This window comes from Comamonas sp. UBA7840 (genome assembly GCF_002501455.1).
In the GTDB taxonomy this organism is placed as follows: domain Bacteria; phylum Pseudomonadota; class Gammaproteobacteria; order Burkholderiales; family Burkholderiaceae_C; genus Comamonas; species Comamonas jiangduensis.
Window position 1 is genome coordinate 55782 of the sequence record NZ_DLTI01000008.1, and the last position, 57671, is coordinate 113452.

Sequence of the window (57671 nt, forward strand, 5' to 3'; positions counted from 1 at the left end):
AAGGCCGATGTCGGCCCCTTCGTCTGGGTGTCGGCAGGTCTGCTGCTCAATGCCGGGCTGATCGAGCACCTAGGCTTCATCATCAGCTGCACGCTGTGCTTCACCCTGGCCGTGCAAGGCCTGCGCCGGGCCCAGGGCCAGCGCGGCACCCTGAGCGGCAAGGCCCTGCTCAAGGACGTGCTGGTGGGCGCCACGATTGCGGCCCCGGTGTTCTGGGCTTTCACAAAGTTCCTGGCTATCAACCTGCCAGGTCTGACGCAAACAGGGTGGCTGTGATGGACATGTTCGACGCACTGATGCAGGGCTTTGCCACGGCGGCCACACCGATCAATCTGCTGTGGGCGCTGCTGGGCTGCGCCTTGGGCACGGCCGTTGGCGTGCTGCCGGGCATCGGCCCCGCTGTGGCCGTGGCCATGCTGCTGCCGATCACGGCCAAGGTGGAAATCACCGCCTCCATGATCTTCTTCTCGGGCATCTACTACGGTGCCATGTACGGGGGCTCGACCACCTCCATCCTGCTGAACACGCCGGGGGAAACCGCCAGCATGGTCACGGCCATGGAGGGCAACAAGATGGCCAAGAACGGCCGCGCCGGCGCGGCGCTGGCCACGGCAGCCATCGGTTCCTTCGTGGCGGGTACGGTGGCCACCGTGGTAGTGACGCTGTTCGCACCCGCAGTGGCGGACTTCGCGGTGAAGCTGGGCCCGCCCGAGTACTTCATGCTGATGGTGCTGGCCTTCACCACCGTCAGCGCGGTGCTGGGTCAAAGCAGCCTGCGCGGCATGACGGCCCTGTTCATCGGCCTAGCCCTGGGTTGCGTGGGCATGGACCAGATCACCGGTTCGGCCCGCTACACCGGCGGCAAGATGGAGCTGATGGACGGCGTGGACATCGTGCTGGTGGCCGTGGGCCTGTTCGCCGTGGCCGAGGTGCTGTACGCCGCCCTGTACGAAGGCAAGGTCGACCAGTCGCAGAACAAGGTGACGCGCGTGCACATGACGCGCCGTGACTGGAAGCGTTCCGTGCCAGCCTGGCTGCGCGGCACCATCATCGGCACGCCGTTTGGCTGCATTCCCGCCGGCGGCACGGAAATCCCGACCTTCCTGAGCTATGCGACCGAGAAGAAGCTGGCCAAGGGCGAGGACAAGGCCGAGTTCGGCGGCAAGGGCGCCATCGAAGGCGTGGCCGGCCCCGAGGCGGCCAACAACGCCACGGTGACGGCGGCACTGATTCCGCTGCTGACCCTGGGCATTCCCACCAGCAACACCACGGCCGTGCTGCTGGGCGCGTTCCAGAACTACGGCATCAACCCCGGGCCCCAGCTGTTCAGCAGCGCCGGTGCCCTGGTGTGGGCGCTGATCGCCTCGCTGTACATCGGCAACCTGATGCTGCTGGTGCTGAACCTGCCCATGGTGGGCCTGTGGGTGAAGCTGCTGAAGATTCCCCGCCCCCAGTTGTACGCCGGGATCCTGATTTTCGCCACCGTCGGTGCCTATGGCATGCGCCAGAGCACGTTCGACCTGTTCCTGCTGTATGGCATCGGTCTGCTGGGTGTGCTGATGCGCCGCTTCGACTTCCCCACGGCACCCGTGGTGGTCGGCATGATCCTGGGCCCGCTGGCCGAAGCGCAGATGCGCAACGCCGTGTCGATCGGCGAGGGCAGCTTCTGGATCTTCCTGCAGCGCCCCATGTCGCTCACGCTGGTGGTGATCGTGCTGCTGGTGCTGATCGTGCCGCGGGTGTTGCAGCGCTGGGCGCAAAAGCGTGCCGTGTACCGCGATGCCGCTTTGGATGCTTAGCGGCTGGTGCGCAGCTGCAGCGCGTGCGCCTGTAAAAAAGCCCTGCCAGTGGTGGCAGGGCTTTTTTGTAGGGGGCTGCTACTGATTTGCTACTGATTAACCAGCGCTAGGCAGCGTCATATAGCCCATCATCGGCCAGTAGGTCAGCGCAAAGATGACCAGCAGCACAGTGGCGGCCAGGGTCAGCATCAAGCCGGTACGCACATAGTCTTTGATGTCAAAGGTGTCGGTGCCGTAGGCCAGCATCCCCTGGGGCGAGTTCACGGGCAGGATAAAGCCAAAGCTCACCACAAATTGCAGCAGCATGGTCATGCCAATCGGGTTGATGCCGGGTGTCTCCACCGCCTGCAGCACGCTGATGATGATGGGAATCATGGTCGAGGCCAAGCCTGTGGCACTGGCAAAGCCCAGGTGGATCACGATCAGGAACAAAGACAGCAGCATCAAAATGGCAAATGCCGTGGCGTTGGCCAGCCCCAGGTTTTGCACAATCAGTTTGGCCAGCCATGGTGCAGCCTGGGTTTTAAGCAGGGCGGAGCCCATGGCGATACCGATGGCAAACAGCACCACGGTGCCCCAGGGGAAGCCCTTTTGTGATTCTTTCCAGCTCATCACACCAATGCGGGGCATGAGCATCAGCGCAATCGCCACGATGGTCGACGAGGTGGTGTCCACGCTGTGCAGCACGCCTTCGGTGGCCCAAAATCCCAGCAAAATCAGGGTGATGGTCAGCAGCTTCCACTGGTTGAGGGTCATCTGCCCCAAGGCCAGCAACTGCTGGCGCACAGCGTCACGGCCACCCTCGATGTGATCCATCTCTGGCTTGAGCATCCGGGTCATGATGAAGTACAGGGCCACGGTCATGGCTGCCGAGAACGGCGCACCGGCGATGAACCACTCTCCCCAGGTGATGGTCTGGCCAAACTGGCGTTCAATAAAGCCAATAGCCACCATGTTTTGTGCCGCAGCCGTTTTGATGCCGACGTTCCAAACGCTGGCAGTCTGTGCGGCGGTAATAACCACCAAAGCAGCAAACTTGCTGCGGCGGTCTGCGCCAAAAGCGGTCAGAAAGCCCAGCATGATGGGCATCAAGCAAGCGACGCGGGCGGTGGCGCTGGGGACGATGAAGGACAGCAAAAAGCCCACCAAAATGGCGCCCATCACCACGTACTTGGCCCGGGCTGGCACAAAGGACAGCACTTGCAGGGCAATGCGCTGGTCCAGGCGGGTCGCCGTCATTGCCGCAGCAATAAAGCAAGCTGCTGCAACAAGCACGGCTGCACTATTGCTAAAGCCGCTCAGGGCATAGGGCAGCGCCGCCTTGGTGCCCATGGCAACAGCATCTGCGGCTTCTTTGCCCGGGACAGGGCTGATGGCCAGCAAACCCACCATCAAAGCGCCAATGACCAACGCGGAGACCGCGTAGTCCAGTGCTTCCGTCATCCAGACAATCACCGCGAAAGCCAGGATGCCCAACATCATCTGCCCTGCCTGCGGCAGGCCTGCGATGGGGGGCATGAAAACAATCGCCAATAAGGTGATGAAGGCAGCGGCTAAACCAATTTTTGGCATCAGTTTGGGAGGGGGTGATGCCGCTTGGGGGGGGGTAGCAGAGGCGCTTGACATGGTGTGTTCCTCTTGGTCGATGTGTGTTTAGGACGGTGTCAAATATAGGGGTTTAGGGTTAACGCTTATTGCCTTACATCAAGCCTTAACCAAAGTCAAAAGCAGGTGACATTTCGTGACGCTCTGCACTCCATAGCCTTTACTTGGGCGCTTCGCTCTTGGGCTTGAAGTCACATTGTGCCGCCACCAAGCATTCCCAGCACTTGGGTTTGCGCGCTTGGCACACATAGCGGCCCAACAAGATCAGCCAGTGGTGGGAGTCCACCGCAAACTCTGCGGGAACGCGTTGGAGGAGTTGTTTTTCGACTTCCAGCGGCGTTTTTCCCGGCGCTAAGCCAGTGCGGTTGCTGACTCTGAAGATGTGGGTGTCCACCGCCATCGTCGGCTGACCAAATGCCACATTCAGCACCACGTTGGCAGTTTTCCGGCCCACCCCGGGCAGGGCTTCGAGTGCTTCACGGGTGTCTGGCACTTTGCTGCCATGGCGCTCCACCAAAATGCGGCATGTCTCCATCAGGTGTTTGGCTTTGCTGCGGTACAGACCGATGGTTTTGATATAGCTCTCTAAGCCTTCAAGGCCTAAATCCAAAATAGCCTGGGGCGTGTTGGCAACGTGAAATAGCTTGCGCGTTGCTTTGTTCACGCCCACGTCGGTGGCCTGTGCGGACAGCAGCACGGCTGCCAGCAATTCAAACACGGTGGTGTACTCCAGCTCGGTTTGTGGGCTGGGGTTGGCTTCACGCAGGATGGTGAAGAAGGGCTTGATCGCAGATTTTTTCATGGGCATCAAAAAGGATGGCTGCATTGTCTACCAATGCATCCTGGGGATGCGTCTGGAGTGCATGTCGCGGTGCTTTTGCACGATGGGTGAAGTGCAGGCCTTTTCACACGCCCCTTGCCACACTGCCCGCGTCATTCGTTACCTGACTCCCGGTTTCAGGTGCGTACGCCGGTTTTGAGACAACAGGTTGCTGCGGGATTGCTGATGGCGCTTGCGGGGTATAGCGCCCTTCTTGCCTTAGAGGGAGCAGAACCGCGGTATCCCCAGGCGGTGAACGCCAAAGCACCAGCAGAAACCGCTAACATTTGGGCAGTCCGAAAGCAGTGAGAAGAGGGTGAGAAGAGGGTGAGAAGAGGAAGTACACATCGCTGGCGCTAGGGGGCAACCTGGCAAGTGAATGCCGCGAAGCATTGCACAGTGAGCCGATTAATATGGTTGAGAAATTTTTGATATTTGAATGGGCTAGATTTGAATATTTGGAAATAAAAATATTAATCGGTGCTTATTGATTTTTTTGCGGCGCAATAAAATCTCTCACTGATTGCGATGAAAGATAAAGATACGGAAAGCAGCGATTTTTCAAACAAAGCTGTTGGATGGAAGAAAGAGATAAGGCATTGAATTTTTAAATGAAAGGAAATTCTTAATGCAATTTGCGAAACGTTTGGATAATGTAGAAACCTCCGCTATACGCGAATTATTCAAGTTGCTGGGTAAACCGGGGATTATCAGTTTTGCGGGTGGTTTTCCGGACAGTGCCATGTTTGACGTGGCAGGTATTCAAGAAGCCGCCAACAAAGCACTCACTGAAAATGCAGGTTTGGCGTTGCAATATGGCGCGACGGAAGGTTTTGGCCCTTTGCGTGAGCAACTGGCGGCCTTTATGGCTACCAAAGGGGCCAAAGACGTCTATGCAGACAACCTGATCGTCACCACGGGCAGCCAGCAGGCGCTGGATTTGCTGGGTAAATGCATGATCAGCCCCGGCGACAAGGTGATTGTGGAGGGGCCCACCTTCCTGGCCACCATCCAGTGCTTTCGCCTGTATGGCGCAGAAGTGATCAGCGCCCCGGTGGATGCCAATGGCGTGATCGTGGAAGCGCTGGAGCAGCTGATTGCCGAGCACCAGCCCAAGCTGGTGTATCTGATTCCTACTTTCGGTAACCCCAGCGGTGCCACGCTGAGCCTGGAGCGGCGCAAGCGCGTGCTGGAATTGGCGGTGCAGTACAAGACCTTGGTGGTGGAAGACGACCCGTATGGCGATCTGTACTTTGACGCACCGCCGCCCGCGAGTTTGCTGGCGCTGTCCAGCGAAGTCTTGGGCAGCCGCGAGTGGCTGGCGCACTGCGGCTCGCTGTCGAAAGTGCTCAGCCCTGGTTTGCGCATTGGCTGGCTGATCGCCAACGCGGAGCTGCTGGCCAAGGCGGTGATGTGCAAGCAATTTAGCGATGCACACACCAGCACGTTTGCACAGGCTACGGCAGCGCAGTACCTGCTGGCCGGACATATGCCCGCGACGCTGGCCAAGATGCGCAAGGTGTATGCCGCGCGCGCCCACACCATGATGCATGCGCTGCGTGCCGAGCTGGGAGATGCGGTGTCGTTCACCGAGCCGCAAGGTGGCTTGTTCCTGTGGGTCAAGCTGACAGGCCAAGGCGGCAAGCTGGCCGACGCCAATGTGCTGGCCAAGAAGGCGATTGAGCAAGGCGTTGCCTTTGTGCCGGGCGCGCCGTTCTTCAGCCAGAACCCCGATGCGTCCACCCTGCGCCTGTCGTTTGCCACTGCCGGCGAGGACAAAATCCGCGAAGGCGTGGCACGCTTGGCCAAGGCGATGGCCGCATGAGTTACGCCTTGAACGCCGAGCAGCTTGAGGCACGTATCATGGAGCTGGAGGTCAAGGCCAGCTACACCGATGACTTGCTGGAAGAGTTGAACATGACCATCTACCGCCAGCAGCAGCAAATTGATGCGCTGCTGAACGAAGTGCGCCAACTGCGCCAGCAGGTGCCGGAAGCGGGCCAAGCGGCGCCGCGCAATTTGCGTGACGAATTGCCCCCGCACTACTGAGCGGGTTGAGATAAAAAAGTAGCGCCTGGCGCTGGTATTTAAAGCGTTTCAGATGGTTTTATGTCTGAAGTGCTTGTATATCCAGCGCCAGGCGCTCTTTTTTTGTGCAAATGCTTTGCCATATAAGTGATCCGGCTGCCGCGTTGTGAAGGCGGCTGCGTTCACTGCGCGCGTTCACTCTTGCAGCATCTGCACCAGCTCGGTTTCAATTTGCAGTTGCTTGGCGTTGTTGGCCAGACTGGCGCCTTGCACCAAAAAGCTGTCTTCTACGCGTTCACCCAGCGTAGAGACTTTGGCCAGTTCCACGCTCAAGCCGTGCGCTGCCAAAATGCGCGCCACGGAATACAGCAAGCCGGCGCGGTCGCTGGCCGAGATGTTGAGCAGCCAGCTTTGCGCTTTTTCATCGGGCGTGAGGGTGACGCGCGGCACCATGGGAAAGCTGCGCACCCGCCGTGACAGGCGGCGCTTGATGGGCTCGGGCAGCGGTTCTTTGCTCTGAATGGCCTGGGGCAAACCGTTTTCAATCAAGGTGGTCAGTTCGCGGTAGTGCATATGCAACTGCTCGGAAGCAATCTGGAACGTATCCAGCGCATAGCCATTGCGCGCAGTGTGGATGCGCGCATCCACCACCATCAGCCCGGCCTTGTCAAAGTAGCCGCAGATGCGGGCAAACAAGTCGGCCTGATCGGGGGCGTACACCAGCACCTGCACGCCTTCGCCCGCCAGCGATTGGCGCGCCCGCACCACCGGCGTGGGGCTGCCCACGTGGCGTGAGAGGTGGCGCGTGTGCCAGGCAATGTCGGCAGGCTCGTGGCGCATGAAATAGCTCACGTTCAAGGTGTCCCACAGCGCTTTGTGCGATTCATGAGGCTGTGCCGACAGCGCCAACTGCACCAGCGCGTCGCGCTTGCGCGCTTCCACCATCGATTGCGCATCGGGCGCCCGCCCGCCCAGCACACGCATGGTGTTGTGAAACAGGTCTTCCAGGAGCTTGGCTTTCCAGCCATTCCACACTTTGGGGCTGGTGCCGCGGATGTCGGCCACGGTCAGCAGGTACAGCGCGGTCAGCTGGCGCTCATTGCCCACACGCTGGGCAAATGCGCAGATGACATCCGGGTCGGAAGTGTCTTGCTTTTGTGCCACTGTGCTCATTTGCAGGTGCTCTCGCACCAGAAATTCGACCAGCGCGGCATCGGCTGCTTCCATGTCGTGCTGGCGGGCAAAGCGCTTGACTTCGATGGCGCCAATTTCAGAGTGGTCGCCGCCGCGGCCCTTACCGATGTCGTGGAACAAGCAGGCCAGATACAGCAGCCAGGGCTTGTCCCAGCCGCTGGCCAATTGCGAGCACAGGGGGTATTCGTGCGCGTGCTCGGCCATGAAAAAGCGCCGCATATTGCGCAGCACCATCAGCGTGTGCTGGTCCACCGTGTAGACGTGGAACAGGTCGTGCTGCATCTGCCCGACAATGCGGCGGAATGACCACAGGTAGCGCCCCAGCACCGAGGTGGCGTTCATCAGCCGGAAGGCGTGCGTCTGGCCGCGCGGCTCCTGCAGGATTTGCATGAACGTGCGGCGGTTGACGGGATCCTGACGAAAGCTGCTGTCCATCAGGTCACGCGCGCTGTACAGGGCGCGCAGCGTGCGGGCCGACAGATCGCGCAGACCGGGAGATTTCTGGTAGGTCAAAAAGGTGGCCAAGATGGCCTGCGGGTCTTGTTGGTACAGGTCGTCGCTGGCCACTTCAATCAGCCCGTCCTTGTCCCAAAAGCGTTCATCGATGCGCTTGAGCGCCGCGTCGTTGGGGTAGAGGTGCTCCTGGATATTGAGCAGCAAAATCTGCTGCAACTGCATCACGGCCTTGGCGGCCCAGTAATAGCGGCGCATCAGCACCTCACTGGCACGCACGGGCATGGTCTCGCCCACGGGGGTGTGGCTCTGGATGCCCAGGGACTGGGCCACCGCCGTTTGCAAATCAAAAATTAAGCGGTCTTCGTGGCGCCCGGAGATGGCATGCAGCTTGGCGCGGATCAGGCTGAGCGTGGCCTCGTTGCGCTCAAGCTGTGAGGCTTCAAACTCGGTAGCGATGCCGGATGCCGCCAGCTCGCGCCACGTGCACCCCAAGCCTGCGGCTTGCGACACCCACAAAATGGTGTGCAGATCGCGCAGGCCGCCGGGAGATTCTTTGCAGTTGGGCTCCAGCGCATAGGGCGTGTCTTCATGCTTGATGTGACGCTGGCGCAACTCCAACGTTTTGGCGGTAAAGAATGCCTTGGGGTTCAGAGAGGCGCGGTATTGCTGTTGAAAGTCGGCAAACAAAGCGGCATCACCATCGATCAAGCGTGCCTCCAGCATGGCAGTTTGCACGGTGACGTCTTGGGTGGCCTCGGCCACACATTCGCTGATGGTGCGCACGCTGGAGCCAATTTCCAGCCCCGCATCCCAGCACGCGCCAATAAAGCGCTCAAGGTGGGTTTTGAGGTGCGCATGCGCCTCGGTGTCTGTGCCGGGCAACAGCAACAACACGTCGACGTCCGAAGCGGGAAACAGTTGCTCGCGCCCATAGCCGCCGACTGCCACCAAGGCCACTTCGGCAGGCAGGCCGGAGGCAGTGCGGATGGCACACAAGTGCTTGTCTGTCAGGCGCGAGAGCTTTTGCAGCACGCTGCGAATGCTGCGTGTGCTGGCCGCAGGGGTACGCAGCCCTTCGCTGATGGCATTTTTTTCTTGGCGGTAAACGGTACGCAAGGTGCCGAGTTCAGTGTTCATGGCGCGATAACCTGTAGGAGAAAACTGGTCAAAACCTAAGCAAGAAATATGCGCAGTTGCTGGGTGGGGTGGCTGGTGCAAGGTGCGCCGGTATGGGTACGGTGTGCACCGTTTGCCTTAAGGCGCGCGTAGCGCCTAGAGGTATGCCGTAAAAAAAGGCAGCGTGCGTCGTGCAGGCTGCCTGGTGATGTTTTACCAGTGGGTGGGCTGCGTCATCAGCAGCGGATGCTCTGGATAAAGTCGGGTGGCGTAGGCGAGCCGTCAGACCAAGTGAGGATATCGTAGCCCGTCTTGGTAACGGCCATCATCAGCTCCCACTGTGCCGAGAGGCTGCGGTCTTTGGTGATGATGGTCCAGCCGTCTTGGCCCAGTTCCTTCACTTCGCGCTTGCCCAGATTCAGCATGGGCTCAATCGTGAAGACCATGCCTTCTTCCAGCACCACGCCTTCGCCGGGGCGGCCATAGTGCAGCACCTGCGGCTCTTCGTGGAATTTCTGTCCGATACCGTGGCCGCAATACTCGCGCACCACCGACAGGTTGTGCTTTTCCGCAAAAGTTTGGATGGCGTGGCCAATGTCGCCCAAGGTGTTGCCTGGTTTGACTTGCTGGATGCCCAGCCACATGGCTTCAAACGTCAGCCTGTCCAGACGCTTGCCTGCAATCGTGCCTTCGCCAATCTGGAACATGCGGCTGTTGTCGCCGTACCAGCCATCTTCGGTGATGACGGTGACGTCCACGTTCACGATGTCGCCTTTTTTCAGCGGCTTGTCGTTGGGAATGCCGTGGCACACCACATGGTTAGGCGAGGTGCACAGGTGACCCGGGTAGGGCGGATAGCCGGGGGGCTGGTAGCCAATGGTGGCCGACTTGGTGCCTTGGCGGGCCATGCATTCGGCGCCCAAACGGTCGATTTCAGCAGTGGTGATACCGGGCTTGATGTGGGGGGCGATGTAGTCCAGCACTTCCGAAGCCAAACGACCAGCTACGCGCATGCGTTCGATCTCTTCGGGCGATTTGATGGTGATGCTCATACGCCCGATTATTCCACTGGCGGCGATGGACTGGTGGGCAAGCGGCTCTTGTTGACATTGCTAGCAGGGTGTTGGGGTTTGTGTGCAAGCCCTGTGCCTATTCCCCCTACTCATATCGCTTTCCGTATAGACAGTATTCAGCCCGGTAAAATAAGTACTCTCTCGATTGAGCGCCCAGGCCCCGTTGCTTGCCAGCAGGGCTGAGGCGCTTTTCACCAGCCTTCACATAAACAGGCCGCCACGTGACCTTGCATTTGACACAGTTTGAGGGTGGAAACGCCCTGAGCTCGTTCCGCGCCCAGCAACTCTTGACCGATCTGGTCGCCATCCATCCCAAGATCACGGGTATCAGTGCCCGGTTCGTGCATCTTGTCGCCACCGAGGCCGCACCGACTGCGGAGCAATCCCAGCGTCTGGCGGCCTTGCTGACGTATGGAGACCCTTACGTCGGTGCTGGCGAAGGCGTGGCTTTTGTCGTCACTCCCCGTCTGGGCACGATCTCCCCCTGGGCCTCCAAGGCAACCGATATTGCGCGCAACTGCGGTCTGCAGGTGTTCCGTGTGGAGCGCATGACCGAGTACCGCGTGGAAGTGAAGTCCGGCCTGCTGGGTGGCAAGCCCGAGCTGAGCGCCGAGCAAACCGCACAGATCGCCGCCTTGCTGCACGACCGCATGACCGAGTCGGTCTTTGCCACCCGTGCCGAAGCCGAGCAGCTGTTCTCCACCCTGCAGGCCCAGCCCATGGAGTTTGTGGATGTGCTGGGCGGCGGTCGCGCGGCGCTGGAAACCGCGAACAAGCAGTGGGGCCTGGCCCTGGCTGACGACGAGATCGACTACCTGGTCCACGCTTTCCACGACCTCAAGCGCAATCCCACCGATGTGGAGTTGATGATGTTTGCGCAGGCCAATTCCGAGCACTGCCGCCACAAGATCTTCAACGCCAAGTTCACCATTGACGGTGTGGAGCAAGACAAGTCGCTGTTCGGCATGATCCGCAACACCGAAGCCGTCTCGCCCCAGCACACCGTGGTGGCCTATGCCGACAACGCCTCCATCATGGAAGGCCATGCGGTTGAGCGCTTTGTTGCCAAGTTTGATGCCAAATTGGCCTCTGGCGTAGGTGCAGCAAGCGCCCCTAGCTATCAAAAGCAGGCTGCCGTCAACCATGTGTTGATGAAGGTGGAAACGCACAACCACCCCACGGCCATCTCGCCGTTCCCCGGTGCCTCGACTGGCAACGGCGGTGAAATCCGCGACGAAGGCGCCACCGGCCGAGGTTCGAAGCCCAAGGCGGGCCTGACGGGCTTTACCGTCTCTAAGCTGTGGGGCAGCGAAGTCGGCAAGCCCGAGCACATTGCCAGCCCGCTGCAAATCATGATCGAAGGCCCGCTGGGTGGCGCGGCGTTCAACAACGAGTTTGGCCGCCCCAACCTGACCGGTTACTTCCGTGAGTACGAGCAGCAGGTCGGTGACATCACCCGTGGCTACCACAAGCCCATCATGATTGCCGGTGGTCTGGGCGTGATCGACGCGGAGCTGACCAAGAAGATCGAATTCCCCGCCGGCACGCTGCTGATTCAGCTGGGCGGCCCCGGCATGCGCATTGGCATGGGCGGTGGTGCAGCCAGCTCCATGGCGTCGGGCACGAATGCTGCGGAACTGGACTTTGATTCGGTGCAGCGCGGCAACCCCGAGATCGAGCGCCGTGCGCAAGAAGTTATCAACCACTGCTGGCAGCAGGGCGCCGAGAACCCCATTTTGGCCATCCACGACGTGGGCGCCGGTGGTATCTCCAACGCCTTCCCTGAGCTGACCAACGACGCAGGCCGCGGCGCGCGCTTTGACCTGCGTGCCGTCAAGCTGGAAGAGTCCGGCCTGTCGCCCAAGGAAATCTGGTCCAACGAATCGCAAGAGCGTTACGTGATGGCCATTGCCCCTGAGTCGCTGGAGCAGTTCACGGCGTTCTGTGAGCGTGAGCGCTGCCCGTTTGCCGTGATTGGTGTGGCCACCGAAGAGCGCCAGCTGGTGCTGGAAGACACCGCTGTCGAGTCGGGTGACCAGAAGTTCCCCGTGAACATGCCCATGAACGTGCTGTTGGGCAAACCACCCAAGGTGCACAAGGATGTGACCACGGTGGAGCGCACACTGCCTGCAATGGACTTGACCGGTGTGGCGCTGGAGCAGGCCGTGATCGAAGTGTTGGCCCACCCCACGGTGGCGTCCAAGCGTTTTCTGATCACCATTGGCGACCGCGCCGTGGGTGGTTTGACGCACCGCGACCAGATGGTTGGCCCCTGGCAAGTGCCTGTGGCCGACGTGGCCGTGACCTTGGCCGATTACCAGGGCTTCAAGGGCGAAGCCATGGCCATGGGCGAGCGCACGCCGCTGGCGGCCATCAACGCCCCGGCCTCGGGCCGCATGGCCGTGGCCGAAGCCATCACCAACATGCTGGCTGCCCCGATTGAGTTGCCCAAGGTGAAGATGTCGGCCAACTGGATGGCCGCCTGCGGTGAAGCCGGTGAAGACGCGGCGCTTTACGCCACCGTCAAGGCCGTGGGCATGGAACTGTGCCCCGCGCTGAATATCTCGATTCCCGTGGGCAAGGACTCTCTGTCCATGCGCACGCAGTGGAATGAGGATGGCGTGACCAAGAAGGTGACCTCGCCCGTGAGCCTGATCATTACCGGCTTTGCCGCCATCGATGATGTGCGCACCACCTTCACGCCGCAGCTCAACGCTGAAGTGGCCGACAGCTCGTTGGTGCTGATCGACCTGGGCCGCGGCAAGATGCGTATGGGCGGCTCCATCATTGGCCAGGTGCTGAACCAGTCGGGCAACGAAGTGCCCGACCTGGACGACGCCAAGGATCTGATCGCCATGGTCGATGCGGTGAACGCACTGCGTGCCAAGGGCCTGGTGCTGGCCTACCACGACAAGGGCGACGGCGGCTTGCTGGCCACCGTGGCCGAGATGGCGTTTGCGGGCCACGTAGGCGTGGCGCTGAATGTGGACATGCTGATCACCGAAGGTGACGGCATCAGCGACAGCCGCATGGACAGCGGCGAAGGCAAGAACTGGGGCAAGCAAGTGGCGGGCCGCCGCGAAGAGCAAACCCTGCGTGCGCTGTTCAACGAAGAGCTGGGCGCGGTGCTGCAAATTCGCACGGAAGACCGCACGGCGGTGATGGATGTGCTGCGTGCGCATGGCCTCATCCAGTGCAGCCACATCATTGGCAAGACCCGCCCCGCATCGTCCCCCGTGGACGCGGGCAAGGGCGAGCTGCAAGTGTGGCGCGACGCGAACAAGGTGTTTGGCGCGACATTGAGCGACCTGCACCAGGTCTGGGACGCCGTGAGCTGGAAGATCTGCCAGCAGCGCGACAACCCCGTGTGCGCTGACAGCGAACACGCCGCCGCCGGTGAGCCGACCGACCCCGGCATGCACGTGCACCTGACGTTTGACCCCAAGGAAAACGTGGCAGCGCCGTTCCTGAACGTGGGTGCCAAACCCCGCGTGGCCGTGCTGCGCGAGCAGGGCGTGAACTCGCACGTCGAAATGGCCTATGCCTTTACCGAAGCGGGTTTTGACGCCGTGGACGTGCACATGAGCGACCTGCAGGCTGGCCGTGCACAGCTGCAGGACTTTGCCGGTGTGGTCGCCTGTGGCGGCTTTAGCTACGGCGACACCTTGGGTGCGGGCATTGGCTGGGCGCGTTCCATCACCTTCAACGACCGCCTGTCCGAGCAGTTCCAGCAGTTCTTTGGCCGCCAGGACACCTTCGGTCTGGGCGTGTGCAACGGCTGTCAGATGTTTGCCGAGCTGGCCGACATCATCCCCGGTGCGCAAGACTGGCCCCGCTTTACGCAAAACCAGAGCAACCGCTTTGAAGCGCGTTTGAGCATGGTGGAAGTGTTGGAGTCGCCCTCTATCTTCCTGCAGGGCATGGCCGGTTCGCGCCTGCCGATTGCGGTGGCGCACGGCGAGGGCTACGCCAACTTCAAGTTCCGTGGCAATGCGGATCAGGTGATCCAGGCCATGCGTTACGTGGACAACCACGGTCAGCCGACCGAGCAGTACCCGTTCAACCCCAATGGCTCGGCCGGTGGCTTGACCGCCGTGACCACGGCCGACGGGCGCTTTACCGCCATGATGCCGCACCCCGAGCGCGTGTTCCGCAACGTGCAGATGAGCTGGGTGGACTACGAAAAGGCAGGCGGCAAGTCCGAGTTCAGCCCCTGGATGCGCGTGTGGCGCAACGCCCGCAAGTGGCTGGGTTAATCGCTCCAAGCCACCGCACGGTGGCTTGATGGGCATGCCCTCCAAGGCTCTGCAACGGCAGAGCCTTTTTTGATGCGAGGGCGTACATGTGTGGTGCGGGTAGCGCCCACAGTCTTGGAAAAATATAGCTGCTTGCGCTGATCGCATCAGCATTTCAGATGGTTTTGTATCTGAAACGATGGATAGATAAGCGCCAGCAGCTCTGGTTTTTATCCAGGCACCATCCACTCCAGCAGTTGGGCCAGCCAGCGCAGCAGCGCCAGGATGGCATCCAGCAAGTTGGTGGGCGGGTGGTCATTCATGGTCATCATGGTGGCTGTAGGGTACCGCGGCGCTTGCCGAAGGGCGTAAGCCAACGCCTATGATGTGCGCTTTGCCAAAAAGATTGGCGCGCATTCACACCTTGCGCCGCCAGTGTACGAATTGCTCACCACCTTATTTATGCCACGCAGCACATTGTTTGGAGCGCTTCAGCTCAGCGCGCTTTGCGCCATTGTTTTGACTTCCGGTTGCACCTACGTCAAAGGCCTGTATGGCGGGAAAACGGCGCCCGCCAAGGCCGCGCCCACCGCTACGGCCCCCGTGCTGTATGCGCCGGAGCGCCACTACACGGCCGATATCAGCGCAGCCCGCGCGTATGTCGGTACGCAATTGCCTGCCAGCCAGCGCATGGCCTTGATCGATGTGCGTGACGCCACAGAGTACCGCCTAGGCCACCCCGAGGGCGCGCGCCACCTGCCTTATCCGCGTATTTATCAGCAATGCCAGCCGCACCCCAGCGGTGCCCCGCAAGCGCAGATTCGCTCTGACGACGGCAGCCAGTGCCGCTACGGCGTGGTGCCGGACAGCGAAGTGCGCCAAGACGCCGCAGCATTTTGGCAAGCGGTGCAAGAAGCGCTGCCTTACAAAGATGCGCCGGTGGCGGTGCTGTGCCGCACCGGCGCATGTGCGGCCGACGTAGCCAATTTGCTGGCGCGCCCTGACTTACTGGTCGACAAGGGCTTGGTGGGCAAGGGTTACCAAACTGTCTACGCCATCCGCGAGGGGTTTGTGGGGGAGCCGATGGTGGCCGTAGAGGCCGCGAGCGGCAAAGTCCTCAGCACTGATAAAAAAGGTGAAAAATTCACATACCCCGCGAGCAAGCAGACGTTCTACAGCGCAACGCCCGTGGCTTTGGATGTGAACCAAGACAGCCAAATCACCCAGGCAGACTGGAGTGGCTGGCGCAACTTTTTGGGCTTGCCGTATGTGCTCAGCATGCAGCCTAATTTGCTCAACGAAGCAGCCCAGAACTATTACGACAAACCCTAAAAACCTTCCATGCAGTCGCTTGCAGCCTTTTCCTACAAGAAGGGCGTGGCAGCGCGCTGGAAGATGGCGTTTTTTTATCCCAAGGATGCAGATATGGCTGGTGCCGGACTTTTGATGCTGCTCGATGACATCGCGGCGTTGCTCGACGATGTGGCCCTAATGACCAAGGTCGCCGCCCGTAAATCGGCTGCGATGGCGGACGATGTCTCGGTCATGAGCAAGGTGGCCATGCAAAAAACGGCGGGGGTGCTGGGCGATGACCTGGCACTCAATGCCGAGCAGGTGGCCGGCGTCAGGGCCAGCCGCGAATTGCCGGTGGTGTGGGCGGTGGCCAAGGGCTCGTTGCTCAACAAGGTCATTTTGGTGCCGGCCTTTTTGCTGATCAGCGTATTCATCCCGTGGTTGATCACCCCGCTGTTGATGGTGGGTGGCGCTTTTTTGTGTTTTGAAGGCGTTGAAAAAATTCTGCATTCCCTGCACCAGCGGCGCAACGGCCATGACGTGGTGCAAGAAACCGCCCAAGCTCAGGCGCAAGGCGTGGCTCCCTCGTCAGTGCGTCAAGCCAAGGCACTGCATTTGGAGCCCGCAGCCTACGAAAAGGAAAAAGTCAGCGGTGCCATTCGTACCGACTTTATTTTGTCGGCAGAGATTCTGGCGATTGCACTGAGCACCGTGGCTACGGAGCCTGTCACCAAGCAAATTGCCGTGCTGGTGGTGGTGGCACTGGCAATCACGGTCTTTGTCTACGGCATCGTGGCAGGCATTGTGCGCATGGATGATGTGGGCCTGTGGCTGATGCGCAAGCCCAGCGAAGCCATGCAATCCCTTGGGCGCGGTCTGATCGCTTTTACGCCGTGGTTGATGAAGGGCTTGTCCATCGTCGGCACTGCGGCCATGTTCTTGGTGGGAGGGAGCTTGCTGGTGCATGGCATTGCCCCGATTCAAACGTGGGTGGATGCCGTGCTTGTACCCCCAGGTGGTGTGGTGGCAGCCTTGGCACCGCTGCTGGTGCATGTGGGGGTGGGCGCCGTCATTGGCGGTGTGGTGGTGCTTGTGGTGGCCGCCTGGAAGCGATGGCGTGCCAACACTGAAGCCCAGTCTCATTAAAGTGGAAGTGTTGTCAAATTCCAACATTTCAGAAAATCCTGAAATGGGCCTTCATGGTGCATTTGACCTAAGGCAAACCCTGGGCCGTGCTGCGGTGATGCAATGCATTTCACGGGGGCTGTCCCCGGATTTTTATTCATCACCCATTATGAAAAAGACTCTGCTGGCTGTGGCCGCTCTGTGTGCGTTGACTTCCGGTGCTGCGATGGCGCAGCAGCAAGATGGCAAGTGGCAAGTGCGCGTGCGCGCTGTGAACCTGGATGCCGCAAACAAGGGTGCAGCTGCCGATAAAGGTATCAGCGTAAATGACAAAGTGATCCCTGAACTGGACATCAGCTACTACTTCACGCCCAACTTCGCCGCGGAACTGATTCTGACCTATCCTCAGAAGCACAATGTACGTGCTGGTGCTGACAAGATCGGCTCTTTGAAACATCTGCCTCCTACCCTGCTGGCGCAGTACCACTTCACCAACTTTGGTGCTTTCAAGCCTTACGTGGGTGCTGGTATCAACTACACACGTTTCAGCAGTGCGAAGCTTGACGGTGGTGGTGATATTGATATGAAAAAGAACAGCTGGGGCGGTGCTCTGCAAGTGGGCTTCGACTATGCGCTGGACAAGAACTGGTCGCTGAACTTTGACGTGAAGAAGGTGTACATCAATACAACCATCCACACTGGTGGTCTCGGCAAGTTCAAGGTCGATCCTCTGCTGGTTGGCGTGGGCGTTGGCTATCGCTTCTAATTCCAGCTTCTCTCCTCCAAGGGGTTTTAAACCGCTGCAGCCGCAGCGGTTTTTTTATGCCTGTTGTGGTGCGTATAAAAAAAGCCCGCCGAAACTGGCGGGCTGAGCAAAGAAACTTTTGGCGCAAAGGTGCCGGTTAAACCTGTGCCAGTGCTTGTTCCAAATCAGCCAGCAGGTCGTCGATGTGCTCGATACCCACGGACAGGCGCACCATGCCCTCGGTCACGCCAGCCTTGGCCAGTTCGGCGGCATCCAGCTGGCGGTGGGTGGTGGAGGCGGGGTGCGTGGCCAGCGACTTGGCATCGCCAATGTTCACCAGGCGCGTGAACAACTGCAGCGCATCCAAAAAGCGTGCGCCGGCGGCGCGGCCGTCTTCGCCTTTCAGGCTGAACGACAGAATGCCGGAAGCGCGGCCACCCGACTGCTTTTGCACGATGGCGTGGTCCGGGTGATCCTTCAGGCCCGCATAGCGCACCCATTCCACCTTGGGGTGGTTTTGCAGGGTTTCGGCAATCTTTTGCGTGTTTTCGCAGATGCGATCCATGCGCAGGGCCAGGGTCTCAATGCCTTGCAGGATCTGGAAGGCATTTTGCGGCGAGATGGCGGCGCCCATGTTGCGCAGCGGCACTACACGGGCGCGGCCAATGAAGGCGGCTTCGCCCAAGGCCTCGGTGTAGACCACGCCGTGGTAGCTCACATCGGGTTCGTTCAGACGCTTGAAGCGGGCCTTGTGCTCGGCCCAGGGGAATTTGCCGCTGTCCACAATCGCGCCGCCCACGCTGGTGCCGTGGCCGCCCAGGTATTTAGTCAGTGAGTGCACAACGATGTCGGCGCCGAATTCAAACGGGCGCAGCAGGTAGGGACTGGGCACGGTGTTGTCCACGATCAGCGGCACGCCATGCGCATGGGCCACATCGGCCAGCGCTTGGATATCGGTGACATTGCCCAGCGGGTTGCCAATCGATTCGATGAACACGGCCTTGGTTTTGGAATCGATCAACTTGCCAAAGCTGGCCGGGTCGCGTGGATCGGCAAAGCGCACTTCAATGCCTTGCTGTGGGAAGGTGTGGGCAAACAGGTTGTAGGTGCCGCCGTAGAGTGTGCTGGCCGAGACGATGTTGTCCCCCGCTTCGGCCAGGGTTTGGATGGCCGCGGTGATGGCGGCCATGCCCGAGGCCACGGCCAGCGCGGCAATGCCGCCTTCCAGCGCCGCAACGCGCTTTTCCAGCACATCGGTGGTGGGGTTCATGATGCGGGTGTAGATGTTGCCCGGCACCTTCAGGTCGAACAAATCGGCGCCATGCTGCGCGCTGTCAAACGCATACGCCACGGTCTGGTAGATAGGTACCGCGACGGCTTTGGTGGTGGGGTCGGGGCTGTAGCCGGCGTGCACGGCCAAAGTTTCGATGCGCATGTGGTGTCTCCAAGGCGGGTGTAAAGCTTGGATTGTGAAAAAGATCACCTGCGCTGCCAACTACGCAAACGCTATGTGCTTATGCCCTATCAAAATAGCATCCAAAATAGATAGCTATCACCGCTTATTCTGCTTGCCTTAGCGGCACCTTTGTTACTTATTTTTCGCGTGATGCAGGGGCGTTGAACAACGCGGCTTTGTGGCGGCGGTGCGCAGTGTTTTCCGTTTTGGCGTGTGGCTGCGGTGCGGTGCGTAGAGGCGCAGGAGTGGGCTGTGTGGCCTCCCAGGCTGGCAGGGCGGCAAACACCATGGCAGGGCCGTGCGCGTCGTTGGCCGCGTAGCGAATTTGCGCCGGGCTCAGCTGCGGCAGCGCCCAGTTGCTGGTGGATTGCTTTTTAGATTTGTGAAAGTTTTGGCCCAAGACCAAAGCCACCGCCGCGCGCACCCCTGTCGATGCACCATAGCCGTGGCGTTTGAATACGCGGTCCAAGTCCACCACGTTGGACAGCGCTACGCCCAATCGTTTGGGCAAGGTGCTTTTGTCGTTGTCCAGACCAAAGCCGACCTTGGCGATGTGGGGGCTGCTGATAATTTCGCGCGCCAAGTCCAGGGCTTGGGCATGGCACAGCTGCAAAATCCACGCCGCATCGGGCGTGGCCAGTTGCACCACGTGGGGGCCCGTGTCGACTTGGTGGGTGTGAAACAGGGGCTTGCTCTCGGTGTCAAAGCCCAGGGCGGTTTGTTGTAGCAGCGCGGTGCGTGCGGCCACCAACTCCGCTGCGGTGTGCGGCACGTAGATGGCATCGTCTGGGAGGGCAGCGAAAGCGGGCAGCAGCTGGCTTTCTTCTTTGGTCGGTGGCTTAAGGCGCGGCATGGCGGGCAGTGTGCCTGTTTTGAAAAGGTTGGGGTGGGCAGTGTGTGCGGCAGGTGAGCCGCCGCCATCACGGTAGCGAATACGGCAGCGAATGCATGCGGTTGGCTGGGTGACTGCTTAACGGTGGGTGGAAGCTTCTAAAAGCATAGCTGGCAGCGCTCTATCAGCCTAGGATGTAGATAGCAATCCATCTAAAAGTGAATGAATACAAGCGCTAGCAGCTATTTTTATCAAAGCGATCAAAGCGATCAAAGCAAAAGGCCCGCTGCAGGCGGGCCTTGATCGTTCAAGCCACGCACTTAAGCCTTGGCTTGGGGCGCAGGGCGGGTGCGGTAGAACTGCATGGGGAACTCTTTCATCTCCTTGGCGTGCTGGTTCAGCACCGATTGCTTCATTTTGCCCACCACATGCATCTCGCACGGCTTGCAGTCAAAGCGCAGGGTCAGCTTTTCCTTGCCGTTGATCAGTTGCAGCGGCTCGGCCTTGATGGTGCCCTTCACGCCAATCACGCCCTTGGCTTGCTTGGGGCACAGGCTCATCGAAAAGCGCACGCAGTGCTTGGTGATCATGAGCGAGACTTCGCCCAGCTCTTCCTTGCTCTCGTAGGCTGCATCGATCACCTTCACGCCGTGCTTGATGTAGAAATCGTGCGCTTTTTGGTTGTAGACGTTGGCCAGATAGCTCAGCGTGTCTTCGGGGAAGGGCACGGGCGGCTCGACCGGCTTGGCACGCGGCAGGCGCACAAAACCGGCGGCGCGGGCTGCTTCCAGCGCTTCCAGCGCATCGCGGCGCAATTGATTTAGCGTGGACGCGGGCACAAACCAGGGTTGCGTGACGCTCAGGCTGATGTCATGGACCGCAAAGATCGAGGCACCAAAGCGGCCCAGTTGCTCGCGCAGCGTGGCTTCGGCTTTGCTGGCGTCGGTGGCGGGCTGGTGTTCCTGGGCGATGACTGCGTTGCCGGTGAAGCCGTCTTCATCGGTCAGCGTCAGCGCAAAGCCGTCGGCGGTTTCCTGGAACTCGGCCCACAGGCCAATGCGACGTTCGCTGGATTTTTTGTCCAGCATGCGCACCCAGTTCATGTCGCGGTTGCGGTTGATCTCCAGGCCCTTGCGCAGATCCTTGAACTCGCTGATCTCGTTCTTGGGGAAAAAGCGCCAGATGCCTTTTTTGGCGTTGACGCACTCGGCACGGTTGATGTGCACGCCTACCAGTTCCTTTTGCAGGTCGTAGTAGCACAGGCCGTCGCCATTGTTGAACACCGTGGTCTTGTCGCTGCTCTCCATCTCAAACCACTTGTCGCCCACCTGCGTGACCCAGCCCACGGCGCGCCCGGGGGTTTTGGGGGTGTCAAATGCGCCAATGTCGTCTTTGCGGCCGTTGACAAAGTAGTCGGTGAACTCGCGGTTGAAGTTCTGGTCGGGGTCTGGCGTGAAGGTGAACGTGGTCGTGCCCGAGGAGGAGCGCGCCAGTGGCATGTCGGAAAACTCGCGCTCTTCAATGATCTCGTCCAATATCTTGCGGTAGTGCGCTGTGATGTTCTTCACGTACGCCATGTCCTTGTAGCGGCCTTCAATCTTGAAGCTGCGCACCCCTGCATCCACCAGCGCGCGCATGTTGTCGGTCTGGTTGTTGTCCTTCATCGACAGCACGTGTTTTTCGTGCGCAATGATGCGGCCCTTGTCGTCCAGCACTTCGTAGGGCAGGCGGCAGGCCTGGTTGCAGTCGCCGCGGTTGGCGCTGCGGCCCGTGTGGGCATGGCTGATGAAGCACTGGCCCGAATACGCCACGCACAGCGCGCCGTGAATGAAATATTCGATGGTGGTATGCGGGTCCAGCACGTTGTGCACAGCCTTGATTTGTTTCAAGTCCAGCTCACGCGCCAGCACGATCTGGGACAGGCCCGCATCTTGCAAGAACTTGGCCTTCTCCGGCGTGCGAATGTCGTTTTGGGTGGAGGCGTGCAACTGGATGGGCGGCAGGTCCAGTTCCAGCAGGCCCATGTCCTGGATGATCAGCGCATCTGCGCCGATGTTGTACATATCCCAGGCCATCTTGCGGGCGCCTTCGAGTTCATCGTCGCGCAAGATGGTGTTGAGCGTGATGAAGATGCGGCTGCCAAAGCGATGGGCATGCTCGATCAGGCGCTCCAGATCACGGATCTCATTGCCTGCCGTGGCGCGCGCGCCAAAGCCGGGGCCGCCGATGTAGACGGCGTCCGCACCGTGGTTCACGGCTTCAATGCCGATATCGGCATTGCGCGCCGGGGACAAAAGTTCGAGTTGGTGGGGCAGCAGAGACATAGGGGGCGGATTATCCCAGCGTGCCTGCAGTTTGTGGCGGGTGGGGGGTATTGCAGCGCTTGCGTGCCTACGTGCTTGTGGCCGAACGCCGAGTGGCTGTGTAGCGCAGTCATCGCCCTTGTCCTATGGCGGTGTGGCGATAGTTTCAGGCACGCTAGCGTTTATTTCGCAAAAGCTGGTCACGTTGTATGGATCTGCAACTCAATACCTACTACACCTTGATTTGTGCAGCACTGGTTTTGCTGCTGGGTAAATGGCTGGTGGGGCATCTCCGCTGGTTGGCTAACTTCAATATCCCAGAGCCCGTAGCTGGGGGCTTGGTTGCTGCCGTGCTGTGCTATGCGCTCAATGTCTTGCTGGGCTACCGCCTGGGTTTTGATGTGGACTTGCAAACAGCGTTCATGCTGGTGTTTTTTTCATCGATTGGATTGAGTGCGAATTTCACCAAGCTCAAACAGGGTGGACGTGCGTTGCTATTATTTTTGCTGGTGATTGCAGTGTATATCGGCGTGCAAAACGGGGTGGGCGTCGCCTTGGCCTCCTTGCTGGGGCTGGATCCTCTGGTGGGGCTGATTGCGGGGTCGATGACGCTGCTCGGCGGCCACGGCACGGCTGGGGCATGGGGCAGTGTGCTGGAGCGCGAGCATGGCATACAAGGCGCCATGACGCTGGGCATGGCCTGTGCAACATTTGGTTTGATTATTGGTGGCTTGGTGGGCGGGCCTCTGGCCAAATGGCTGATTCGCCGCCATCAGCTGCAAGGGCCCCAAGTTATGCCCGCTGACGCCGATAACTTGGTGGAAGCCGACGCGTACAACTTTGAGTCGCCCCGTAAAACAAGGCTGATTACCACGGATGCCACCATCGAAACCTTGGCCTTGTTTGCGGGCTGCCTGGCGTTTGCACAGTTGATGACCGCCCTTACCGCAGGTGCTAGCTTTCAGCTACCTACCTTTGTCTGGGCGCTGGCCGGTGGGGTGGTGATTCGCAACACGCTGAACTATGTGTTCCGCTTCAAAGTGTTTGACCGTGCGATTGATGTGTTTGGCAACGCGGCGCTGTCAATTTATCTGGCGATTGCCCTGCTGTCGCTCAAGCTGTGGGAGTTGGCGGATTTGGCGGGCCCCTTGGTCATCATCTTGGCGGCGCAGACAGCGGTCATGCTGGCCTATGTGGCCTTGGTGACTTTTCGCGTCATGGGGCGCGATTACGACGCCGCCGTGCTGTGCGCGGGCAATTGCGGCTTTGGCATGGGCGCGACCCCGACGGCCGTGGCCAATATGCAGGCCATCACCAACCAGTACGGGCCATCGCACAAAGCGTTTTTGATTGTGCCCATGGTGGGAGCTTTCTTTATCGACCTGCTCAATGCCGTGTTCTTGCAAACCTTTATCAAGTTCTTGGGCTGATGCGCAGGCCTGTGCCGCTGGATAATGCGCGGCTATGCATGCTCCCCCTTGCGCTCCCCTTGATCACGCACACTGGATGCGCCACGCCCTCCGCCTGGCGCGGCAAGCGGCGGCTGCCGGCGAGGTGCCCGTGGGCGCGGTGGTCGTCAAAGACGGGCAGGTGGTGGGGGAGGGCAGCAACGCCCCGCTGGCAGGCCAAGACCCCACCGCCCATGCGGAGGTGCTGGCCTTGCGCGCTGCCGCGCAACGGCTGGGCAACTACCGGCTCGACGGCTGCACCCTGTACGTGACGCTGGAGCCATGCACGATGTGCAGCGGTGCCATGCTGCATGCGCGGATCGATACGGTGGTCTATGGCGCGGCAGAACCCAAAACGGGTGCGGCAGGCTCGGTGCTCAATGTGTTTGGTTATCCGCAAATCAACCACCACACCCAGGTGGTGCGCGGCGTGCTGGCCGCTGAATGTGCAGCAGTGCTGGCGCAGTTTTTTCAGCAGCGCCGTGCCGCTCACAAAGCGCAGGCCCTGGCCAGCCACCCGCTCAAAGACACGGCGCTGCGTCATTCAGACAGTGTGTTTGCCGCTGCCCCCGGCTGGCCCTATCCACCGCAATGGCGCAGCGATTTGCCAGCGCTGGGTGGTTTGCGCATGGCCGTGGTGGATGAGGGCCCGCGCAATGCACCGCTGACCTGGCTGTGCCTGCACGCAGCCGCCAGTTGGGGCTACAGCTTTGCCCATGCACTGCCGCACTGGTTGCAAGCTGGGCAGCGTGTGGTGGTGCCAGACTTGCCCGGCTTTGGCCGCAGCGACCAGCCCAAGCGCGACAAAGCACACACTGCCCAATGGCATGTGCAGGTGCTGCGCGAACTGCTGGCGCAGCTGGATGTGCACCGTGTGGTCTTGGTGGGGCAGGGCGATGGCGCGCGTCTGGGGCTGGCAGTGGCGCAAGCCCTGCCGCAGCGCTTTGTGGGCGCCTGGCTGATGGATGCGTGGCCCACCGCCGACGTACCCCCGCCTTTGGCGCAGTGGTTGCAGGCGGCCGCCAACAAGCCCACGTGGGATGTGGCGCAGGGCTGGGCTCAAGCAGGTTTTGGGCCGCTAACGCATGAGCAGCAAGCGCTGGCAGCTATTCCTTTTGCACAAGCAGGTCACCGTGCAGCGCTCAAAGCGTGGCCCAAGGTGCAGGCGCAGCTGCCGGCCGTGCCCCAAGCGCTGCTGGCAGCGTGGCTGGCACAGGGGCGCTGCTTGATCAGCCACAGTGCCAGCAACCGCCTGATGCCATGGAACGCGTGGCACGCCGCGTGGCAAACCGCAGCGCCTGCCTTGCTGCAGCACCCGCAGGCGCTGCGCCAGACCCCCATGTCTCCTATGGTTCCTGATCTGGCTGCCACCGGCGTGCAGCAGGCTATGGAATACTTTGCCGCATCAGCGAAGACAGCCGTCTAGCAAACAGATAATTTATACGGAGCATGCCACCCGCAGTGGCGTGGAAGACTTTGGCGACATCCAGCAAGAAAAAAACACCCGCCACCCCTGTAACTGCCACGGAGCACGCACACGATCCCGATCACCCTGTGCAAGCCCAGTCCCCGCACTGTGACCACGACCATGCCCATGGTGAACACTGCAGCCACGACCACCCTGCACACGCACACCACGACGGCTGCTGCGGGCATGACCACAGCGTGCGCCCCAAGCACATCTATGTGTATTCGCCCTCGGGTGCGGTGCGCGACAAGGCAGCGTTCAAGCGCGCCATCAAGCGTTTGGAAGGCATGGGCCACCAGGTCGAGGTGGATGCCGATGCGCTCAGCAGTCACCTGCGCTTTGCCGGCGACGATGCCACACGCCTGGCCGCCATCCACCGCGCGGCCGCCAGTGGCGCCGATGTGGCGCTGATCAGCCGCGGTGGCTATGGCCTGACGCGCATCTTGCCCGGTATTGATTACCAGGCCGTGGCCAAGGCCGTGGAGCAAGGCACGGATTTTGTGGGCTTGAGCGACTTCACCGCCTTTCAAAACGCACTGCTGGCACAAACCGGAGCCATCAGCTGGGCGGGCCCGGCGCTGATTGCCGACTTTGGCCAGAAAGAGGGCGTGGACGACATCATGCTCGACTGCTTTGAAGACCTGATTTACGGCCACGGTGAAGGCACAGGCTGGCGCATGCCCAAGCAGCCTGCGGGCGCGGTGCCCGATGACTTCTATATTGAAGGCGGCGCCACGCTGTGGGGCAGCAACCTGGCGGTGCTGGTGTCGCTGCTGGGCACGCCGTACTTCCCGCAGGTGGAAGGCGGCATTTTGTTCATCGAAGACGTGGGGGAGCACCCTTACAAAATCGAGCGCATGCTCACCCAGCTGCTGCATGCCGGTGTGCTGGCCAAGCAAAAGGCCATCGTCTTTGGCCAGTTCACCGAGTTCAAGCTGACCAGCCACGACAAGGGCTACAAGCTGCAAAGCGTGATTGACTGGCTGCGCGCGCAGCTGCGTATTCCGGTGCTGCAAGGCCTGCCTTACGGCCATGTGGAAACCAAGGTGCTGCTGCCTGTCGGTGCGCCTGTGTCGTTGTCGTTAGAAGGGCGCGATGCGCTGATCTACTGGGGTCATACGCATTAAAAAAAGATAGCTGCTAGCGCTTTCTGCATAAGCGCTAGAGGCATTTTTTACTGTAAAAACTGTGCATTCACCACCAAGGTAAGGTATGGGCAAAGCCGCATTGCAATGGACACCCGAGATGCTGGCGCTGCTGGGTACGGACAAAGATGCCGTGCTGGCACAGCGCTGGGGCACCACGGCCAAAACCGTGAACCTCAAGCGCAATGCGCTGGGCATTCCTGCGTTTGGCTGGGTGCAGTGGACACCCGCCATGCAGGCGGCCTTGGGCACGGACAGTGATGCGGAGTTGGCCAAGCGCTGGGGCATGAGCAAAGCCAGCGTGTTGGCCAAGCGCAAGGAACTAGGCATTGCCTCGCTGACTGAAAAGCAAGGCACGGGCTTTGTCTGGAACGACGCGGCCGTGGCTTTGCTGGGCACAGCTTCAGATGCCAAAGTGGCTGCGCAGTTGGGGGTGACGCGGCTGACCGTGTACAACGCCCGTGTCGCGCGCGGTATTGCTGCGGCGCCACGTGGCGTTGCCAAGCCGGCTGTTGACGACGCTGACTGACGCGGCTTCGTAGGCTGTACAAAATAGCCTGTGCAAAGTTGCCTGCGCAAAGCGGGGCACTGTCAGAGCAACACCCGCTGCCTACCCACTACCCATCGCTGCAAATCACTTGATAGCTTGCGTGATGATGCCCAGCACCTGCGCAAGCAGCTTTCCAAGGTCGCTTTAAAGCAGCGCCTGCAAGGTGCGCAGGCTGCTGGCATCGTCGGCCATTGCCACGGGTAAACGCAGCATGGTGGATGCCTGCTGGTGCGCAGAAAACAGCACCCCAGGCGCCAGCAGCACGCCTTGTGCAGCGGCCTTGCGGGCCAGCACTTCGGTGTCTTGGTGCAAGGTGTCTACCCAGGCAAACATGCCGGCCAGCGGTTCTTGGTGCACCACCAGGCCCATGTGTTCCACCAGCTTCAGGCAGCGGTGGCGGGTTTCATCGAGCCGCTCGCGCAGGCGTTGTACGTGTTTGCGGTAGTGGCCGTCCGCCAGGATGCGGTGCACCACGCGCTCGCCCAGTTCGGGGCTGGTTAGGCCGCTGAGCAGCTTGGCGTCCGTCAAAGATTGAATCCGCGCGGGCGATGCTGCGATATAGCCCACGCGCAGGCTGCCCGCCAAAGTTTTGGAAAAGCCACCGATCAAAAGCACACGGCGCAAGCGGTCCAAGGTGGCCAGCCGCGTGGGCTGAACCACAAAGTCGGCATAGGTGTCGTCTTCCAGGATCAGAAAATTGTGCTGCTCGGCCAAACGCAGCAGGTCATACGCCACAGGCAGCGACAAGCCAAACCCCGTGGGGTTGTGCACCACCGAGTTGGTAATAAACAGCTTGGGCTGGTGCGCCTGGGCCAGCTGCTCCAAGGCCTGAATATCTGGCCCGTCGCGCAGGCGCGGCACGGGCACCACCCGTACCCCCAAAGAGCGCAGCAAACCAAATACCAAAAACCAGGCCGGGTCTTCCACTAGCACGGCATCGCCGGGGCGCAGCATGCTGCGCAGCACCAAATCCATGCCTTGCGTGACGCCGGTCACGGTCATCAGCTCTTGTTCAGGGTCCACCGCCAAACCCTGTGTCAGCAAATACGCGGACAACTGCTGGCGCAGTGGTGCGTAGCCTTGTGGGGCACCGTAGCTGAGCAACTGCATGCCAGCGCTGCGGCCCACGGCGCGCACGGCGGCGTTCAGCATGTCGTGATCCATCCAGCTGGCGGGCAGCATGCCCGTGCTGCCATCGAAATGCACGCCATCATGCTGGCGAAAAATGCTGCGCAGCAAAAACGGCGTATCAAAAGCCGCGTCGGGTGCCAAGCTGGGGGCTTGAAGGTTTTTGGGGCTTGAGCCCTTATGGGGTATGCGCTGGGTGCTCACATAAAAGCCAGCACCGGGGCGTGAGTGAATACCGCCTTGGGCCACCAAGCGGTCATAGGCTTGCACCACCGTATCGCGGCTGACGCCAGCGCTATCAGCCAGTTGACGCACCGAGGGCAAACGCGTGCCTGCGCGCAGGCTGTGGCTTTGCAGCAATTGCTGGCAGTGGTGCACCAATTGATCCACCAGCGGCGGCATGCCGGGCGTGCGTTGGGGCTGCCAGCCCAGTGGATTACTGGCAACTGTCTGGGTGTTTGGAGCCATACAGTAGGTGAAGTGATTTGGTAATGTGTACCGGTACTGTATGGGTGAATGCCCCTAGCATGCAAGCATTGCCTTCCCGGAGTCTTGTATGAATTTGCCGCTGGATGTGGCTGCGCTGGCCAGCAGCCCTGCTTTGTTGCCCTTGGCGACGTTTATTTTTGTCAGCTCCATCACGCCGGGCCCCAACAATGTGATGCTGACGGCTTCGGGCGCCAACTTTGGCTACCAGCGCAGCATTCCCCATATGCTGGGTATTACGCTGGGGTGCGCATTGATGCTGCTGATGGTGGGCGCAGGGCTGGGAGCCGTGTTTGAACAGATGCCCCAGTTGTACACCCTGCTGCAGTATGTGGGTGCGGCCTATTTGGTCTGGCTGGCCTGGAAAATTGCCACCTCAGGGCGCGCGCAGTCCAGCGCTGCCAAGCCCCAGCCCTTGAGTGTGTGGCAGGCGGCGGCTTTCCAGTGGGTCAATCCCAAGGCGTGGCTGATGTCGGTGGGGGTGGTGGCGGCCTATACCTCCCCGCATGCGTACTGGAGCAGTTTGTCGCTGGGCGCGGTGGTCATGCTGGTGGTGAACTACCCGTGCATCAGCGTCTGGACTTTGTTTGGCAGCGGCATTGGGCGCTGGCTGCAATCTGCGCGCGCGCTGCAGATTTTTAATGGGGTGATGGCGTTTTTATTGCTGCTGTCGCTGTACCCGCTGCTGGCCGGTATGCATTGAGGCGACGACGCACCCGGCGATGGGTCGGCTCGACATCGATTGCACAGCGACAGCTCAAGCTACCTGCATCGCAACCCCAGCGATCGCGGTGGCGCGTTGCGCCCTTCAGGCAACACTGGTCAGCGTGGCATAGCGGCGCACTTGGGCCAGCAGCTCGTTCGGTGAATAAGGCTTGGTCAAAAACGCTTGCGCACCCATGCTGATGGCTTTGTGGCTGACGGGGCCTGCAGCATGCGCGGTCAGCATCACCACCGGCAAATGCTGAAAGCGTGCGTCGGCCCGCACGCGCCGCAGCAGCTCCATGCCGTCCATGTCGGGCATTTCCACGTCCACAATCAGCAGCGCTGGCAGATGGCCTTCCTCCAGCAGCTGCAAGGCTTCGAGACCGTCGGCAGCGGTGGCGACGCGGTAGCCACTGGCTTGCAGCAGGTGCTGCGCCAGGCGGCGCACGCTCATGGAATCGTCGGCCAGCAAAACCAGAGGGCGCTCGGGTTCGTGGTGTGACTCCGCCACAGGGGCCTGGGCTTCGTGCTGGTTCAGCAAACGTGTTTCATGCGCGCTCAGCACCGCCGTCGGTTCATAAACCTGTAGCACTTGGCCAGACGGCTGCGCTGCAGTGCCCAGCAGCCCGGGAATGGGCACCTCCAGATCGGCAGGCGCTTGCAGCGTCACTTCCTGGGTGCCCAGCACCTCATCCACGATGACGCCCCAGCGTGCGGTATCGCCGCGCACAATCAGCAAGCTGCGCTGGCCATCAAGCGGTGGCTCAAGGCTGCGGCTGGATTGCTGCCACACCGCCCCAGCCCAATAGATGGGCAGCGGTGCAGCGGCTTTGTCTTGCAGCACCCCTTGGGCCAGGGCCTGATCGGCCACGGCGGCGGGAATGCGGCGCACTGTCTCCAGGCTGCGCGCAGGAATGGCAACACGCCAGTTGCCAGCACGCAAGGCCAGCACTTGCTCCACCTGGGGGGGCGCTGGCAAGGTGATGTCAATGCGGCAGCCTTTGCCAGGATTGCTGGACACATGCAGCTTGCCGTGCAGTTGATGGATGGTGTCAACGACGGCATCCATGCCAATGCCACGGCCCGCCAGTTCGGTGACGCTGCCAGCGGTGCTCAAGCCCGGGTGCAAGATCAGCTCTGCAGCGCGGGCGTGGTCTACCGGCTCCTCGGCAGCGATGAGGCCCAGCGCCACGGCTTTGCGGCGAATAGCTTCGGTGTTCAGGCCGGCGCCATCGTCAAAAATACTCAGCACCTGCTGGTGACCGGCGGTGTGCAAGCGGATCAGAATTTTTCCGGTAGCGGCTTTTTTGGCTGCTTTGCGCTGCGGCGCCGTCTCAATGCCGTGGGCCACGCTGTTGCGCAGCAGGTGCTCCAGCGCGGGTGTCAGCGCCGTTTGCACATTGCGCTCCATCACGGTTTCGGCACCTTGCCAGAACACATCTACGCTCTTGCCCGCGTCTTGCGCAGCCAGCTGCACGCAGGCTGTCAAACGCTCTTGGATGTGGTTCAGGGGCAGCAGCCGGGCGTACAGCAAGGTGTGTTGCAGGGCGCGCAAGTGCCCTGCATGGCTGGTGAAGGCTTGCTGCACGTCGGCCACGCCATGTTGCAGCTGCTGCTGGGCGGTGCCCAGATCGTCGGTGCAGTCATTGAGGGCGTGTACCAAATCGTGCAGCTCTTCGTGCCATTCGTAAGGCAGCTCGACATCGCCGTGCAGCATCAAGGTGTCGGCCCAGGCCGCGCAGTCTTGAATTTGGGTACGCAGCTTTTGCAAGCTGCTGGCAATTTCTTGCAAAGACAGGGTGCTGGCGGCCAGCGCCTGCTGGCCCGTGTCTTGGCTGTGCCACAAGGCTTGTGCGTGGCGCGCTACCGCTTCCAGTGGGTTCAGGTTCAGGCGTCCTGGTTGGCGTTCAGGGTGCCGGTCAGCCATTTCCTGTTGCAAGGCCACAAAGGCAACGCGCAAAGCCTCCAGGGGCTGTGGCAGCGCAGCGGGGCCACTCGGGCCTTCGATGGAGGGCACCTCCAAGGCCAGCCCCTCCAAGGCATGCACCTGACTGGCCCAAGGCATGGCCCCGGCCAAGCGCGCACTGCCTTTGAGGGTGTGCAGGCTGCGCAGCAAAATCTGCCGGGCGCTGCTGTCTTGCGGCACCTTGACCCACTGCTTGAGCGCACTTTGCAGCTTGGGCCAGATGGAGAGCATTTCCTCTTCAAACACCGAGAAATGCATGGCATCCAGCACCGGGGCGTGGGATGCGGGGGCAGGCTCTGCAGTGGCTGCGATGGCGGCCTCGTCGTCCATGTCGACGTCGGTGTCGAGGACGAAAACATCACCGTCAACGTCGCCGTCGCTGTGATTGCCATCAATGCCATGCAGCGGGGCTCCAGGTTCTTCAGGATCCACCGGCGTGGAAGTTGCTGCACAGGGTGCAGGCGCCGCCACAGGCTCGGGCAATTGCGCATACATGCTGTGCAAGGCATCCATCACCTGCGGGTGCGCGCGGCGCATAAAACCGGCAGCAAACTGGTGCAGCAGGCGGCGAATTTCTTCGCTGGCATGCTGGCAGGTTAGGCGCTGGGGCTGCGCAGCATCGGCGGGCATGCGCAGCAAGCAGCGTTGCAGCAGGTGGGCCAGTGTGGCAATTTCAGCGCAGCCCGCAGCCCAGGCCAGGCGAGAGAGTTCACCGGTGTTTTCGGGTGTTTGCGGGCACAGCGTGGTCTGCGCATCGTTTTGCCAGGCCGCGATGCTGGATTCCAGCTGCTGGGACAGCGTTTCTGCGGCTTGCAGGAAATCGAGGTCAGGTTCAATCTGGGCCGATGACGCCAGCCCGTGCACCAAGGTTTCGGCCGGATGAATTTCCGGTGCTGCCTGAAACGCAGGCAAGTGCACAGTCGGCGCTGGCGCTGGCTCCGCGCTGGCGCTTTCCGCCGTGATGCCTAGGGGCTGGGTGGCAGCTTCGGTAGCCGTGGCGCCAGAGCCCGCGCCCGTTCCTGCATCGGGCTGGCAATGCTGGTAGACCAGCGCCAGCGTTTCGGGCAAGGGCTGCTTGCGCTGCTGCGCCGCCTCCACCGCCTGGGCACAGAAAAACAGCAAATCGCGCACCAGGGCGGCCGGAGGGGTTTCGTCGCCCTTGGCAAAGCTGGCGTAATGCGCCAGCAGGCGCGAAGCCAGGCGCTTGGCGTAAATATCCAGCTCCAGCAGGCCGTATTCCACCGCCTGCAGCCATGCTGCGGCCAATTGCCAAGTGGTGCCATCTTGCGCATGGGCTGCCAAGCCCAGGCTCAGCTGCTGCAGCGTGGTGCAAAAGCTGGGGTTGCTGGTTTGCAGCAGCGCCAGCACGTGCTGGTCAAACTGGGTGCGGATTTCTGCGCTGGGCGGGGTGGCGCTGGCACTGGCCGGTGCTGCGATGGTGGGAGTGGGCCATGGTGCATCCCACAAATCTGCCGGGTGGGCGCTGTCTTTGCCGCTGAGTTTGGTGATGGCGCGGTAGCTGGCAAACAGGTCTTGGGGGTGTGCTGCTGCGCCGCTGTTCAACGCTTGCAAGAAGGCTTGCATGTCGCGGGCGGCCAGCTGCAGCAACTCGCCTGCTTTGTCGCTCGGTAGCTCGCCCGTGCTGGCATAGGCTTGCAGAGGCGCTTCCATGGACTGCATGAGCTTGCCCAGGCTGGCAAGCTCCACCACCTGCACGGCCTGGGCCATTTGCTGCAGCAACTGCCTGGCTTGCAGGGCGTGCACCACGCTGCTGGGGGGCAGCATCTGCGCCAAGTCGTGCACCATGGCCGTCAACGAGGGCAAAAGCAGCTGGCGGGGGTGTAGCGGTGCAGTGTCTGCGGACGGCTGCGCAGTCTCAGTCATGGGTCAAAGCGGTGCAAGAAGGTGGTGGCGTGGACTATAGAGCGCAGCGCGGCTGCGTGTCGCCTTTATTCGACAAACTTGCCGTTTTCTTTGCGGCGCTGGCGTATGCCTTTGCGGATAAACATTTCGGTGCCGTCCAGGGCGATAAATGGCAGCGTCATATCAGACTGCACGTGCGCGCGCAGGCGCTGGGGCAGGTCTGCCAGCACGACTTGTACAGTGTGTACGGCTGGTGTGCTGCGGTCGTGCTGGGTGCTGAGAAAGTCTTTCAGGTAGCTGCGCACGCCGGCCTCCAGCTGCTCCAGGGTAGCGGGGGCACCCACGTATTCGGGCTGGTTGCTGCCTGAAACTTCGGTGCCGTAGAAGTAGCAGCCGATGTAATCGCGGAAGGTTTCGCCCACGTCCGGGCCTTTGGTGAGTTTGCGCAGAAGATCTTTAAGCCACATGGCAGCAGGCTTTCATAGCGAGCATGCGCAAAAACAAGAGCGGCTTGCGCGTGCAGATAAAGGAATGCAGCATGAAATGTACCGTAAACCTTTGAAAATCCAGCGTAAGCCGCTTCTGATTTAGTGTTGGCAGAAGTCTTCCATCAGCTGCGCCACGATGGCCGGCTGGTCGTGGTGCAGCATATGCCCGGCATCGTCCACCTGGGCCACACGGCACTGGGCAATGGCTTGCAGGCGCTGGTGATATTCCTCCAAGCTGTATTGCCCTTTCCACCACTGGCCCAGGCTGTCCTCTGTGGCTTCCACCGCCAGGACGGGGGCGGTGATGGCGGCATAGTGCGCCAGGGCTTCGTCCACACGGAACAACTGGGGGTTCACCACTTTGTGGGCCGCATCGCCCAAGATGGCCCAGCGGCCTTGCGCATTGGGGGCTGCCCATTCATGGGCCAGCCACAGGGCTTTGTCCATGCCCAGGCGGCGGTTGGTTTTTTGCAGGCGTGCGGCCACCGCTTGCACGCTGTCATAGGTTTTGAGTTCTATCTCTTGGGCGTGCAGCGCTTTGAGCTCATCCAGCCACTGGGCGATGCGCTGCGGCGCTTGCGTGGGCTGCGTGGCAGGCAGGCCAAAACCTTCCAGGTTGACCAGGCGGCGAATGCGCTGCGCGCGCGCGCCTGCGTACAGCATGGCCACGTTGCCGCCCATGCTGTGGCCGACCAAGTCCACGGGTTGATCGCCCGGGGCGTAGTGGTCGAGCAGGGCGTCTAAATCACCCAGATAGTCGGCAAAGCTGTAGTGGTCGCAGGGCGCGGGCAGCATGCTGTGGCCAAAACCGCGCCAGTCGGGGGCAATGATGTGCCGCTGCTGGAAGAAGGCTTCACTCAAGGCGTCCACCACAAACTGCCAGGAGGCACCCACATCCATCCAGCCGTGCACCAGCACCAAGGGGGGCATGCCGGGCTGCGGCTGGCCCCAGGTGCGCACACGGTAAGTCATGTGGCGGATGGGCAAATCTTCAGTCTGAGAGGGGCGCTGCGGTGTGTACATGCAGCACATTATTTGCGCAGTCGGTACTGACCACAGTCAAGAGCGTGACGCAGCGCTCTACACTTGCTAGCCATGAATAGCCCAACAATGAACCCTGTGCGGCTGGGCCGCAGTGATGTGCTGGTCAGCCCTATTTGCTTGGGCACCATGACCTTTGGTGAGCAAGTGAGCGAGCGCGAGGCCTTCGCCATCATGGACCGTGCGCTGGAGCGCGGTGTGAATTTCTGGGACACGGCCGAGATGTACGCCGTGCCCGCGCGCGCCGAAACCTATGGCGCCACGGAAACCATCATTGGCCGCTGGCTGGCGGCCCGCCCCGGTGCGCGTGCACAGGTGGTGCTGGCCAGCAAGGTGGCCGGCCCCTCGCGTGGCATGCCCTGGATTCGCGCGGGCAAGGGCATGACGGCGGCAGACATCATCGCGTCGTGCGAAGGCAGCTTGCGCCGCTTGCAAACCGAGGTGATTGACCTCTACCAAATCCATTGGCCCGAGCGCCATGTGCCCGCTTTTGGCAATCTCTACTACGACCCGGCCAAGGAAGTGACGCAAACCAGCATCCATGAGCAGTTGCAGACGCTGGCCCAACTGGTGCAGCAAGGCAAGGTGCGTGCGGTGGGCTTGTCCAACGAAACCCCGTATGGCGTGCATGAATTTGTGCGTCTGGCCGAGCAATACGGCCTGCCCCGTGTCGCCAGTGTGCAAAACCCGTACTGCCTGATCAACCGCAGCTGGGACAACGCCATGGACGAAACCTGCGATCGCCTGGGCGTGGGGCTGCTGGCGTACTCGCCTTTGGGTGTGGGGTTGCTGACGGGCAAGTACGACCAGTCCGGCTTGACGGGGCCTGCGGCTCCGCAAGGCACGCGCCTGTCCTACCCCTCCGTGCAAAAGCAGCGCTGGGGGCGCCCTGAAGCGCTAGAGGCCGCACGCCACTACAACGCTTTGGCGCGAGAGCATGGTTTAACGCCGACGCAGCTGGCGCTGGCTTTTTGCTATCGCAGCTGGCGCGTGGCCAGCACCATCATTGGTGTGACCAGTGTGGCGCAGCTCGATGAAAATCTGGATGCATGGGGCGTGCAGCTGTCCGAGGAGGTGCTGACGCAGATTGACGCTTTGCGCTGGAAATATCGCGACCCCGGACAGTAAAAAAACCATGGCCAAAAAAGACAAAACGCATGTGAGCGAGACGCCTGCCACCCAACTGCTCAAGGCGCACCAGGTGGCGTTTACCGAGCACCCTTATGACTATGTAGAGCACGGGGGCACCGCTGAATCCGCCAAACAGCTGGGGCTGGATGAGCATGCGGTGGTCAAAACCTTGGTCATGCAAGACCAAGATGCCAAACCGCTCATCGTGCTGATGCACGGTGACTGCACCGTATCTACCAAAAACCTGGCGCGCCAGATTGGTGCCAAGAGTGTGGAGCCATGCAAGCCCGAGGTGGCCCAGCGCCACAGCGGTTACCTGGTGGGCGGCACTTCGCCGTTTGGGGTGCGTAAACAGATGCCGGTCTATATCGAGCAGACCATTTTGGATTTGCCACGCATTGCCATCAACGGCGGGCGGCGGGGTTTTTTGGTGCAGCTGCAGCCCCGGGTTTGTGTGGAGCTGCTGGGCGCCCATCCGGTGCAGTGCGCGCTGGCACAATAGCGGCCTTGGTACTGGCGGCTTGGGCACAGGCGTAGCCAGTCACGCTCTATATAACAAGAGCCAGCCTGATGGCTGGCAAGGATTGCAGTCTTGAATTCCACACTTCCTCTCGTAGCCACCGTGGTGGCCTATTTGATTGGTTCGCTGTCTTTTGCGGTGATCGTCAGCGCTGTCATGGGGCTCAATGACCCCCGTACCTACGGCAGCGGCAACCCCGGTGCCACCAATGTGCTGCGCTCAGGCAGCAAGGCGGCAGCGGCTTTGACGCTGCTGCTGGATGCCGTCAAAGGGCTGGTTCCGGTGCTGCTGGTTAAATATGTCGGCCCCGACTATGGCTTGCAGGATGGCACCTTGGCGCTGGTGGCCATTGGCGCTTTCCTGGGGCATCTGTTCCCGGTGTTTTTCAAGTTCAAGGGCGGCAAGGGCGTGGCGACGGCGCTGGGCGTGTTGCTGGGCATCAGCGGCTGGCTGGGGCTGCTGGTGCTGCTGACATGGCTGGCTGTGGCGCTGACCACGCGGTATTCATCGCTGTCGGCCTTGGTGGCCGCGGTGCTGGCGCCGGTGTACTACGTGCTGCTGGGCGGCAGCTTGTGGAACTATGACCAATCCGTGCTGCTGGCGGTGATTGCCATGTCGGCCTTGCTGCTGTGGCGCCATGCGGAAAACATCGGCCGTTTGCTTCGCGGCCAGGAAAGCAAGATCGGCAGCAAAAAAGACAAACCCGCTCCTGCCGCCAAGCCGGTCAGCCAGAAAAAGCGCCGCCGTTAAGCCCCGCCCGGTGCTGCACCCCAGAAGAGCCCGCCATCTGCGGGCTTTTTTGTGCCCGTCTGTGTGCTACGTAGCATGCGCCGCGTGCCTGTGCGCATCAAGCGAAGCAATAAATCAATAGCTGCTAGCGCTTGTCAGATAATCGTTTGAAGCACTTTTTATGCATATTTTTTGAGCGCCCAGTAGGGCAGGCAGTCACGACTGGCAGTTGATGTATCCAGACTTACGCGGATATGAAAAGCACGGTCGTGCGTTCCTAATGCAGCTTTTGCATTGTTTGCTGTTTGGGACACCTCGGATGACTGCTGCTTACCCCCACTTGCTGGCCCCTTTGGATCTGGGATTTACCATCTTGCGCAACCGCGTGCTCATGGGCTCCATGCACACCGGGCTGGAAGACGACCGCAAAAATCTGCCGCGCTTGGCAACCTACTTTGCCGAGCGTGCGCAAGGGGGCGTGGGCTTGATAGTCACTGGGGGCTTTGCGCCCAACCGTGCGGGCTGGGTCAAGCCGTTTGCGGGCACGATGAAAAGCAGCGCGGATGCCAAAGCCCATCGCCCGATCACCGAGGCCGTGCATGCCCACGGCGGCAAGATTGCGCTGCAAATCTTGCATGCGGGGCGCTATGGCTACCACCCCATTTCAGTGGCGCCTTCACGCATCAAGTCGCCAATTACGCCATTCACGCCTTGGGCGTTGAGCACCTCCGGGGTGGAGAGGCAGATTCAAGATTTTGTGGATTGCGCCCGCCACGCCCAGGATGCAGGCTATGACGGCGTGGAAATCATGGGCAGTGAGGGCTATTTCATCAACGAATTTCTGGCCACGCATACCAACCGCCGCACCGACCGCTGGGGCGGAGACTATGCACAGCGCATGCAACTGCCCGTGGAGATCGTGCGCCGCACGCGCGAGGCGGTGGGGCCGAACTTCATTTTGATTTACCGCCTGTCGATGCTGGATTTGATTCCCGACGGCAGCGACTGGAGCGAAGTCGTGCAGCTGGCCCGAGCGATCGAGGCGGCTGGAGCCACCATCATCAACACCGGCATTGGCTGGCACGAAGCGCGGGTGCCCACGATTGCCACCTCCGTGCCGCGCGGTGCATTTGCGTGGGTGACGAGCAAGCTCAAAGGGGCGGTGGGTATTCCGCTGGTGGCCACCAACCGTATCAACACGCCCGAGATGGCGGAGCACATTCTGGCCCAAGGCGATGCGGACATGGTTTCCATGGCGCGCCCGCTGTTGGCGGACAGCCATTTTGTGGCCAAGGCTGCGCGTGGCAGGCCGCAAGACATCAACACCTGCATTGCTTGCAATCAGGCCTGCTTGGACCATGTGTTCCAGAACAAAACCGTCTCTTGTCTGGTCAACCCCCGTGCGTGCAGAGAAACGGAGCTGAGCTATCTGCCCACCCAGCACCCCAAGCGGATTGCCGTGGTGGGGGCAGGGCCGGCCGGCTTGGCAGCGGCAACCACGCTGGCGCAGCGCGGTCATCGGGTTGAGTTGTGGGATGCGGCGCCCGCGATTGGCGGGCAATTCAACATGGCCAAGCGCATTCCGGGCAAAGAAGAGTTCTCCGAAACCTTGCGCTATTTTGAGCAGCGCCTGCTGGCAACCGGCGTGCGCGTGCAACTGGGCCAGACAGTCACTGCCGAGCAGTTGGTGGCAGCGCAGTACGACGAAGTGGTGCTTGCAACGGGCGTGGTGCCGCGCAATCCGCGCATTCCGGGTCAGGAAGAAGCGCAGGCTGCTGGCATGGTGCTCAGCTATATCGATGTGCTGGCGCAGCAAAAACCGGTGGGCCAGCGTGTGGCGGTGATGGGGGCAGGGGGCATTGGCTTTGATGTGGCGTACTACCTGGCGAATGGCCCGCACTCGACGGCCACTGACTTGCCCGCCTGGCAGAGCGAATGGGGCGTGGCAGACCCCGCCTTGCACCGCGGTGGCTTGCAGCCCGCGCAACCCTTGCCAGCGCTGCGTGAGGTGACGCTGCTGCAGCGCAAGCCCACGCAAGTAGGCAAGGGCCTGGGTAAAACCACGGGCTGGATTCACCGCGCAGAGCTGCGCATGAAGCGTGTGAAGATGCTGGCGGGGGTGAATTACGAGCGCATCGATGCGCAGGGCTTGCACATCAGCTACGGCAGCAAGCGCGAAAACCCCAGCCTGATTGCCGTGGACCACATCATTGTGTGTACCGGCCAGGAGCCGCAGCGCGCTTTGCAGCAAGCATTGCTCAAAGCCGGTATTTCCACGCATATTATTGGTGGGGCCGATGTGGCCGCAGAGCTGGATGCCAAGCGTGCGATTGCACAGGGCAGCGAATTGGGTGCGCGCCTTTAATTTTTGTGCAGCGGCGGCCCGGTGCCCGGAGAAACTGATGACACAGCACCATTTTGTGGCATGCACCCATGCCCGCCACGCCCAAGCGATTGTGGATATTTTCAATGAGGCCATCGTGACCTCTACGGCTTTGTACGACTACAAGCACCGTACGCTGCAGAGTATGGCGCCGTGGTTTGCCACCAAGGAGCACAACAACTTCCCGGTGATTGGCGTGGAAGATGAGGACGGCACTTTGCTGGCGTTTGGCAGCTATGGCACGTTTAGGGCCTATCCCGCCTTCAAGTACACAGTCGAGCACTCGGTGTACGTGCACCAAGACCATCGAGGGCAAGGCTTGGGGCTGGCCGTCATGCAGGCCCTGATTGCGGCGGCCCGCAAGCAGCAGATGCATGCCATGGTTGGCGCGATTGACGCGGCCAATGCCAGCAGCATTGCGCTGCATACCCGCTTGGGCTTTGCGCATGTGGGCACCATGCCGCAAGTAGGCTTCAAGTTTGGCCGCTGGCTGGACTTGGCGCTGTACCAGTTGCTGCTAGCAACCCCGGAGCACCCCGTGGATGGCTGAGGCAGTGGGGCGCACCGCGCGCCGGGGTATTCCAGCAGCGATACACATCATGCGCATTTAGCGGCAGCGTTGCGGCAAACGCGTATCTTTTTTGAGATTAGTATGCATCCTTAGCAACCTTGAAGCCTGCGCACACCCTGCGAACAGGCATGTTGATATGGAACTGCAGTCTCTAGAGCCCTTGGCTCAGCAATTGTTTGCGGACATTCGTGGGCTGACTTTTGATGGTGTCGGCGTGACCCGTGCCAGCTATGGCGAAGGTGAAAACGCGTGCGCCGCGTACTTGGAGAAGTTTGCGCGCAGCGAGGGCCTGGACGTGGTGACGGACCGCGCAGGCAACTTTGTGTATTTTGATCCGGCAGACACGCGCAGCGGCGCGGCGATCTGGACGGGCTCGCACCTGGACTCCGTGCCGCAAGGCGGCAACTACGATGGCTTGGCCGGCGTGGTGGCTGGTCTGCTGGTGCTGATTGCTGCCCGGCGCGAGGGTGTTACCTTGCCTGCGCCGCTGAAGGTGGTTGGCTTTCGCGGAGAAGAAAGCGCATGGTTTGGCAAGGCCTACATGGGCTCGGGTGCGCTGTGGGGCAAGCTCAGCAGCGCCGATCTGGCCTTGCAGCGCCGGGGCGACGGCATCAGCTTGCACGATGCGCTGGCCGCATGCGGTGCCGATATGGCAGCCATCAGCCGCCAAGAAAAACTCATCAACCCTGCCGAGATTGCCGCCTATATCGAGCTGCACATTGAGCAAGGTCCGGTGATGGTGGCGCGCGAGATTCCGGTCGGCGTGGTCAGCGGCATTCGCGGCAATGTGCGCCACAACAAGATTGAGTGCTGGGGCGATGCCCAGCACTCGGGCGTGGTGCCGCGCTGGTTGCGCAAAGACGCGGTGTTTGCCGTGTCCGATTTGATTGTGCGCCTGGACAACCACTGGCGCGCCTTGCTGGAGCGCGGTACGGACTTGGTGGTGACCTGTGGCGTGGTGCAGACCAACCCTGCAGAGCATTCCATCTCACGCGTGCCTGGCTATGCGCACTTCAGCTTTGAAGCGCGCAGCAAAAGCAGTGACACGCTGGAGGCCTTCTACCAGCTGGTGCAGGCAGAAATGCATTCCATCGAGCGCGAGCGCGGCGTGAAGTTTGTGCTGGACCGCCGCCTGATGAGCGAGCCCGCCGTGTGCGATGCCCAGCTGTGCGAATTGATGGCCCAGGCTTGCCGCAGCCGGGGCATTGCGCATGAGCGTATTCCTAGTGGTGCAGGCCACGATGCCGCCTTGTTTGCCAACGGCGGCGTGCCGTCGGCGATGGTGTTTGTGCGCAACCAAAATGGCTCGCACAACCCGCATGAAGCGATGGAGCTGGCGGACTTTATGCTGGGCACGCAGGTGATGGCAGACACCATTGCCGCCATCCCCGCAGCGCAGCCACGAAACGGCACTTCGCTATAGTCGCTCGCCATGACAACGCCTGCGTTTACTTCCCACCTTGATTACAGCGCCATGGGGGATCGCCTGCGCGCCTATCGCATCGGGGCAGGGCTGCAGGCCGATGAAGTGGCCGAGCAACTGGGGGTGTCGCGCGCGGTGGTCTACCGCATGGAAAAGGGGGAGATCGTCAAGATTGAAACCCTGGAGCGCCTGGCACAGTTGCTGGGCACCAGCTTGGCATCGCTGCTGGGGGTGGAGGCGGAGTATTACGCCTCGGCCCTGGCGCTGTTTGAGCGCATGCGCCAAATTGAGCAAAGCACGGATCGCATCTTGGCGCACTTTGAGCCGATTTCCGTCTTGCTGCTGTCTGAGAACTACCTCAACTATTTGGCGCTGATGCTGGAAGAAGCTTTGCCCCAGGGCGCAGACACTCAGGTGCAAGCGCGGCAGACGCTGCAGATGGTGGAGATTTTGCGTGCGCGCCAACGCAATTTTGAGCAGCGCAAGCCCCACATCGTGAGCCTGATGGGGCTGCGTGATTTAGAGCGCTTTGTGCAAACCGGCTTGGTCGGGCGCATGGATGTACCGGCTGCCGTGCGGCGCGAGCGCATTCAGGCCGGCCACATCGAGGTGGCGCGGATTGCCGAGCTGATGGAGCATGCGCCGTGGTTTGCCCAGATTGGGCTGGTGGATGACGCCATGCCCTCGGCCACCTACCAGGTGCTCACGGGCGCGCACCACCGTGTGCTGATGCAAAGTCCGTTTCGCCTGGGGGAGCTGCCGAATGTGCGCAACGGTATTGCCACCGTGACCGCATCCCCAGAGGCCGTGGCACTGCACGAACAGATGACGACACAGCTGTGGGCCCACGCCAGCAAAGGCTCCGAAGGCGCGCAGCGCCTGCGCGCCATGTTGCAGCGGGTTCGCAGCGATTGAACAGTAAGAAAGCATTTGAGATGACAAATCCTATGAGCCAGCAAGCTGCGGCTTGGTTATTGGAAGCCGGCTGTGTGGAAGTGCGTACTGATGCGCCGTTTGTGCTGCCCTCGGGCTGGGCCAGCCCGGTGTACATGGATGCCACGCGGCTGATTTCCCTGCCCACCATTCGCCGTGAGCTGATGAAGCAAGGCGTGCAGCGCCTGCTGGATGCGGGTGCCCTGCAAGGGCTGAGTGCGGTGGCCGGGGGCGAGTCCAGCGGCATTGCCTTTGCGGCGTGGTTTGCCGAGAAGCTGGATATGCCCCTGCAGTACGTGCGCAAGCGCGCCGTGGGCAGTCGCCAGATTGAAGGCGTGGTGGAGCAAGGCGGCAAGGTGCTGCTGGTGGACGATATGGTCTCTGCCGGGCAGTACAAGCTGAATTTTATTGATGCGCTGCGCAGCGAAGGCGCGCGCGTGGAAGATCTGTTTGTGGTGTTTGATTACGCGTGCTTTGGCTCGGACGCGGTCTTGGCACAGCACGGCGTGCGCGTGCACGCGCTGTGCAACTGGCAAGACGTGCTGGCCATGGCGTTCCAGCGCGGTGGTTTCTCGGTCGAGCAACTGGCCGTGTGGCAGGCGTTTTTGCAAGACCCGGCCAAATGGTCGCTGGCCCATGGTGGCATCGGTAAGTAATCGAAATTTTAAAAATATGAGCTGATGGCGCTTATCTAAATTAGCTTTCAAGATCTTTTATAGTTGAAAGATAAGTAATACAAGCGCTGGCAGCTCACTTATTCATGAGCAATCAGGGGGCGGCCGTGTTTGTTGTATCGAAATTGCTTTCGGCCATCACGCAGCCGCTGTTTTGGCTGGCGCTGTGGTGGCTGCTGGCCTTGCTGTTGTTGGGGAAAAAGCAGCGGGCAGCAAAGCGCATGCTGTGGTCAGGCTTGGTGCTGCTGGGGGTGCTGGGCTTTCAGGCGCTGCCTGATGCGTTGTTGCGTGCGCTGGAGCGCCGCTATCCCGCCCAGCCAATGGCCGCAGCGCTGGAGCAGCACGCCGGCATGCTGGTGCTGGGTGGCGCAGTGGAGCACCCTGCCAGCTGGCAAGCCCACGGGCAAGTGCCGCTGGGGCAGTCGGCAGAGCGCATGACGGTGCCTGTGGGCTTGATGCGGCAGCACCCGCAGTGGCAACTGGTGTTCAGCGGGGGCGAGGGGCGCTTGCTGGCCACGGGCATTACCGAAGGGCAACTGGCCCAGCAGTTCTATGCCGAGCAAGGCGTGGACATGGCGCGCGTGCAGATCGAGCAAGGCGCACGCACCACCCGAGAGAACGCACTGCGCGTGGCCCAAACGCTGGGTGAGCGCTGCAGCCAGCAGCCTTGGCTGCTGGTGACATCGGCATGGCACATGCCGCGCTCCGTGGCAGAGTTTGAAGCGGTGGGCTGCAAGGTGACCCCTTATCCGGTGGACTTTCGCACCGGCACGCACACCGCGTGGTACCGCTACCACATGGCAGAAAGTTTGCTGCGCTGGCAAGTGGCGCTGCATGAGTGGCTGGGGCAACTGGCTTACGCACTCACCCGGTAATGCGTTGTGTGCTTTAACCCGTAGCAAGCTCTTGCGTATGAATGGCAGGCGCAGTCGCAAAAAAAACGCCTGCTGAAATCAATCAGCAGGCGTTTTTTGCATGAAAAGGGCTGGTGCCCGCGCTTACGCGGCGGTGACGGCCTTCACGTCATTGGCAGCGCTGGCAAACGCAGCGGCCACTGCGTCAGGGCCCATGCCCAAGCCTTCAGCGCGCACGATGCGCACATCGGTGACGCCAAAGAAGCCCAGCACCACCTTCAGGTAGCTTTCTTGGTGTTCCAAGGCCTGCATGGCTTCGGTGATGGAGTACACGCCGCCACGCGACGAAGCCACGATCACGGTTTTGCCTTTGGCCAAACCTTCAGGGCCCGCTGCGGTGTAGCGGAAGGTGCGGCCAGGCTGTGCCAGTCGGTCTATCCAGGCTTTGAGCTGCGTAGGAATGCTGAAGTTGTAGAAAGGCGCGCCAATCACAACCACATCGGCAGCCAAGAACTGGCTCACCAGTTTTTCAGACACGGCGTTTTCAGCCACTTGCTCGGCACTCAGGCCATCGGTTTGGCCGGTGCGGGGTGCCATGGCGGCGGTGGTGAAGTGGTTGGGGGCCTCTGCCACCAGGTCCAGGTATTCCACTTGGGTGTCGGGGTGCTTGGCGGTCCACTCCGCGACGATTTGTTGGGTCAGCTTGCGCGAAGCCGAGTTTTCACCAGAGATAGAAGAGTCAACGTGCAACAGTTTCAAGGGGTGCTCCTAAGCAATGTTCGAATCAATGACGGTGATTGTGGATTACACGCGAATATTTGATAAGTCGCTAAAAACACGATAGATTGTTCTGAATTTGGGACAATTGGTGTTGGATGATTGGAAACAGAAGAGGGGATGCGGATGCAGGACTTGAATGACATGCTGTACTTTGCCGAGGTGGTGGAGCGCGGCGGCTTTGCGGCAGCGGGTCGCGCACTGGGCATTCCGAAGTCGCGCCTGTCACGCCGGGTGGCGGAGCTGGAGGCGCGGCTGGGGGTGCGCTTGCTGCAGCGCACCACACGCAAGCTGTCCTTAACGGAGGTGGGTTCTGCCTACTTGCGCCATTGCCAAGCCATTCGCGATGCGGCGATGGCCGCCCAAGATACGGTGGAGCAAGTGCAAAGTGAACCCCGCGGTACGGTGCGTGTGAGCTGCCCCGTCACCTTGTCGCAAACCGTACTGGCCCCGCTGATGCCGCGTTTTTTGGCCCGTTACCCCGAGGTGCGCGTGGAAATGCTGGTGGTGAACCGGCCGGTGAATGTGGTGGAAGAGGGCTTGGATGTGGCGCTGCGGGTGCGCGCCTCGCTGGAAGACAGCGCCAGCATGGTGGTCAAGCGCCTAGATGTGGCGCAGCAAATTTTGCTGGCTAGCCCGCAGTATCTTGAGCGCAAGGGAGTGCCACAGTCGCCCCAGGATTTGCTGCAGCACGATGTGTTGTCCATGTCTGCCTTTGAAGGCGTGGCGCACTGGCGGCTGCGCAGTGATACCGGGGCAGAGATGCAAATCCAGCCCCAAACCCGTTATGTGGCCGATGATTTGATGACGCTGAAGCTGGCCGTGATGGGGGGCGCGGGCGTGTGCTATTTGCCCGACTACATGTGCCAGTCGGAGATAGAGCGTGGCGAGTTGGTGCATGTGCTGCCCCAGTGGCGTTTTCCGCCTGGCATTGTGCATGCGGTATTTAGCTCTCGCAGAGGGTTAACGCCCGCAGTGCGAAGTTTTCTGGATTTTCTGGGGGAGTACCTTCCGGGCGCGAGCGGCATTGGCGCAGCGTAAGGGCGCCAGCGGTTGTCCGAAGGCGGGTGTCTGTGTACTGGCAGCTTGCTGTTGGCTGCCCAGTTTGCCGCGTTGCACACATGGCCAGCAAGGCCGATTGAAGGCCGGCACAAATTAGCCTCAACGTGGGCGGGGAAGATCCGTGCGATGGACGCCCTACCAGTGCGGCAGCTGACGGTCTGTCATGCCGAGTGCTGGTTGGTTGCGTAGTAAAAAAAAGACTGTGTGCACACTGCGACAGTGGATAAAAACCGCTGAAAAGTTGGATTAGAATAAACGAATAGGAATTATTCTTATTAATTGTTTGGTTCTGCCTAACATCCTCATACCCCTTGGTGGGGTCGCGGTAGCGCTATCGAAAGTGGCGCTTTTTCTCTGACTGAAAGCTTTTCAAAATGAAACTTTGGAAGACAGCTCTGTGCATGGGCCTGGTTGGTGTTGCTACTTTGGCCCAAGCGGCCCAGCCCCAAGCGGTGACGGTGTACTCCTCACGCATCGAGGCTTTGCTCAAGCCTACGTTGGATGAATACACCAAGCAAACCGGTGTCAAGATCAATCTGTTGACGGACCGTGGTGGCTCTTTGTCGGAGCGCTTGGCTGCCGAAGGAGCCAGTTCGCCAGCAGACGTGTTGATTACCGTGGATGTGGGTAATTTGTGGAGTGCCGCCGAGCGTGGGTTGCTGCAAAAAATTGACTCTCCCACATTGAATGCCAATGTGCCAGCCAACTTCCGCGACGCTGGCAGCCGCTGGTGGGGTTTGTCGCAGCGTGAACGCACGATTTTCTACGCAGCGGACCGCGTTAAGCCAGAGCAACTGAGCACCTATGAAGACTTGGCAGACCCCAAGTGGAAGGGCAAGCTGTGCCTGCGTACTTCCAAGCAGGCATATACACAGTCTCTGGTGGCGATGTTGCTTGCCAAGCATGGCGTGGAAAAGACGGAAGCCATTACCAAGGGCTGGGTGGCCAACTTGGCGGGCGATGTTTTCACCAATGACAACAGCTTGCTCAAAGCGATTGCTGCCGGCCAATGCGATGTGGGTATTGCGAACACTTACTACTATGGTCGTATCTTGGCCAAGGAGCCTGACTTCAACAAGCAAGTCAAACTGTTCTGGGCAAACCAAGGTAAAGACGAGGGTGGCACCCATGTGAACCTGTCTGGTGCAGGTGTGGTCAAGCACGCCAAGAACCCAGAAGGCGCCCGCAAGCTGCTGGAGTGGCTGTCTTCCGCCAAAGTGCAGACTGCTTACACCCATGGTACTTACGAAAGCCCCATCAACAAGCAAGCTGAAGCCGATCCGATTGTGAAAGCTTGGGGTAAATTTACGCCTAGCTCACTCAATGCTGGCGACATTGGCTCGCACCAAGCTGAGGCCATCAAGTTGCTGGATCGTGTAGGCTATCGTTAATCGCTTTTCTTCATTAGGTTAGCTATTTGTCTGCTGTAGACCGTACCGCGCCAGCCCACCGCTGGCGCGGTTTTGCTTTTGCGCTTCCCGTGGCGTTGCTCACCCTGGTGCCTTTGTTGGCCGTGGTGTGGATGGCGGTGACGCCGCAACCTGAAATTTGGCAGCATTTGTGGAACTATGTATTGCCCCGCGTGCTGGGCAATACCTTGTTGCTCATGCTGCTGGTGGGCGTTGTCGTCTCTGTGGTGGGGGTTCCGCTGGCGTGGCTGACGGCCATGTGTGACTTCCCTGGCCGTAAGTTTTTCTCATGGGCATTGGTGCTGCCGCTGGCAATTCCAGCCTATGTCCTGGCTTTTGTGCAGATGGGGATCTTTGAGTACGCGGGCCCGGTGCAAAGCTTTGTGCGCGAGGTGTGGGGCAACAGTCGCTGGTTTCCTGACATCCGTGGCAGCCTGTGGGGCTTGGTCATGGTGCTGGTCATGGCTTTCTATCCCTATGTGTATCTGATGGCGCGTAGTGCCTTTCTTACGCAGGGGCATCGCAGCATCGAAGCTGCGCAGGCCCTCGGATATAGCCCTGTGCAGGCATTCTTTAAAGTTTCATTGCCCCTGGCACGCCCTTGGATTGGTGCGGGTTTAGCGCTGGTGCTGATGGAGGTGCTGGCCGACTTTGGCGCCATCGCTGTTTTTAACTTTGATACGTTCACCACGGCGCTGTACAAGTCGTGGTTTGACTTGTTCAACATGACAGCGGCTGCACAACTGGCATCCATCCTGGTGCTGGTGGTGCTGTTGTTGCTGGCCGCAGAGCAGCGATCCCGCAGTGCACAGCGCTTTCATGTGAGCAATCCACAGCGGCACCGCGTTGTGCTTAAAGGCGCCCGTCGGTGGCTGGCTTTTGTTGCATGTGTCTCGGTTTTTGCTGCGTCTTTTGCAATTCCGATGGTGCAAATGCTGGTGTGGGTCGGGCAGATATGGCGCGAAAACCTGCACAGTGACTACTGGGGTTATGTGTGGAATACGCTGTGTCTGGCGTTGATTACTGCCGCAGTGGCCACCGTGCTGGCGCTGTTGCTGTCTTGGATTCGTCGCCGTCACCCGGATGGCTTAACGGCTTGGACGGTGCGTTTGGCCGTCTTGGGCTATGCCATGCCCGGTGTGGTGCTGGCAGTGGGGGTGTTTGTGCCCATCGCTTGGCTGGACGAGCGCCTCCTGGCTTTGCTGGCACCGCTGGGCATTGAAAGCCTGGGCATTCTCAAGGGCAGTCTGGCTGGAATGTTGTTGGCGCTGGCCGCACGCTTTTTGGCGGTGGCCTACAACGCCACGGATGCGGCAATGCAGCGCATCACGCGCAGCCAAGAAGAGGCTTGCGCCTCTTTGGGGCTGGGGCCATGGCAAACCTTGCGTCGTTTACATTTGCCGCTGCTGCGCACGGGCTTGCTTTCCGCATTTTTGATGGTTGTCGTGGATGTGATGAAAGAGATGCCCATCACATTGATGATGCGCCAATTTGGGTGGGACACCTTGGCGGTACGCGTATTCCAGCTCACCTCCGAATCGATGTGGCAAGAGGCTGCCTTGCCTGCGCTGGCTATTGTGCTGGTGGGCTTGCTGCCTGTGATTTTGCTGGTGCTGCAAACAGAAAAAACACCGACTTCGGCCGGTTAAGAAATGCCGGATTGAGTAATGCTTGAAGTTAAAAACGTTTCTTTGGGATATGGCAACCACATCGTGGTGCAAAACGTGAGCATGCGTCTGGATCAAGGGGAGATTGGCTGCTTGCTTGGCCCCTCTGGCTGTGGCAAGACCACGCTGCTGCGTGCGATTGCAGGTTTTGAGCCTGTGCGCGCTGGACAGATTGACCTGCAAGGCAAAACAGTGGCCAGCCTTGCCCTGCATGTGCCACCCCAGGCGCGTGACATCGGTATGGTCTTTCAAGACCATGCCTTGTTTCCGCACCTGAGCGTGGGTGACAACATTGGTTTTGGTCTGCACCGCATGGCCAAACCATTGCGCGCTGCGCGTGTCCATGAAATGCTGGAGCTGGTGGGGCTAGAAGGCATGGGACAACGATGGCCCCATGAGCTGTCGGGCGGACAGCAGCAACGTGTAGCGCTGGCGCGTGCCTTGGCCCCCAGGCCGAGCTTGCTGTTGATGGACGAGCCATTTTCCAGCCTGGATACCAGCATGCGCGAGAGTATTGCGCGCGAAGTGCGAGCTATCCTGAAGCAGGCCAAAGCCACGGCGTTGATGGTGACCCACGATCAAAACGAGGCCTTCGCCATGGCCGATAACGTGGGCGTCATGGCACGCGGCCAGCTCATGCAATGGGGCAACGCGGTGCAGGTGTACTGCGCACCCGCTACGCAAGATGTGGCGCAGTTTGTGGGCGATGGTGCGTTGGTGTCTGCGCAGGCCACCGCTGGCGGCCAATGGCAAACCGCACTGGGGCTGCTGCCTTCGGGGCATCCGCATTACCAGACGGCCCAAGGGGTGCAAGTGTTGCTGCGACCAGAGCATGTGGCCGTGGTGGAAAAAGGTGTCCGTGCGCAAGTGCGCGAGCGCACCTTCCGCGGCAGTCACTTTGTGTTTGAGCTGGAGTTGCCCGATGGCCAAGCCGTGATGGCGAAGGTCTCACTCAATGCTTTGTATGGTGCCTGTGAAAGCGTGCAGATTGCTTTGTCGCCAGAGCTTTGAGGCGCTTGCATGGCCCTGTAGCAAGTCCATCCCCTGCCGAATGCGCTCCTTGCCCTAAGGAGCGCTTTTTTTTATGGATTGGCGGGGAGGGTGCAGCAGCTGAATTAACTGGATCAACTGGTGCATGCCGCAGTGCGATGGCTGCAGCGAAATCCGTAAACAGTCGGTGGGGCGTTGGATGGCCGGTGTGCAACGCGCGGATGCAGATGCTTATGTGCATAAGAAAACAACCAATCATTCGTTGGAGTTTGGGCACGCGGCTTAGACAATTTGCGCCTCCAAAGGAGAGTTCTGCATGTCCCATCCCACGCCGCGCATCATCATCGTCCCAGGCTGGCGCAATTCAGGCGCAGAGCACTGGCAAAGCCTGTGGGCGCAGGCGCTGCCCCACGCGGAGCGTGTGGAGCAAGACGATTGGCTCACGCCCAAGCGCGAAGACTGGGTGCGCACGCTGGAGCAGCTGTTGTTATCGCGGCCAGAGCCTGCCATCGTGGTGGCGCACAGCCTGGGCTGCATCACCACCGCGCATGTGTCGCCACAGGCTGCAGCGCGTATTCAAAGTGCGTTGCTGGTGGCACCTGCTGACCCGGAGCGCCGTGCCCATTTGGCGGACTTTGCCCCTGTTCCCAGCCAACCCTTGCCTTACCGCAGTGTGCTGGTGGCCAGCACCAGTGATCTGTACTGCCCGATTCGCTTGGCCGGGGCCTACGCACGGGCATGGGGCAGTGAGTTTGTGCGTCTGCCCAATGCGGGCCATATCAATGTGGAATCAGGCCACGGGCATTGGCCTTTGGGCTGGGCGCTGTTGCAGTCTTTGGTACAAGACATGGCTTGGGGTGGGGTCAAACGGGTGGCAGTAGCTTAAATTTTGCATGAAATAGTCCGCTAGCGCTTATGGATAGAGCGCTGATAGCTCACAAATCCTTTATTCTAAATTCTGATAAATTTAAAAAAATATATTCTTTTGAGTTTTAAGAAGTTCTCTTCACAATGCGCTGCATCTCTTAAAAACACGCATTTGTGCAAGGCGGCAACACCATGACATCTTTGAAGCTCAAGACCCTGTTGGCAACGATTGCGCTGGCTGCCGGTGGCATGGCCAGTGCCCAAGACCAGTTGCTCAATGTCTCGTATGACGTAGCGCGTGAGTTCTACAAAGACTACAACCAAGCTTTTGTAGCCCACTACAAAAAGACCACGGGCAAAGACATCAAGATTGACCAGGCGCACGGCGGCTCCAGCGCCCAGGCACGTGCCGTCAATGATGGTCTGCCCGCCGATGTGGTGACTTTCAACACCACCACCGACATCGAATTTCTGGCCAACAACGGTGTGGTGGCCAAGGACTGGGCCAAGCAGTTTCCGTACGATGCATCGCCCACCACCTCGACCATGCTGTTCCTGGTGCGCCACGGCAACCCCAAGAACATCAAGGACTGGAAGGATTTGACCCGCCCCGACGTGAAGGTGGTGGTGGTCAACCCCAAGACCGGTGGCAACGGCCGTTACGCCTACCTGGCAGCCTGGGGTTCGGTGCGTGAAGCCGGTGGCACCGACGCGCAAGCCCAGGAATTTGTCAAGCAGCTGTACAAGAACGTGCCCGTGCTGGGCAAGGGCGGGCGTGATGCCACGGCCATCTTCTTGCAGCGCAATATTGGCGATGTGCTGATTACGTTTGAGTCGGAAGTGATTTCGGTGGACCGCGAGTTTGGCAAGGGCAAGGTCGAAGCGGTGTACCCGTCCAGCTCCATCGTGGCAGAGAACCCCGTGGCAGTGGTGCAGCGCACCGCGCAGAAAAAAGGCTCTGGCGCGTTGGCCAAAGCGTATCTGGACTACTTGTACACCGATGACGCCCAAGAAATTGCAGCCAGCCACGCGTTGCGCCCCCGTTCGGAAGCTGTGCTGAAAAAGCACGCCGACATCTTCAAGCCTTTGAAGCAGTTCACCGTGGCCAAGTACTTTGGTTCGCTGAGCGAAGCGCAGAAGGTGCATTTCAACGACGGCGGCAAGTTCGACGAGATCTACACCCCCGGCAAGTAATTGCTGCGCGGACTAAGGCAACTTTCATAACAACAATCACAGGCTGTCAGGGACATCATGGCTTCTGCATCCCCCGTCAGCCCAAGTCTTGGCGCTACTGCCCCGGCCCGCCGTGGGCGTGGCGCCAAGCGCGTTCTGCCCGGTTTCGGGCTGACCTTGGGCTACACACTGTTTTATCTCAGCATCATCGTGCTGATACCGCTGTCGGCGCTGATCTTTAAAACGTTTGAACTCACCTGGGAGCAGTTCTGGGAGGCGGTGAGCGCCCCGCGTGTAGTGGCTTCCTACAAGCTGACGTTTGGCGCCTCGTTCTTGGCGGCCGTGGTGAACCTGGTGTTCGGCTTGCTGATTGCCTGGGTGCTGGTGCGCTACAAATTCCCAGGCAAAAAAATTGTCGATGCGCTGGTGGACTTGCCGTTTGCACTGCCCACTGCGGTTGCTGGCATCTCGCTGACGGCCTTGCTGGCCGGCAACGGTTGGGTAGGCCAGTACCTGGAGCCGTTGGGCATTCAATTGGCTTTCAACCCCAACGGTATCGTGATCGCCTTGATTTTTATTGGGCTGCCTTTTGTGGTGCGCACGGTGCAGCCGGTGCTGGAAGACTCTGAAAAAGAGCTGGAAGAAGCTGCGATCAGCTTGGGGGCCAGCCGCTGGCAAATTTTCTACAAAGTGATTTTGCCCAGCATCTTGCCCGCCCTGATGACTGGCTTTGCCATGGCGTTTGCGCGTGCAGTGGGGGAGTACGGCTCGGTCATTTTCATTGCGGGCAACATGCCCATGATTTCAGAGATCACGCCGCTGATCATCATCGGCAAGCTAGAGCAGTACGACTATGCCGGCGCAACGGCAGTCGCCGTGGTCATGCTGCTGATTTCGTTTGTATTGCTGCTGGTGATTAACGCCCTGCAAGCCTGGCAACGCCGTCACGCAGGAGCACCCGTATGAACGAACAACACTACTTTTTGCTCAAGGTGCTGCTGGCGGTGGTGGTGCTGCTGGTGATTGCCTACCAACTGACTGCGCCCAAGAAAGGGAGTAAGCCCGAAAAGCTGTCGGTGACCGAACCGCGCTGGGTGCGTTGGGTGCTGATCGGTGTGGCGATGAGCTTCATCTTGCTGTTTTTGGTGCTGCCACTGGCGGCGGTGTTTACCGAAGCGTTGCGCAAAGGCGTGGAGGCGTACTGGCAGGGGCTGCATGAGCCCGATGCGTGGGCCGCCATCAAGCTCACCTTGCTGACCGCCGTGATTGCCGTGCCCTTGAATTTGGTGTTTGGCGTGGCAGCAGCCTGGTGCATTGCCAAGTACGAGTTCAAAGGCAAGGCATTTTTGACCACGCTAATTGATTTGCCCTTCTCGATCTCCCCCGTGGTGGCAGGCTTGATGTACGTACTGGTGTTTGGCGCTAACGGCTGGATGGGCGCTTGGCTGGCTGAGCATGACATCAAGATCATCTTTGCGGTGCCGGGCATTGTGCTTGCTACCGTGTTTGTCACCTTCCCGTTCATTGCCCGCGAGCTGATTCCGCTGATGCAGGCCCAAGGCAACGACGAAGAACAGGCGGCCATCGTGCTGGGCGCCAGCGGCTGGCAAACCTTCTGGTACGTGACGCTGCCCAACATCAAATGGGGCCTGCTGTACGGCGTCATTCTGTGCAATGCCCGGGCGATGGGGGAGTTTGGTGCGGTGTCGGTGGTTTCGGGCCACATCCGTGGGCAGACCAACACCATTCCGCTGCACGTGGAAATTCTCTACAACGAATACCAATCGGTTGCGGCATTTGCAGCGGCGTCTTTGCTGGCCTTGCTGGCGCTGGTGACGCTGGTCATCAAGACCTACGCCGAATGGAAGCATGAACAACAAGTGCAAGCGGCAGCCAATATGCCGCCTGAGCGCCCCAGCCACTAAAGCACGGTGCAACTGAAAGAGACAGATCATGAGCATTGAAATTCGCAATGTCAGCAAGCAGTTTGGTGACTTCCAGGCCCTGCGCGATGTGAGTTTGGACATCCAGTCCGGAGAGTTGATCGCGCTGCTCGGCCCCTCGGGCTGCGGCAAGACCACGCTGCTGCGCATCATCGCCGGGCTAGAGACGCCCGATGTGGGCAGCATCCACTTCAGCGGCGAAGACACCACCGACGTGCACGTGCGTGAGCGCAACGTGGGCTTTGTGTTTCAGCACTACGCACTGTTTCGCCATATGACGGTGTTTGAGAACGTGGCCTTTGGCTTGCGGGTGAAGCCGCGCAAAGAGCGCCCCAGCGAAGCGCAGATCAAAGAAAAGGTCATGAACCTGCTCAAGCTGGTGCAACTGGACTGGGTGGCGGAGCGCTTTCCTTCGCAATTGTCGGGGGGGCAGCGCCAGCGTATCGCTTTGGCCCGCGCCTTGGCGGTAGAGCCGAAGGTGTTGCTGCTGGACGAGCCCTTTGGCGCGCTGGATGCCAAGGTGCGCAAGGAGCTGCGCCGCTGGTTGCGCCGCCTGCACGATGAGCTGCATGTGACCTCCATCTTCGTGACGCACGACCAAGAAGAAGCCCTGGAAGTGGCCGACCGCGTGGTGGTGATCAACAAAGGCAAGATCGAGCAAGAAGGCACACCGCAAGAGGTCTGGGAAAACCCCGCCAGCCCCTTTGTCTATGGCTTCTTGGGGGATGTGAACCTGTTCAAAGGCCGCGCCCAAGATGGGCAGGTGTATCTGCAAGAAGGCATGCAGCTGGAGAGCAGCGAAGCCAAGGGCGCGGTCGACAAAAACGCCTTTGCCTATGTGCGCCCGCACGAGCTGGACGTGGCGCGCTATTCGCCCGGACAAAATACCGACGGCAATGGGCGCACCACGGGGCTGGTGGTGCAGCTCAGCCGTGCCATTGTGGTGGGGCCGATTGCCCGTTTGGAACTAATTGCCGCAGAAGATACCCAAGCCGGAGACAATGCACAGTCCGAGCATTTGATTGAGGCGCAAATCCCCGCCGAGCAGTTCCGTGAAATGGGCCTGCGCGAAGGGGAGACACTGGTGGTCACGCCACGTCGCGCCAAGGTATTCTTGGACGAAGCAGCAGGCATTTAACGCAGCCATCTGCACAAGGCAGGGGCGGCAGATGCCGCCCTTTATTTTTCAGAGAACAACATGCAGGTTTTGAACTGGATCACCACCGCACCGCGCCGCACTTTGGCGCTGATTGCCGCAGCCTGTGTGGCGCTGCTGGCTTTTGGCATGTATTTGCAGCACGTGCAGGGCCTGGAGCCTTGCCCCATGTGCATTGTGCAGCGTTATGCTTTGATATTGGTAGCTGTCAGCGCAGGGCTGGCAAGCCTTAGGGGCTCAAAAGGCTGGTGGATGTCTTTCGGCGTTCTGGCGCTGGCTGCTTCGGGTTTTGGTGCATTTGTGGCCGCGCGCCAAACCTGGCTGCAGTGGTACCCCCCCGAGTTCGCCAGTTGCGGGCGCGACTTCTACGGCATGATTGAAAACTACCCCGTCAGCCGCGCCATCCCCATGATTTTCCGTGGCTCGGGCGACTGCACGGCCGTGGATTGGGCGTTCTTGGGCGGCTCCATCGCCAACTGGTCGTTCGTATGCTTTGTGGGTTTTGCGGCGGTGTTGCTGGTGCTGCTCCTCAAGGGTGGCAAACGCGCTTAACACTACCCACTCGTTCATTGCCCCAAGCCCCGGTATGTACTGCATGCCGGGGCTTTTGCTTGTGGCCCACAATCACAGTTTTTGCAAGTTGGTTTTTTGGGTATGCCTCAGTACATCCTCTTTCACAAGCCGTATGGCGTTCTGTCGCAGTTCACGCCAGAGGATGGCGCACGTTCGCTGGCGGAGTTTGATCTGCCCAAAGGGGTGTATCCGGCCGGGCGGCTGGACAAAGATTCTGAAGGCTTGCTGCTGCTGACCGATGACGGGCCGTTGATTGAGCAACTGCTCAATCCGCGCAACCAAAAGCCCAAAACTTACTGGGCGCTGGTGGAGCGGGTACCCGATGAAGCTGCGCTGCAGCGCATGCGCGATGGGCTGCGTATTGAGGACTACACCACGCTGCCCTGCGAAGTGCAGTTGTTGGCCCCGCAGCCTGACGTAGCGCCCCGCGATCCACCTGTGCGTGTGCGCAAAAGCGTGCAAGACGTGTGGCTGGCCATCACCGTGGTGGAGGGTAAAAACCGCCAGGTGCGCAAAATGACAGCGGCCATTGGCCATCCCACGCTGCGCTTGGTTCGCCGCAGCATTGCCAATCTGGAACTCAGTGATTTGCCACTGGGCCAGTGGCGCGCCATTGCCCGTGAAGAGATCCAGTGGGGCACCACAGCCAATCCCGATGCCGCCGAGACAACGACTGGCAGTGGCGTTCCCGTGCGCTATGTGCGTGAAGCGCGTAGCCCAGCAACGCAGCCACGTAAGTGGGGTCAGCCAACAGCGGCACCGCGCCGCCCTGGCGCGTGGTTCAACAAAAAAAAATAAAAATAGAAGCGGCTAGCGCAGGTAATGCAAAGGTTTTAAAGAGCTTTCGCATTGAAATGAAACTATGGTGAGCGCTAGGCGCTATCTTTTTCTTTCACCGTAGACGGATGGTGGGTTTTTTCTGCGCGCTATGGTCGCCATGGTCTTTGGATATTCACGAAAGGATGGGAAATGGATCGCAGAAACTGCTTGCAAATGGCCTGGCTGTTGGGGCTAGGTGGCATCGCGGGCTGCACTGTGCCAGCGCCACCCCAAGGCACCAGCGCAGCCAGCCGCTGGCAGCAGGCATTGGCGCAATTGGAGTCACAAAGCGGCGGACGACTGGGGCTGTATGCCCAGCAGTGGGGCAGCAAACCATGCCTGGCGTACCGCAGCGATGAGCGCTTTCCCATGTGCAGCACTTTCAAAAGCCTGCTGGCAGCGCAGGTGCTGGATTTGGCGGGGCGAGGTGTTTTGGATTTGGCGCAGACCGTGCGCTACAGTCGGCAAGCGCTGGTGCCTTATTCGCCGCTGACACAGTCGCATGCCGATGGCGCGGGCATGACCGTACAGGCGCTGTGCGCCGCCGCGGTCACGGTCAGTGACAACACCGCTGCCAACTTGCTGCTGCAACTGCAAGGCGGCCCTGCCGGTTTGACGCAGTGGTTGCGTGCGGTGGGCGACGATGACACGCGCCTGGACCGTTATGAGCCCGATCTCAACACCGCGCTGCCCGGTGATGTGCGTGATACCACGACGCCCCAGGCCATGGCAGGCAGCATGCTGGGCTTGATGCAGCCGGGGCCAGACGCATGGCTTAAACCCAAACAACAGGCGCTGCTGCAGCAATGGCTCCTGGCCAGTCCCACGGGCAACAAGCGTTTGCGCGCAGGCATGCCTCAAGATTGGAGGGTGGGTGGCAAAACCGGCACTGGAGTGAATGGCACTGCCAATGACGTGGTGCTGGTCTGGCCCAAGCCAGGGACCGCGCCTTTGGTGGTGGCGGCCTACTTGACCGGTGCGCAGTCAGTGGATGACGCCGCACGAGACGCAATCTTGGCCCAGGCAGGTGCCCTGGTGGCGCAGTGGTGGAAGTACCAGCAGCAGGCATAAATCGTCAGGCCATCCCAAAAAGGCACTTCGATGGTGGTTCAAGTGCCTAGGGTGCAGTCCTTTCACCGCTGCCGCTGCACAGGTGCGCGTGGATGTCTTAATCCGATTCCACGCTGTCGGTGCTGAAGGCAGGGCCTGTGGTACCGGGTACCCAGCCCGGATAGGTTTCCATGATTTCGGCAAACAAGGCCGAATCAATCCAGCGCTGCAACCAGTCTTGCAGATGCGGCCAAGGCTGCTCGGCCCACTGCGCCTCATCAATGCGCGCAAACTGGCGCACAAAGGGGCGCAGCGCCATATCGGCCAAGCTGGGGTTCATACCAAACAGGTAGCCGCTCTCGGTCAGTTGCGCATCGAGATCAGCCAGCCAAGTCAGCGCATCGGTTTGCGCTTGGTTGACCGCTTCGGCGGTGTAGCGTTCAGGATATTTGCAGCGATCCAGCGCTTGCTTGAAAAAACTGTCGTTGCGGCCAATCAGGGCCAGCATGTCATCCAGCGTACCTTGGGTAGGGGTCAGCCATCCATCGGGATCTTTGGATTGCAGCGCATGCAGCATGATCTCCAGGCTTTGCTCAATC

48 protein-coding genes (2 of these 48 cut by a window edge) are annotated in these 57671 nt (G+C 60.4%); 35 read left to right on the plus strand and 13 right to left on the minus strand.

Going from position 1 to position 57671, the window contains the following annotated elements:
* Positions 1 to 276 carry the 3' portion of a tripartite tricarboxylate transporter TctB family protein gene (locus B3R00_RS01815; RefSeq protein ID WP_286997086.1) on the plus strand. 279 nt of this gene lie to the left of the window's left edge, so 276 of the gene's 555 nt are visible here — the last part of the coding sequence; its start codon lies off the left edge, out of view; the stop codon is at positions 274 to 276.
* Positions 276 to 1799, plus strand: a complete 1524-nt coding sequence (locus B3R00_RS01820) for a tripartite tricarboxylate transporter permease (protein ID WP_286997088.1) — start codon at positions 276 to 278, stop codon at positions 1797 to 1799. Before B3R00_RS01815 ends, B3R00_RS01820 begins: the two co-directional genes overlap by 1 nt.
* 96 nt (positions 1800 to 1895) lie before the next feature.
* Here the strand turns inward: B3R00_RS01820 and B3R00_RS01825 are convergent, their stop codons facing one another.
* Together B3R00_RS01825 and nth are read right to left on the minus strand one after the other, a co-directional pair.
* Positions 1896 to 3425, minus strand: coding sequence for an SLC13 family permease (locus B3R00_RS01825; RefSeq protein WP_286997089.1), 1530 nt, complete (start codon positions 3423 to 3425; stop codon positions 1896 to 1898).
* Positions 3426 to 3564: 139 nt separating this feature from the next.
* Positions 3565 to 4206: an endonuclease III gene (gene nth / locus B3R00_RS01830; RefSeq protein ID WP_286997090.1), complete on the minus strand. Its 642-nt coding sequence runs from the start codon at positions 4204 to 4206 to the stop codon at positions 3565 to 3567.
* Between the two features lie 646 nt (positions 4207 to 4852).
* On the opposite strand from nth, the gene B3R00_RS01835 reads away from it, so the two are divergent.
* Both B3R00_RS01835 and B3R00_RS01840 read left to right on the plus strand, forming a co-directional pair.
* A complete protein-coding gene (locus B3R00_RS01835; RefSeq protein ID WP_286997091.1) occupies positions 4853 to 6049 on the plus strand; it encodes a PLP-dependent aminotransferase family protein in 1197 nt (398 codons plus the stop codon).
* Positions 6046 to 6273, plus strand: coding sequence for a SlyX family protein (locus tag B3R00_RS01840; protein WP_286997092.1), 228 nt, complete (start codon positions 6046 to 6048; stop codon positions 6271 to 6273). Before B3R00_RS01835 ends, B3R00_RS01840 begins: the two co-directional genes overlap by 4 nt.
* A gap of 174 nt (positions 6274 to 6447) precedes the next feature.
* Here the strand turns inward: B3R00_RS01840 and B3R00_RS01845 are convergent, their stop codons facing one another.
* Positions 6448 to 9039, minus strand: a complete 2592-nt coding sequence (locus B3R00_RS01845; protein ID WP_286997094.1) for a [protein-PII] uridylyltransferase — start codon at positions 9037 to 9039, stop codon at positions 6448 to 6450.
* Positions 9040 to 9254: 215 nt separating this feature from the next.
* Positions 9255 to 10070, minus strand: coding sequence for a type I methionyl aminopeptidase (gene map / locus B3R00_RS01850; protein WP_286997095.1), 816 nt, complete (start codon positions 10068 to 10070; stop codon positions 9255 to 9257).
* Positions 10071 to 10312: 242 nt separating this feature from the next.
* On the opposite strand from map, the gene purL reads away from it, so the two are divergent.
* From purL to B3R00_RS01870, 4 genes are all read left to right on the plus strand, one after another.
* On the plus strand, positions 10313 to 14347 hold the full coding sequence (purL, locus tag B3R00_RS01855) for a phosphoribosylformylglycinamidine synthase (protein WP_286997097.1): 4035 nt from the start codon (positions 10313 to 10315) through the stop codon (positions 14345 to 14347).
* A gap of 498 nt (positions 14348 to 14845) precedes the next feature.
* Positions 14846 to 15658: a rhodanese-like domain-containing protein gene (locus B3R00_RS01860; RefSeq protein WP_286997098.1), complete on the plus strand. Its 813-nt coding sequence runs from the start codon at positions 14846 to 14848 to the stop codon at positions 15656 to 15658.
* A gap of 93 nt (positions 15659 to 15751) precedes the next feature.
* On the plus strand, positions 15752 to 16765 hold the full coding sequence (locus B3R00_RS01865; RefSeq protein ID WP_286997147.1) for a DUF808 domain-containing protein: 1014 nt from the start codon (positions 15752 to 15754) through the stop codon (positions 16763 to 16765).
* A 148-nt stretch (positions 16766 to 16913) separates the two neighbouring features.
* Entirely contained in the window at positions 16914 to 17510 is a 597-nt protein-coding gene (locus tag B3R00_RS01870; RefSeq protein WP_286997148.1) for an OmpW/AlkL family protein, read from the plus strand.
* A gap of 136 nt (positions 17511 to 17646) precedes the next feature.
* Here the strand turns inward: B3R00_RS01870 and B3R00_RS01875 are convergent, their stop codons facing one another.
* From B3R00_RS01875 to B3R00_RS01885, 3 genes are all read right to left on the minus strand, one after another.
* The gene (locus B3R00_RS01875; RefSeq protein WP_286997099.1) at positions 17647 to 18924 is read right to left on the minus strand and encodes an O-acetylhomoserine aminocarboxypropyltransferase/cysteine synthase family protein; all 1278 of its coding nucleotides are present in this window, start codon (positions 18922 to 18924) and stop codon (positions 17647 to 17649) included.
* Between the two features lie 157 nt (positions 18925 to 19081).
* On the minus strand, positions 19082 to 19798 hold the full coding sequence (locus tag B3R00_RS01880; protein WP_286997100.1) for a 3'-5' exonuclease: 717 nt from the start codon (positions 19796 to 19798) through the stop codon (positions 19082 to 19084).
* A gap of 299 nt (positions 19799 to 20097) precedes the next feature.
* On the minus strand, positions 20098 to 22101 hold the full coding sequence (locus B3R00_RS01885; RefSeq protein WP_286997101.1) for a peptidase U32 family protein: 2004 nt from the start codon (positions 22099 to 22101) through the stop codon (positions 20098 to 20100).
* 188 nt (positions 22102 to 22289) lie between these two features.
* Between B3R00_RS01885 and gltS the strand changes: the two genes are divergently transcribed.
* The 4 genes from gltS to B3R00_RS01905 all read left to right on the plus strand — a co-directional run bounded on the left by gltS (position 22290) and on the right by B3R00_RS01905 (position 26670).
* Positions 22290 to 23510, plus strand: coding sequence for a sodium/glutamate symporter (gene gltS, locus B3R00_RS01890; protein ID WP_286997102.1), 1221 nt, complete (start codon positions 22290 to 22292; stop codon positions 23508 to 23510).
* A gap of 34 nt (positions 23511 to 23544) precedes the next feature.
* Positions 23545 to 24954 (plus strand): tRNA adenosine(34) deaminase TadA, encoded by a 1410-nt coding sequence (gene tadA, locus B3R00_RS01895; protein ID WP_286997103.1) that lies wholly within the window; start codon positions 23545 to 23547, stop codon positions 24952 to 24954.
* Positions 24955 to 24977: 23 nt separating this feature from the next.
* Entirely contained in the window at positions 24978 to 26123 is a 1146-nt protein-coding gene (locus tag B3R00_RS01900; RefSeq protein WP_286997104.1) for an LD-carboxypeptidase, read from the plus strand.
* Positions 26124 to 26208: 85 nt separating this feature from the next.
* On the plus strand, positions 26209 to 26670 hold the full coding sequence (locus tag B3R00_RS01905; RefSeq protein ID WP_286997105.1) for a hypothetical protein: 462 nt from the start codon (positions 26209 to 26211) through the stop codon (positions 26668 to 26670).
* A 165-nt stretch (positions 26671 to 26835) separates the two neighbouring features.
* Here the strand turns inward: B3R00_RS01905 and B3R00_RS01910 are convergent, their stop codons facing one another.
* Positions 26836 to 28287 (minus strand): PLP-dependent aminotransferase family protein, encoded by a 1452-nt coding sequence (locus B3R00_RS01910; protein WP_286997106.1) that lies wholly within the window; start codon positions 28285 to 28287, stop codon positions 26836 to 26838.
* 88 nt (positions 28288 to 28375) lie between these two features.
* Here B3R00_RS01910 and B3R00_RS01915 point away from each other — a divergent pair, with 88 nt between their 5' ends.
* Positions 28376 to 29008: a LysE family translocator gene (locus tag B3R00_RS01915; protein ID WP_286997108.1), complete on the plus strand. Its 633-nt coding sequence runs from the start codon at positions 28376 to 28378 to the stop codon at positions 29006 to 29008.
* Between the two features lie 105 nt (positions 29009 to 29113).
* On the opposite strand, the gene B3R00_RS01920 is transcribed toward B3R00_RS01915, so the two are convergent.
* Together B3R00_RS01920 and B3R00_RS01925 are read right to left on the minus strand one after the other, a co-directional pair.
* Positions 29114 to 32860 (minus strand): hybrid sensor histidine kinase/response regulator, encoded by a 3747-nt coding sequence (locus B3R00_RS01920; RefSeq protein WP_286997110.1) that lies wholly within the window; start codon positions 32858 to 32860, stop codon positions 29114 to 29116.
* Between the two features lie 65 nt (positions 32861 to 32925).
* Positions 32926 to 33306 (minus strand): hypothetical protein, encoded by a 381-nt coding sequence (locus B3R00_RS01925; protein WP_286997112.1) that lies wholly within the window; start codon positions 33304 to 33306, stop codon positions 32926 to 32928.
* On the opposite strand from B3R00_RS01925, the gene B3R00_RS01930 reads away from it, so the two are divergent.
* On the plus strand, positions 33305 to 33430 hold the full coding sequence (locus B3R00_RS01930; RefSeq protein ID WP_257469237.1) for a hypothetical protein: 126 nt from the start codon (positions 33305 to 33307) through the stop codon (positions 33428 to 33430). The two genes, B3R00_RS01925 and B3R00_RS01930, sit on opposite strands and share 2 nt — an antisense overlap.
* Here B3R00_RS01930 and B3R00_RS01935 read toward each other — a convergent pair.
* On the minus strand, positions 33427 to 34350 hold the full coding sequence (locus tag B3R00_RS01935) for an alpha/beta fold hydrolase (RefSeq protein WP_286997113.1): 924 nt from the start codon (positions 34348 to 34350) through the stop codon (positions 33427 to 33429). The genes B3R00_RS01930 and B3R00_RS01935 overlap by 4 nt on opposite strands.
* A gap of 87 nt (positions 34351 to 34437) precedes the next feature.
* Here B3R00_RS01935 and B3R00_RS01940 point away from each other — a divergent pair, with 87 nt between their 5' ends.
* From B3R00_RS01940 to B3R00_RS01980, 9 genes are all read left to right on the plus strand, one after another.
* Positions 34438 to 35496: an aldo/keto reductase gene (locus tag B3R00_RS01940; RefSeq protein ID WP_286997149.1), complete on the plus strand. Its 1059-nt coding sequence runs from the start codon at positions 34438 to 34440 to the stop codon at positions 35494 to 35496.
* Between the two features lie 7 nt (positions 35497 to 35503).
* On the plus strand, positions 35504 to 36001 hold the full coding sequence (gene ybaK, locus B3R00_RS01945) for a Cys-tRNA(Pro) deacylase (protein WP_286997114.1): 498 nt from the start codon (positions 35504 to 35506) through the stop codon (positions 35999 to 36001).
* Between the two features lie 90 nt (positions 36002 to 36091).
* A complete protein-coding gene (gene plsY / locus B3R00_RS01950; RefSeq protein ID WP_286997116.1) occupies positions 36092 to 36769 on the plus strand; it encodes a glycerol-3-phosphate 1-O-acyltransferase PlsY in 678 nt (225 codons plus the stop codon).
* Positions 36770 to 37067: 298 nt separating this feature from the next.
* Positions 37068 to 39113, plus strand: coding sequence for an FAD-dependent oxidoreductase (locus tag B3R00_RS01955; protein WP_286997118.1), 2046 nt, complete (start codon positions 37068 to 37070; stop codon positions 39111 to 39113).
* A 37-nt stretch (positions 39114 to 39150) separates the two neighbouring features.
* Positions 39151 to 39681, plus strand: coding sequence for a GNAT family N-acetyltransferase (locus tag B3R00_RS01960; RefSeq protein ID WP_286997119.1), 531 nt, complete (start codon positions 39151 to 39153; stop codon positions 39679 to 39681).
* Positions 39682 to 39838: 157 nt separating this feature from the next.
* Positions 39839 to 41125 (plus strand): hydantoinase/carbamoylase family amidase, encoded by a 1287-nt coding sequence (locus tag B3R00_RS01965; RefSeq protein ID WP_286997121.1) that lies wholly within the window; start codon positions 39839 to 39841, stop codon positions 41123 to 41125.
* Positions 41126 to 41134: 9 nt separating this feature from the next.
* Positions 41135 to 42040: a helix-turn-helix domain-containing protein gene (locus tag B3R00_RS01970; protein WP_286997122.1), complete on the plus strand. Its 906-nt coding sequence runs from the start codon at positions 41135 to 41137 to the stop codon at positions 42038 to 42040.
* Between the two features lie 20 nt (positions 42041 to 42060).
* Positions 42061 to 42714 carry an orotate phosphoribosyltransferase gene (locus B3R00_RS01975; RefSeq protein ID WP_286997123.1) on the plus strand — a complete coding sequence of 218 codons (654 nt, stop codon included), beginning with the start codon at positions 42061 to 42063 and terminating at the stop codon, positions 42712 to 42714.
* A 104-nt stretch (positions 42715 to 42818) separates the two neighbouring features.
* Positions 42819 to 43607, plus strand: a complete 789-nt coding sequence (locus tag B3R00_RS01980) for a YdcF family protein (protein ID WP_286997125.1) — start codon at positions 42819 to 42821, stop codon at positions 43605 to 43607.
* Between the two features lie 123 nt (positions 43608 to 43730).
* Here the strand turns inward: B3R00_RS01980 and B3R00_RS01985 are convergent, their stop codons facing one another.
* The gene (locus tag B3R00_RS01985) at positions 43731 to 44345 is read right to left on the minus strand and encodes an FMN-dependent NADH-azoreductase (protein WP_286997126.1); all 615 of its coding nucleotides are present in this window, start codon (positions 44343 to 44345) and stop codon (positions 43731 to 43733) included.
* A 144-nt stretch (positions 44346 to 44489) separates the two neighbouring features.
* Between B3R00_RS01985 and B3R00_RS01990 the strand changes: the two genes are divergently transcribed.
* The 12 genes from B3R00_RS01990 (at position 44490) to bla (ending at position 57093) form a co-directional block, all read left to right on the plus strand.
* Complete coding sequence (locus B3R00_RS01990) at positions 44490 to 45404, plus strand: LysR family transcriptional regulator (protein ID WP_286997128.1); 915 nt, start codon at positions 44490 to 44492, stop codon at positions 45402 to 45404.
* 395 nt (positions 45405 to 45799) lie between these two features.
* Positions 45800 to 46816: an extracellular solute-binding protein gene (locus B3R00_RS01995; RefSeq protein ID WP_284213253.1), complete on the plus strand. Its 1017-nt coding sequence runs from the start codon at positions 45800 to 45802 to the stop codon at positions 46814 to 46816.
* A gap of 26 nt (positions 46817 to 46842) precedes the next feature.
* The gene (locus B3R00_RS02000; RefSeq protein WP_286997129.1) at positions 46843 to 48483 is read left to right on the plus strand and encodes an ABC transporter permease; all 1641 of its coding nucleotides are present in this window, start codon (positions 46843 to 46845) and stop codon (positions 48481 to 48483) included.
* Between the two features lie 18 nt (positions 48484 to 48501).
* Positions 48502 to 49512 carry an ABC transporter ATP-binding protein gene (locus B3R00_RS02005; RefSeq protein WP_286997130.1) on the plus strand — a complete coding sequence of 337 codons (1011 nt, stop codon included), beginning with the start codon at positions 48502 to 48504 and terminating at the stop codon, positions 49510 to 49512.
* 295 nt (positions 49513 to 49807) lie between these two features.
* Complete coding sequence (locus tag B3R00_RS02010; RefSeq protein WP_286997132.1) at positions 49808 to 50377, plus strand: RBBP9/YdeN family alpha/beta hydrolase; 570 nt, start codon at positions 49808 to 49810, stop codon at positions 50375 to 50377.
* Between the two features lie 173 nt (positions 50378 to 50550).
* Positions 50551 to 51552 carry a sulfate ABC transporter substrate-binding protein gene (locus B3R00_RS02015; RefSeq protein ID WP_286997133.1) on the plus strand — a complete coding sequence of 334 codons (1002 nt, stop codon included), beginning with the start codon at positions 50551 to 50553 and terminating at the stop codon, positions 51550 to 51552.
* A 57-nt stretch (positions 51553 to 51609) separates the two neighbouring features.
* Positions 51610 to 52497: a sulfate ABC transporter permease subunit CysT gene (gene cysT, locus B3R00_RS02020; protein ID WP_286997135.1), complete on the plus strand. Its 888-nt coding sequence runs from the start codon at positions 51610 to 51612 to the stop codon at positions 52495 to 52497.
* A complete protein-coding gene (gene cysW, locus B3R00_RS02025) occupies positions 52494 to 53456 on the plus strand; it encodes a sulfate ABC transporter permease subunit CysW (RefSeq protein WP_286997136.1) in 963 nt (320 codons plus the stop codon). Before cysT ends, cysW begins: the two co-directional genes overlap by 4 nt.
* A gap of 28 nt (positions 53457 to 53484) precedes the next feature.
* Positions 53485 to 54612, plus strand: coding sequence for a sulfate/molybdate ABC transporter ATP-binding protein (locus tag B3R00_RS02030; RefSeq protein ID WP_284213260.1), 1128 nt, complete (start codon positions 53485 to 53487; stop codon positions 54610 to 54612).
* A 60-nt stretch (positions 54613 to 54672) separates the two neighbouring features.
* Positions 54673 to 55182, plus strand: a complete 510-nt coding sequence (locus B3R00_RS02035) for a disulfide bond formation protein B (RefSeq protein WP_286997138.1) — start codon at positions 54673 to 54675, stop codon at positions 55180 to 55182.
* Between the two features lie 102 nt (positions 55183 to 55284).
* Positions 55285 to 56001 (plus strand): pseudouridine synthase, encoded by a 717-nt coding sequence (locus B3R00_RS02040; protein ID WP_286997139.1) that lies wholly within the window; start codon positions 55285 to 55287, stop codon positions 55999 to 56001.
* 171 nt (positions 56002 to 56172) lie between these two features.
* A complete protein-coding gene (bla, locus tag B3R00_RS02045; protein ID WP_286997140.1) occupies positions 56173 to 57093 on the plus strand; it encodes a class A beta-lactamase in 921 nt (306 codons plus the stop codon).
* A 97-nt stretch (positions 57094 to 57190) separates the two neighbouring features.
* Here the strand turns inward: bla and B3R00_RS02050 are convergent, their stop codons facing one another.
* Positions 57191 to 57671, minus strand: the 3' portion of a protein-coding gene (locus B3R00_RS02050; RefSeq protein ID WP_286997141.1) for a glutathione S-transferase. It continues 194 nt past the right edge of the window; only the last 481 of its 675 coding nucleotides appear in the window; the start codon falls outside the window, past its right edge — the gene reads right to left on this strand; its stop codon occupies positions 57191 to 57193.

What these genes read in the sequence shown, in the direction of transcription:
- B3R00_RS01820 (WP_286997088.1), top strand. Translation starts at nt 276, where the DNA reads ATGGACATGTTCGACGCACTGATGCAGGGCTTTGCCACGGCGGCCACA.
- B3R00_RS01825 (WP_286997089.1), bottom strand. Translation starts at nt 3,425, where the DNA reads ATGTCAAGCGCCTCTGCTACCCCCCCCCAAGCGGCATCACCCCCTCCC.
- nth (WP_286997090.1), bottom strand. Translation starts at nt 4,206, where the DNA reads ATGAAAAAATCTGCGATCAAGCCCTTCTTCACCATCCTGCGTGAAGCC.
- B3R00_RS01835 (WP_286997091.1), top strand. Translation starts at nt 4,853, where the DNA reads ATGCAATTTGCGAAACGTTTGGATAATGTAGAAACCTCCGCTATACGC.
- B3R00_RS01840 (WP_286997092.1), top strand. Translation starts at nt 6,046, where the DNA reads ATGAGTTACGCCTTGAACGCCGAGCAGCTTGAGGCACGTATCATGGAG.
- B3R00_RS01845 (WP_286997094.1), bottom strand. Translation starts at nt 9,039, where the DNA reads ATGAACACTGAACTCGGCACCTTGCGTACCGTTTACCGCCAAGAAAAA.
- map (WP_286997095.1), bottom strand. Translation starts at nt 10,070, where the DNA reads ATGAGCATCACCATCAAATCGCCCGAAGAGATCGAACGCATGCGCGTA.
- B3R00_RS01865 (WP_286997147.1), top strand. Translation starts at nt 15,752, where the DNA reads ATGGCTGGTGCCGGACTTTTGATGCTGCTCGATGACATCGCGGCGTTG.
- B3R00_RS01870 (WP_286997148.1), top strand. Translation starts at nt 16,914, where the DNA reads ATGAAAAAGACTCTGCTGGCTGTGGCCGCTCTGTGTGCGTTGACTTCC.
- B3R00_RS01875 (WP_286997099.1), bottom strand. Translation starts at nt 18,924, where the DNA reads ATGCGCATCGAAACTTTGGCCGTGCACGCCGGCTACAGCCCCGACCCC.
- B3R00_RS01880 (WP_286997100.1), bottom strand. Translation starts at nt 19,798, where the DNA reads ATGCCGCGCCTTAAGCCACCGACCAAAGAAGAAAGCCAGCTGCTGCCC.
- B3R00_RS01885 (WP_286997101.1), bottom strand. Translation starts at nt 22,101, where the DNA reads ATGTCTCTGCTGCCCCACCAACTCGAACTTTTGTCCCCGGCGCGCAAT.
- gltS (WP_286997102.1), top strand. Translation starts at nt 22,290, where the DNA reads ATGGATCTGCAACTCAATACCTACTACACCTTGATTTGTGCAGCACTG.
- tadA (WP_286997103.1), top strand. Translation starts at nt 23,545, where the DNA reads ATGCATGCTCCCCCTTGCGCTCCCCTTGATCACGCACACTGGATGCGC.
- B3R00_RS01900 (WP_286997104.1), top strand. Translation starts at nt 24,978, where the DNA reads ATGCCACCCGCAGTGGCGTGGAAGACTTTGGCGACATCCAGCAAGAAA.
- B3R00_RS01905 (WP_286997105.1), top strand. Translation starts at nt 26,209, where the DNA reads ATGGGCAAAGCCGCATTGCAATGGACACCCGAGATGCTGGCGCTGCTG.
- B3R00_RS01910 (WP_286997106.1), bottom strand. Translation starts at nt 28,287, where the DNA reads ATGGCTCCAAACACCCAGACAGTTGCCAGTAATCCACTGGGCTGGCAG.
- B3R00_RS01915 (WP_286997108.1), top strand. Translation starts at nt 28,376, where the DNA reads ATGAATTTGCCGCTGGATGTGGCTGCGCTGGCCAGCAGCCCTGCTTTG.
- B3R00_RS01920 (WP_286997110.1), bottom strand. Translation starts at nt 32,860, where the DNA reads ATGACTGAGACTGCGCAGCCGTCCGCAGACACTGCACCGCTACACCCC.
- B3R00_RS01930 (WP_257469237.1), top strand. Translation starts at nt 33,305, where the DNA reads ATGGCAGCAGGCTTTCATAGCGAGCATGCGCAAAAACAAGAGCGGCTT.
- B3R00_RS01925 (WP_286997112.1), bottom strand. Translation starts at nt 33,306, where the DNA reads ATGTGGCTTAAAGATCTTCTGCGCAAACTCACCAAAGGCCCGGACGTG.
- B3R00_RS01935 (WP_286997113.1), bottom strand. Translation starts at nt 34,350, where the DNA reads ATGTACACACCGCAGCGCCCCTCTCAGACTGAAGATTTGCCCATCCGC.
- B3R00_RS01940 (WP_286997149.1), top strand. Translation starts at nt 34,438, where the DNA reads ATGAACCCTGTGCGGCTGGGCCGCAGTGATGTGCTGGTCAGCCCTATT.
- ybaK (WP_286997114.1), top strand. Translation starts at nt 35,504, where the DNA reads ATGGCCAAAAAAGACAAAACGCATGTGAGCGAGACGCCTGCCACCCAA.
- B3R00_RS01955 (WP_286997118.1), top strand. Translation starts at nt 37,068, where the DNA reads ATGACTGCTGCTTACCCCCACTTGCTGGCCCCTTTGGATCTGGGATTT.
- B3R00_RS01960 (WP_286997119.1), top strand. Translation starts at nt 39,151, where the DNA reads ATGACACAGCACCATTTTGTGGCATGCACCCATGCCCGCCACGCCCAA.
- B3R00_RS01965 (WP_286997121.1), top strand. Translation starts at nt 39,839, where the DNA reads ATGGAACTGCAGTCTCTAGAGCCCTTGGCTCAGCAATTGTTTGCGGAC.
- B3R00_RS01970 (WP_286997122.1), top strand. Translation starts at nt 41,135, where the DNA reads ATGACAACGCCTGCGTTTACTTCCCACCTTGATTACAGCGCCATGGGG.
- B3R00_RS01975 (WP_286997123.1), top strand. Translation starts at nt 42,061, where the DNA reads ATGACAAATCCTATGAGCCAGCAAGCTGCGGCTTGGTTATTGGAAGCC.
- B3R00_RS01980 (WP_286997125.1), top strand. Translation starts at nt 42,819, where the DNA reads ATGAGCAATCAGGGGGCGGCCGTGTTTGTTGTATCGAAATTGCTTTCG.
- B3R00_RS01990 (WP_286997128.1), top strand. Translation starts at nt 44,490, where the DNA reads ATGCAGGACTTGAATGACATGCTGTACTTTGCCGAGGTGGTGGAGCGC.
- B3R00_RS01995 (WP_284213253.1), top strand. Translation starts at nt 45,800, where the DNA reads ATGAAACTTTGGAAGACAGCTCTGTGCATGGGCCTGGTTGGTGTTGCT.
- B3R00_RS02005 (WP_286997130.1), top strand. Translation starts at nt 48,502, where the DNA reads ATGCTTGAAGTTAAAAACGTTTCTTTGGGATATGGCAACCACATCGTG.
- B3R00_RS02010 (WP_286997132.1), top strand. Translation starts at nt 49,808, where the DNA reads ATGTCCCATCCCACGCCGCGCATCATCATCGTCCCAGGCTGGCGCAAT.
- B3R00_RS02015 (WP_286997133.1), top strand. Translation starts at nt 50,551, where the DNA reads ATGACATCTTTGAAGCTCAAGACCCTGTTGGCAACGATTGCGCTGGCT.
- cysT (WP_286997135.1), top strand. Translation starts at nt 51,610, where the DNA reads ATGGCTTCTGCATCCCCCGTCAGCCCAAGTCTTGGCGCTACTGCCCCG.
- cysW (WP_286997136.1), top strand. Translation starts at nt 52,494, where the DNA reads ATGAACGAACAACACTACTTTTTGCTCAAGGTGCTGCTGGCGGTGGTG.
- B3R00_RS02030 (WP_284213260.1), top strand. Translation starts at nt 53,485, where the DNA reads ATGAGCATTGAAATTCGCAATGTCAGCAAGCAGTTTGGTGACTTCCAG.
- B3R00_RS02035 (WP_286997138.1), top strand. Translation starts at nt 54,673, where the DNA reads ATGCAGGTTTTGAACTGGATCACCACCGCACCGCGCCGCACTTTGGCG.
- B3R00_RS02040 (WP_286997139.1), top strand. Translation starts at nt 55,285, where the DNA reads ATGCCTCAGTACATCCTCTTTCACAAGCCGTATGGCGTTCTGTCGCAG.
- bla (WP_286997140.1), top strand. Translation starts at nt 56,173, where the DNA reads ATGGATCGCAGAAACTGCTTGCAAATGGCCTGGCTGTTGGGGCTAGGT.